Origin of the sequence: Bradyrhizobium sp. 147, from assembly GCF_023073935.1 — a bacterium.
Taxonomy (GTDB): Bacteria; Pseudomonadota; Alphaproteobacteria; order Rhizobiales; family Xanthobacteraceae; genus Bradyrhizobium.
Genome location: NZ_JADPKL010000010.1, coordinates 1 through 56,175 on the forward strand (window position 1 = coordinate 1; position 56,175 = coordinate 56,175).

The following is a 56,175-nucleotide window of genomic DNA, read 5'->3' on the forward strand; positions in this document are numbered from 1 at the left end:
CAGCCAGCGCCTCACCCAGCCCGGCCGCGGGCGGGGGCGCGGCCGGGCTGGGTGAGGCGCTGGCTGCGGGCGAGGGCGTCGCAGCAGGGGCGGGTGAGGCGCTGGCCGCCGGCGCGGGCGTTGCCACCGGTGCAGGCGAAGCACTCGCGGCAGGCGCCGGCGAAGCCGACGGGGCCGGCGAGGGGCTTACTGACGCGGCGGGCGCCGGGCTCGGACTTTGTGCCCGAGCGGCAGACAGACCAACCGACATGGCCGCCGGGATCAGCGCGGCCAGAGCGAGACGACGAAACCTAATCATTCTATTCTCCCCAAGAACTTGGGCACCAAGACCTTGGGCTCCAAGACCTTGCCGACCAAGGCCTAAATCCCGTTTTGCGCCCGGCCGCGCTTCCCGGTTCGCGCGAATGGCGCCGTTCTAACACGCGGGCGCCGAATTCGTCCCATGACAGATGCGTCATGGGCGGCGTCGCGGGCCGCGGCCTGGGCGCTCCGCAGCAAACCGCTGGCCAAGCCGGCAAGGATCGCCATATAAGACGGGCGAAATTCGGGAATTTTCATGAGCGCGCTGGCCAACCACGCATTTGCCAAGATGAACGGCATCGGCAACGAGATCGTCGTTGTCGACATGCGCGATTCCACAGCAAAGGTCACGCCGGACGACGCGCGGGCGGTGGCGTCCGCAAATGGCGGCGTGGCTTACGACCAGCTCATGGTGCTGCAGAAGCCGCGGCTGCACGGCACTGAGGCCTTCATCCGCATCTACAACAATGACGGCTCCGAAGCCGGTGCCTGCGGCAACGGCATGCGCTGCGTCGTGCGCCGCATTTTCGAGAAGAGCGGACAGACCACGGCGACGTTCGAGACGGCTGCGGGCCTGCTCAATTGCTGGCAAGGCCCGGCGCCCGACCTCTATACCGTCGACATGGGCGCGCCGAAGTTCGGCTGGCAGGACATTCCGCTGGCGGAAGAGTTTCGCGACACCCGCTACATCGAGTTGCAGATCGGGCCGATCGACAATCCGATCCTGCATTCGCCTTCGGTGGTGAACATGGGCAATCCGCACGCAATCTTCTGGGTCGAGGACGTCAACGCCTATGATCTCGAGCGGTTTGGTCCTCTGCTCGAAAACCATCCGATCTTCCCCGAGCGCGCCAATATTACGCTTGCTCACATCGTTGATCGCGACCACATCACGATTCGCACCTGGGAGCGCGGCGCCGGCCTCACCAGGGCCTGCGGTTCGGCAGCCTGCGCCACGGCTGTCGCCGCGGCGCGGCTGAAGCGCGCCAATCGCAATGTCGAGATCACATTGCCCGGCGGCAAGCTCGCCATCGAATGGCGCGAGCGCGACGACCATGTGCTGATGACGGGCACCGCGACCTTCGAATATGAAGGCAATTTCGATCCGGCGCTGTTCGCGCCGGTCGGCTGATGGCCGTCGACATCGTCACCTTCGGCTGCCGCCTCAACGCCTTCGAGGCCGAGGTGATCCGCCGCGAGGCTGAAGGTGCCGGCCTCTTCGACACCATCGTCATCAACAGCTGCGCCGTCACCAACGAGGCGGTGGCGCAGGCACGCCAGTCGATCCGCAAATTGAAGCGCGAGCGGCCCGGTGCGCGTATCGTGGTCACCGGCTGCGCCGCGCAAACGCAAAGCGCGATGTTCGCCGACATGGCCGAGGTCGATCGCGTCGTCGGCAATGACGACAAGATGCGCTCGTCCGCATGGCGCGATGCGCGCGATGCATTCGACATCGGTGCCAGCCAGAAGATTACCGTTGGCGACATCATGGCAGTGAAGGCGATGGCGCCGCATCTGATCGACGGCTTTGCCGCCGGCCTGCCGCGCGTCTTCGTGCAGGTGCAGAACGGCTGCGACCATCGCTGCACCTTCTGCATCATCCCGTTCGGCCGCGGCAACTCGCGCTCGGTGCCGATGGGCGCTGTGGTCGATCAGGTGCGGGCGCTGGTGGAGCGCGGTCATGGCGAGATCGTGCTGACTGGCGTCGACCTCACCAGCTACGGCGCTGACCTGCCGGGCGCGCCCAAGCTCGGCATGCTGACCAAGCAGATTTTGCGGCACGTGCCGGACTTGAGGCGCCTGCGCATCTCCTCGATCGATTCGATCGAGGCAGATGACGATCTGCTCGATGCTATCGCCGACGATGCGCGACTGATGCCGCATCTGCACCTGTCGCTGCAATCCGGCGACGACCTGATCTTGAAGCGCATGAAGCGGCGGCATTCGCGCCAGGATGCGATCGCGTTCTGCGACCAGGTGCGCCGCCTGCGGCCGGACGTCGTTTTCGGCGCCGACATCATCGCGGGCTTTCCGACCGAGACCGAGGACATGTTCTTGCGCTCGCTCGATCTCGTCGGGGAATGTGGTTTGACGTTCCTGCACGTCTTTCCCTACTCGCCACGCCCCGGCACGCCGGCCGCGCGAATGCCGCAGGTTGCGGGGGGCGCGATCAAGGAACGTGCGAAGCGGCTGCGTGCAGCCGGTGCGGCGGCATTGCGGCAGCGACTGCAAGCCGAGATCGGCGCCGCGCGCGAGGTGCTGATCGAGAGCGAAGGCCAGGGACGCACGGAGCATTATCTGCCGGTGGCGATTGCGGGCGAACGTGTGGGCAGCGTCGTGCCGCTCAGGATCGTTGGCAGCGATGGCGAGCGGCTGATCACATAGTCGGTGTCGTCGTCCGGCTTGCCGTCTTCGCTAAAGCTTCGCCGGCCGAGCACCGCTGCGGGCCCGGCGTAGCCTAGCGGAGACGGGGCCGGGCGGCCCAGTGCGCCGCCGCTTCTCCGTATCTCACAAACGTCTCTGGAATACTGGATCACCGCCTTCGCGGGTGATGACACCGCCGATATGGTACACGGTGTGCCCTACAAGGCCCGCACCTGCCAGAACCGCAGCGTGCGCCGCGCATTCTCCGTCGTCATTCTCGCAAAATGGCCCTGCGAGCGCGCAAGATCAGCCGGCTTCATCGCGCCCGTCGCAAAACGGCTTTCGAGCACGGCGGCGGTGGTGTTCCAGCTAAGCTGCGCGGCCTTGCACGGCACGAGCAGGCCATCGTCGCGCAGGCTTTGCATCAGCGGGCGAATCACCTCGACGGTCGATCCGGACAGCGCCGCCAGGGCCGCGACGGTCTCCTCATAGCGCCGCTGCGTGGCGAAGCCGAGCAGCGTCGCTTCGTTGAGCTGGCCGATCGTCTTGAGATTTGCGATGGCCCGCTTGGCGCCTTCGAAATCGCGAACGCCAGACATCTCGCGCTCGACGCCGACGGTGACGGCGGCAATCGCGCTCTGGATTTCCTCGAACAGATGCGGAGGTGCACGCGACAACAGGCGGGTGCGCACCGCATCCGTCGCCGAACGCAGCAATCGGCGGCGCAGCTCCGACGGCAAATCGACGCGGACGCCGACGCTGACCGCGAGCTCCGGATCGCTTTCGGCCTGTCCGACGATGATGGCAAATCCGCTGCCGGAGACGCGGGCGCCGGGATTGGCGGCGAGCCGCCGGCTGACGCTGGGATAGCGCCGCGCCAGCAGCGCATCGGTGACGATCTCCCTCAGCCACCAGCGGCCGGCGACCGCGAGCAGATGCGGCTCGCCCTTGGATGATGCGATCTTCACCAGCTCGCCATCGTCGAGGCGCGCGGATTCCTGGAGCACGGGTCCGGCGATACGGATCTCGTCATTGCTGGCGAGGCGGCGGATCACGGATGGCGGCGCCTGCGCGATCGGCGCGAGTTGCGCGCTTATCTCGGCGAGCGCAATTCGGGCGCCGATGTCGGCGACGGCGCGCAGCTCGATGGTGCCGATCAGGCGCTCGAGCACGTCGTCAAACAGCGCGATCTGCTCGTCGTCAAAGCTGCCGGCGGAACACAGGAACAGGTCCGTGACGCGCCGGGCCGTCTCCAGCCCTTTTTCCGGCGAGCCCATCCGTATCGCGGATTCGACCTCGTCGATGATCGATAGCTCGGCCTTGGACATCACGCGCTGCTCGTCCTGAGCGGTTACAGAAGCTTGTTCTAAGCAACCGCTATCATTAGAGGCGAGCGCTGAACGTTTCGTAAACCATGGGCTTGTCGCCCTTCATCCTGAGGAGCCCGCAAAGCGGGCGTCTCGAAGGATCGAGGCTCAACTGCAACAGCACGGGCCTTTCATGGTTCGAGACGGCGCTGACGCGCCTCCTCACCATGAGGCGCTGGCTGCCGGGCTAGTCCCCGTTCCATCCGCAGGCGCGGAGGCGCTCGTGCATGTGGGGCGGGGCCGGCGCCACGACGCGGATCGGCTCCTTGTTCCGGGAGATCGGCACCACGATCTCACGGGAATGCAGGTGCAGGCGCGGCTCGCCGAAGCGCGGGCCGTTGCCGTAAATGTTATCGCCGACGATCGGCCAGCCGGTCGCGGCCGAATGCACCCGCAATTGGTGGGTCCGGCCGGTCACCGGTTCCATGGCGAGCCAGGCGAGGCCCGCGCCCCGGCCCATCACCTTCCAATTGGTGATCGCCTTCTGCCCTTCGGGATCCGGCTTCTGCCACCAGCCGCGCTCGGCATTGAGGCGGCCGAGCGGCATGTCGATGGTGCCTTCATCTTCATCAGGGCCGCCCTCGACCACGGTCCAGTATGTCTTGCCGATCTTGCCGTGCTTGAACAGCAGGCCGAGCGAAGCGGTTGCTTTGCGATGGCGGCCGAGCACGAGACAGCCTGAGGTGTCCTTGTCGAGCCGGTGAGCCAGCACTGGCGGCCGCGGCAGGCCGAAGCGGAGCGCGTCGAAGGAGGCTTCGAGGTTCGCCCCGCCCTTGGGGCCGCGATGCACTGGCAGGCCGGCCGGCTTGTCGATGACCAGCATCAAGCCGTCGCGATGGAGCACGCGGGCCAAGATCTCATCAGCGGTCAATTCGGGAACATCGAGCAATTGCAAGACTTTCGTTTAATCGTCGGAACGGCTAACACACCCCCACCATGAACGATACCTCCGAGACCCCCAAGCTGAGCTGGTGGCGCCGCCTGTCCGACGGGCTGAAGCGCACCTCGTCCTCGCTCGGGACCGCGGTCGCCGACCTCGTCACCAAGCGCAAGCTCGATCGCGCCATGCTCGACGACATCGAGGACGTGCTGCTGCGCGCCGATCTCGGCACGCAAGTCGCAGTGCGGATCGCCGATGCCGTCGGCACGGGGCGCTACGACAAGGCGATCTCGGCGGACGAGGTCAAGGACGTGGTCGCCACCGAGGTCGAGAAGGTGCTCGCGCCGGTGGCGAAGCCGCTCGAGATCGATGCGGGCAAGAAGCCGTTCGTCATCCTCGTGGTCGGCGTCAACGGCTCCGGCAAGACCACCACCATCGGCAAGCTGTCGCAAAAATTCGCCTCCGAAGGCCGCAAGGTGATGCTGGCTGCCGGCGACACCTTTCGCGCGGCGGCGATCGAGCAGCTCAAGGTCTGGGGCGAGCGCACCAAGACGCCGGTCATCGCCGGCGCGCAAGGCTCGGATTCCGCGAGCCTTGCCTTCAGCGCGCTGACGGCAGCAAGGGAGCAGAGCGCCGACATCCTCTTGATCGACACCGCGGGCCGGCTTCAGAACAAGGCCGAACTGATGAACGAGCTCGAGAAGGTCGTGCGCGTCATCCGCAAGGTGGATGCCACCGCGCCGCATGCGGTGCTGCTGGTGCTGGATGCCACCGTCGGCCAGAACGCGCTGTCGCAGGTCGAGGCCTTTCATCGCACCGCCGGGGTCACCGGCCTCGTGATGACCAAGCTCGACGGCACCGCGCGCGGCGGCATCCTGGTGGCGCTGGCGGAAAAATTCAAGCTGCCGGTGCATTTCATCGGCGTCGGCGAAGGCGTCGATGATCTCGCGCCCTTCACCGCGCGCGATTTCGCCCGCGCGATCGCCGGAATCGAAAGTTGAGAATGGACAAGACCCAGCCACATCCGTTGTTCAAGCTTGCGACCGAGCTCGGTCCGCTGCTCGTGTTCTTCTTCGTCAATGCCAGGTTCAACCTGTTCGCCGCGACCGGCGCCTTCATGGTGGCGATCGTGGCGGCGATGGCCGCCTCCTATGTGGTGACGCGGCACATTCCGATCATGGCGATCGTGACGGCCGTGATCGTGCTGGTGTTCGGCACGCTGACCCTGGTGCTACACGATGAGACCTTCATCAAGGTCAAGCCGACCATCATCTACGGCCTGTTCGCCGCGATCCTCGGCGGCGGCCTGCTGTTCGGCCGCTCCTTCATTGCCGTGATGTTCGATCAGGTGTTCAATCTGACGCCGCACGGCTGGCGCATCCTCACGCTGCGCTGGGCGCTGTTCTTTGCCGGCATGGCGGTGCTGAACGAGATCATCTGGCGCACCCAGAGCACGGATTTCTGGGTGAACTTCAAGGTCTTCGGCGTGACGACGCTGACCATGATCTTCGCCGTCGCCCAATTGCCGCTGACCAAGCGCTATCACCTTGCGCCGGCGTCGCTGGAAGCGAGCGAGGCCGAGGCCGGAGATGTGAGCAAGGGGTAGGGCGAAACGTCGCCCCACGTATCGCTGTCATTCCCCGCGAAGCGGAGACTCCGGTACGCCGCGGCCTCTTCGTATACTACTGACGACTCCGGAATACTGGATCGCCCGATCGAGTCGGGCGATGACAGTTGAGTGTGTCGCGAGAGCGGAGCTAAATTAGCTTCCCGCCGCCTTCAACGCCTTCTCCAGCTGCGGCAATAACACGGTGCGTAGATTGTCCGGCGTGATCGGTCCAACCAGCTTGTAGACGATGGTGCCCTCGGGGCCGACGACGAAGGTCTCCGGCACGCCATAGACGCCCCATTCGATCGAGGCGCGACCGTTGGCGTCCACGCCGACGCGGCCGAACGGGTTGCCGTAGCGCCCGAGGAAGCGCCGCGCATTGTCGGCCGCATCCTTGTAGTTGATGCCGACGAGCTGGAAGCGCTTGTCCTTGGCGAGCTCGGTCAGCAGCGGCGCCTCATCATGGCAGGGCACGCACCAGGACGCCCAGACGTTGACGAGACTGACCTTGCCCTTGAACGCGGCGGGATCGAGCCCCGGCACCGGCGCATTGTCAGCCTGCAATCCTTCGAGCGGCGGCAGCAGGGTTTGCGGCGCAGGCCGCCCGATCAGCGCGGACGGAATCCGCGAGGGATCGCCGCTGCCGAGCCGAAACCAGAACAGCAGGGCCAGCGCGATGAAGGCGATCAGCGGCAGCACCATTAGGAAGGTGCGGCGCTGCGGCGTCGCCTGGCTCGATGGATCGCTCATGATCTGTCCGTCGCACTGCGGCCGGAGCGGCGGGTAAAGCCGCTGCGATCGAGTTCGCGCAGGCGCGCGGTCTGGCTGCGGTAGTCGAGCATCACCCAGCCGATCAGGAGCATGACCACGAGGGCCGCTGCGGCATAGGACATCACGATGAACGACGCGTAAGGACCGAGCGTTATCATCACGCGGCTCCAGCTTCTTTTGACGCGTTTTCTTCACGCGAACCGGCGCTTAACTCGCTCGAAAACGCGACGCGACTCGCCTGCATCATCTGCAGGGAGCGGACACGGCGGCGCAGGATCTCGTTGCGCATCGCAGCTAAGTGCAACGTGACGAACAGCAGCGTGAAGGCGATCGCCATCACCAGCAGCGGGATCAGGAACGATTTGTCGAGTGCCGAGCCGCCGATGCGCATCACCGAGGCCGGCTGATGCAGCGTGTTCCACCAGTCGACGGAAAACTTGATGATGGGCAGGTTGATGGCGCCGACCAGCGTCAGCACCGCCGCGGCGCGTGCAGCGCGCGAGGGATCGTCGACCGCGCGCCACAGCGCCATCAGGCCGAGATACATCAGGAACAGGATCAGCACCGATGTCAGCCGCGCGTCCCATTCCCAATAGGTGCCCCACATCGGCCGTCCCCACAGCGAGCCCGTGAGCAGCGCGAGGAAGGTGAAGGCGGCGCCGATCGGCGCTGCCGCTTTGGCGGCGACATCGGCGAGCGGATGCCGCCATACCAACGTGCCCAGCGAGGCGATGCTCATGACACCCCACACCAACATCGAGAGCCAGGCATTGGGCACGTGGATGAACATGATCTTTACCGTCGCGCCCTGCTGATAATCGTCGGGCGCAAGCGCTGATTGGTACAGGCCGATGGCGAGCAGGATGACGGTCGCACCCGCAAGCCACGGCAACAGGCGGGCTGTTAGCGCGAGGAACCGCGTGGGATTGGCGAGGTCGATCAGCGTCATGGTTATTGTGATAATGATCCGGGAGCGCTCAGGCAATCAGCACGAAAGTGCGTCGCGAGAGTTCATCCGGGTCGAGGTCAGGCGAGCCCATCTCAGTCGAGTCCATGCCGCAGGCTCGCCGCCGCCGCGAAGGGGCCGACGACGAGGCTGACCAGCGACAGTGCGCATAGGATCGAGAACGGCGCGCCGAACGTCATGGGGCCGACGATCACCGCCTGCGAGGCCGCGACCCCGAAAATCAGCACCGGAATCGACAGCGGCAGCACCAGCACGGCCATCAAAAGCCCGCCGCGGTGCAGCGTCACCGCCAGCGCCGCGCCGATCATGCCGGTGAAGGTGAGCGCCGGGGTGCCTGCCAGCAGTGTCAGCGCCACCGCGCCGGTTGCGACCATGTCGAGATTGAGCAAGAGGCCGAGCACCGGGGTTGCGACAATCAGCGGCAGGCCGGCGGCCAGCCAGTGCGCCAGCGCTTTCGCAGCGCAGGCCAGTTCCAGCGGCGTCCGGCTCATCGTGATCAGGTCGAGCGAGCCGTCCTCGTGATCGGCCATGAACAGGCGGTCCAGCGTGAGCAGGCTCGCCAGCAGCGCACCGAGCCACAGGATGGCCGGCCCGAGCCGCGACAGCAGCGCCAGGTCCGGGCCCACCGCGAACGGCATCAGCACCACCACAGTGAGGAAGAACAGCACGCCAATCAATGCCCCACCCCCGACGCGAAGCGCGATCCGGATGTCCCGGCGGATGAGCGCGGCAAGGGCGGTCATGGGGTGGCCCTTTCGGCGCTGCGAGCTCGCATCTCGCGCCACAGGGACGCTGCGCTCCCTCCCCCGCTTGCGGGGGAAGGTCGGGGAGAGGGTGTCTCGACAACGAAGACTCCCCCAGAGGAGAGAACCCTCACCCGGCGCTGCGCGCCGGCCTCTCCCGCAAGCGGGGGAGGCGAGGGAGCCCGCGGCAAGAGGGGGGAGGGAATGGAGAGAGCCGTGCCCAGCCGCTCGGAAAGCTGAGGGTCAGGTCCGATCACGCCATACCCCCGATCCGCAGCTCTCGCGAGTCGATCCCCAGCGGGGCGTGGGTGGCTGCGATGATCAAGCCGCCGCGCGACAGGTGCTCGCGCATCAAGCCGCCGAACATCTCCTGGCCAGCGAGGTCCAGCGCGTTGGTCGGCTCGTCCAGCAGCCAGACCGGGCGGCGCACGGTCAGCAGCCGGGCCAGTGACAGCCGGCGGCGCTGGCCGGCGGAGAGGAAGGCGGCCGGCAGGTGGGCGGCGTGATCGAGGCCGACCTTGATGAGGCTCTCGGCGGCATCGCAGCGCTCGCCGCCGAGAAAATCAGCCCAGAATGCCAGATTTTCCGCCACGCTCAGCGCCGGCTTCAGGGCATCGCGATGGCCGAGATAATGGCACTGCTCCGGCAGCGTCAGCTCGCCATCGCCCCCGTCCAGCGCGATCGTCCCGCCGGCCGGAATGAGCAGGCCGGCGATCAGCCGCAGCAGCGAAGTTTTGCCCGATCCGTTGCGGCCGACGACCGCCAGGGCTTCGCCCGAGCCGGCCGCAAAATCGAGGCTGGCGAACACCTCGCGTCCGCCCCTCACGCATCTGAGCCCGCTACCGGAAAGCCGCATTTCGCTTCGTTTCAACCCGCTCAAAGCCGGGCCTCAGGAAATCTTGGGGTAGCGCATGGGAATTTTTGGCTCGCGAATTGCTGCGGCACGATTGTGGCTGTGGCGGCGCGGTTAGAAAGCTTCTATAAGCCCGGAACTACTTGATGCAGCAACTCAACCTGCCCCTGCAAGCGGCCCAGCCTGATACGCTGACGGTGTTAAAATACCCTGCCGGGTATAACTAGCAATTGGGATTCCTACATGACCTCGCTCGACAGCTTCAAATGCAAAAAGACCCTCAAGGTCGGCGCCAAGACCTATGTCTATTACAGCCTGCCCACAGCCGAGAAGAATGGTCTGAAGGGAATTTCGAAACTTCCCTATTCGATGAAGGTCCTGCTCGAGAACCTGCTGCGCAACGAGGACGGCCGCTCGGTCAAGAAAGAAGACATCGTCGCCGTCTCGAAATGGCTGCGCAAGAAGTCGCTGGAGCATGAGATCGCATTCCGCCCGGCGCGCGTCCTGATGCAGGACTTCACCGGCGTGCCCGCGGTGGTCGATCTCGCCGCGATGCGCAACGCGATGCAAAAGCTCGGCGGCGAGCCGGAGAAGATCAATCCGCTGGTCCCGGTCGATCTCGTCATCGACCATTCCGTGATCGTGAACTTCTTCGGCGACAACAAGGCTTTCGGCAAGAACGTCACCGAGGAATACAAGCAGAATCAGGAGCGCTATGAGTTCCTGAAGTGGGGCCAGAAGGCGTTCTCGAACTTCTCCGTCGTGCCGCCCGGCACCGGCATCTGCCACCAGGTCAATCTCGAATATCTGGCCCAGACGGTCTGGACCAAGAACGAAAAGATGACGGTCGGCAAGAAGTCCGGCACCTTCGAGGTCGCTTATCCCGACTCGCTGGTCGGTACCGATTCCCACACCACCATGGTCAACGGCCTGGCCGTGCTCGGCTGGGGCGTCGGCGGCATCGAGGCGGAAGCCTGCATGCTCGGCCAGCCGCTGTCGATGCTGCTGCCCAACGTCGTCGGCTTCAAGCTGAAGGGCGCGCTGAAGGAGGGCGTCACCGCGACCGACCTCGTGCTGACCGTGACGCAGATGCTGCGCAAGCTCGGCGTCGTCGGCAAGTTCGTCGAGTTCTTCGGCCCCGGTCTCGACCATCTCTCCGTCGCCGACAAGGCGACCATCGCCAACATGGCCCCTGAGTATGGCGCGACCTGCGGCTTCTTCCCGGTCGACGCCGCCGCGCTCGATTATCTCAAGACCTCCGGCCGGGCCGCGGCGCGCGTTGCGCTGGTGCAGGCCTATGCCAAGGCGCAAGGGCTCTTCCGCACCGCCAAGTCGCCCGACCCGGTGTTCACGGAAACGCTGACGCTCGACCTCGGCGACGTCGTGCCGTCGCTGGCCGGCCCGAAGCGCCCCGAGGGCCGCATTGCGCTGCCCACGGTCGCGGAAGGCTTTTCGCTCGCGCTCAGCAGCGAGTACAAGAAGGGCGAGGAGCCTGCGAAGCGCTTCCCCGTCGAAGGCAAGAACTTCGATCTCGGCCATGGCGACGTCGTGATCGCCGCGATCACCTCGTGCACCAACACCTCGAATCCGAGCGTGCTAATCGGGGCCGGCCTGCTCGCGCGCAATGCGGCAGCGAAGGGCCTCAAGGCGAAGCCGTGGGTGAAGACCTCGCTTGCCCCGGGCAGCCAGGTGGTCGCGGAATATCTCGCCAATTCCGGCCTTCAGGCTGACCTCGACAAGGTCGGCTTCAACCTGGTCGGCTTCGGCTGCACCACCTGCATCGGCAATTCCGGTCCGCTGCCGGAGGAGATCTCAAAGTCGATCAACGACAACGGCATCGTCGCGGCCGCCGTGCTCTCCGGCAACCGCAATTTCGAGGGCCGCGTCTCGCCGGACGTGCAGGCGAACTATCTGGCTTCGCCGCCGTTGGTCGTCGCCTACGCGCTCGCGGGCAGCGTGACCAAGAACCTCGCCACCGAGCCGCTCGGCGAGGGCAAGGACGGCAAGCCGGTATATCTGAAGGACATCTGGCCGACGACGAAAGAAATCAACGCCTTCATGAAGAAGTTCGTGACCGCGTCGATCTTCAAGAAGAAGTATGCCGACGTGTTCAAGGGCGACACCAACTGGCGCAAGATCAAGACGGTCGAGAGCGAGACCTATCGCTGGAACATGAGTTCGACCTATGTGCAGAACCCGCCATATTTCGACGGCATGAAGAAGGAGCCGGAGCCGGTCACCGACATCGTCGAGGCGCGCATCCTCGCCATGTTCGGCGACAAGATCACCACCGACCACATCTCGCCGGCCGGCTCGATCAAGCTCACCTCGCCCGCGGGCAAATATCTCAGCGAGCACCAGGTGCGCCCTGCCGACTTCAACCAGTACGGCACGCGCCGCGGTAACCACGAAGTCATGATGCGCGGCACCTTCGCCAACATCCGCATCAAGAACTTCATGCTGAAGGGCGCCGACGGCAACATTCCGGAAGGCGGTCTGACCAAGCACTGGCCCGACGGCGAGCAGATGTCGATCTACGACGCCGCGATGAAGTACCAGGAAGAGAAGGTGCCGCTGGTAGTGTTCGCCGGCGCCGAATATGGCAACGGCTCCTCCCGCGACTGGGCCGCAAAGGGCACGCGCCTGCTCGGTGTTCGCGCCGTGATTTGCCAGAGCTTCGAGCGCATCCACCGCTCGAACCTGGTCGGCATGGGCGTGCTGCCGCTGACCTTCGAGGAGGGCACCTCCTGGCAGTCGCTGGGTCTCAAGGGCGACGAGAAGGTCACGCTGCGCGGCCTCGTCGGCGACCTCAAGCCGCGCCAGAAGCTGACCGCGGAGATCGTCTCCGGCGACGGTTCATTGCAGCGCGTTTCGCTGCTTTGCCGCATCGATACGCTGGACGAGCTCGACTACTACCGCAACGGCGGCATTCTGCACTACGTGCTGCGCAAGCTTGCGGCGTAAGCGCGGATTTGTGAACGATGGCTCACTGCGAAGTGAGTAGAAGCCTGAACGAAGGCGGCCTATCAAAAGGCCGCCTTCGCGCGTTTGCGGCACGTTTCGGATGGGCCCGGCCGGTGGAAAACCTCCTCCTGGACGGTTGCCTGGAAGGACGAATGTGCCGCGCCCCGTAAGACTACGGTGACCATCAGGCGATAAGATTCCCTCTCACAAGCAATGGTGTGCGGCGTTAGACATGACAACAATGACGGCTTCTCATCCGATTTCACGTTGGTCCAGTGCCCTCTGGTCGGGTGCTCTCGGCATCTGTGCGATCGTCGCCGTCATCCGCCCCGCCGAGGCTGATCCCCGCGCCGTTGTCGAATTGTTTACCTCGCAGGGCTGCTCGTCCTGTCCGCCCGCCGACAAGATCATCGGCGATCTCTCCAAAGATCCCTCGGTCATCGCGTTGAGCATGCCGATCGACTATTGGGATTATCTCGGCTGGAAGGACACGCTGGCGGATTCACGCTTCTCTGCACGGCAGCGTGCTTACTCGCGCGTGCGCGGCGACCGTGAGGTCTACACGCCGCAGGTCGTCGTCAATGGCTCGACCCATGTCATCGGCAGCGATCGCACCGGCATCGAGAATGCGATCGGCAAGACCGACAGGGGCACGGGGGTGATGAGCGTGCCGGTGACGATGTCGCTTGCGGGCAAGCAGATCAACGTCTCGGTGGCCGGGAGCAACGAGCCCACGGTCTCGCATGGCGAGGTCTGGATCTGCTCGATCGCCAAGTCGGTGCCCATCACGATCACCCGCGGCGAAAATCGCGGACAGCAGGTCACCTATCACAACGTCGTGCGCAACCTGCTGAAGGTCGGCGACTGGACCGGCCGTCCGGAAAGCTGGACGGTGCCGATCGAGAATCTCACGCGCGATGGCGTCGACGGCGCGGTGGTCTATGTCCAGGATGGCAGCCGAGAGAAGCCGGGCCCGATGCTGGGCGCGGCGTACACGTCTCTGCACTGATTCTTTGGCGTCGTACTCTGCTTTCAATCCTCATGGTGAGGAGCGCGCCCTTGCGCGGCATCTCGAACCATGAAAGGCCCCCCGCTGATGCAATGGGGCCTCCATCCTTCAAGACGCCGCGCAAGAGCGCGGCCCTCAGGATGAGGAGAGACAGCCTTTGTGCGGATCATAGTGCGGATCAGAGACAAGTTCGCAGGATCGGAAACATCCCGACACAAACAAAAAAGGACCAACTTGCGTTGGCCCTCCTTGCCGTGCGTACAGACCCGATCCTGTCGACCCCGGGGGGCTGGGGGCTGAGGAATCCGGAACCGAAGGACCGGGTCAACGCACGTAAGTGTTTTCGCAATGCAGGGCGGCAGTCGCTAGGCGGAAAAGCGGCGATACTATGATTCCTGCTAACGATCCCGTGACGGTTTGCCGCGACGGAGTTCCACCGCTGCGTGTGTTCGGATTCGCAATCGATTCCATTGGTTGAGCTAGGGAGCCTCTTGCGGCCCGGTACGGTTGGCGCGATCATGCAATTGTCATGAGCGCAGTTCCCGGGACGGTCTTCGGGGACGCGGGGTCATGTCGCGCGATCAGGAGGCGCTTCCCATGAGTCTGATGTCGGAGGATGCCGATCCGAGCGAGCAGCGCGCGGCGGCGCGCCCCGCCGCTGTGACGACGCAGCCGAACCGGGTGACGTTCAACCGCCTCGAACTGCACCGGATCCTCAATCTCTATGGCCGCATGGTCGCCGACGGCGAGTGGCGCGACTACGCCATCGACTTCCTGAAGGACCGCGCCGTGTTCTCGGTCTATCGCCGCGCCTCGGAAGTGCCGATCTATCGCATCGAGAAGGACCCGCGGCTCGCGCGCAAGCAGGGCATGTACAGCGTGATCTCGGCGACCGGCCTGATCCTGCGCCGCGGTCACGAGCTCGAGCGTGTGCTGCTGGTGATCGATCGCAAGCTGGCGGTGGTGTAGGCGGCGTCGGGTGGACGACAAAGGCGCAACGCGCCTACTTTCCCGGCACCGTGCTTGCGCCCTCGCCGAGGGCGCGCTGCATCATCACCGTATCGAGCCAGCGGCCGAATTTCAGCCCGACATTGGGATGCGTGCCGATCATCTCGAAGCCGCTCTTGGCGTGAACGCCAATCGAGCCGGCATTGGCGGAATCGCCGATCACCGCGATCATCTGCCGGAAGCCGCGCGCCTCGCATTCGATGATCAACCGCTCCAGCAGCAGAGAGCCGACACCGCGGCGCTGGAAGGAGGGATCGAGATAGATCGAATTCTCCACCGTGAAGCGGTAGGCCGGCCGCGGCCGGTAGGCACCGGCATAGGCATAGCCGGCGACGCGACGATCAAGGATCGCGACGAAATAGGGATAGCCGCCGTCGATCAGCGCGCGATAGCGGCGCGTCATCTCGGCAAGATCGGGCGGCTCCAGCTCGAACGTCGCGGTGCCCTCGCGGACGGCCTGCTGGTAAATGGCGGTGATGGCGGGAAGATCGGCCTCGAGCGTGGGCCTGATTTCGGGTGCGGACATGGCGGCAAGATTAGAGCCTTCCCGCGGCCGCTGGAAGAGGGCAGGGCTGCTTCCCAGCCGTCATGCAGGCGCAGCAGTCTCCATCTTCTCCGTGCTGTCATGCCCCGCCTAGTGCCAATTGCGCACGGGGGCGGGGCATCCAGTACGCCGCGGCCCCTCGGCTTCTCACGAACGCTTTGGAATGCTGGATCGCCCGCCGGAGCCCGTCATCGGGCTCGCCGAAGGCGAGACCATTGGCGGGCGATGACACCGGGTATGTGGCGGCATCATGCCCCAAACAAAAACCCCGGCCTTTCGGCCGGGGCTGATGTCGTTCTCTCAGCCTATCGCTTAATCGCGCTGGCCGAGGAGCTGCAACAGCAGCGTGAACAGGTTGATGAAGTTCAGGTACAGCGACAGCGCGCCGGTGATGGCCGCACGCTCCGCGATGTCACCGCCGGCCGAGGCGTAGCCGTAGATGTAGTCGTTCTTCAGCCGCTGGGTATCCCAGGCGGTGAGGCCCGCAAACACCAGCACGCCGACCACCGAGACAATGAACTGCAGCATCGAACTCGCCAGGAACAGGTTGACCAGGCTCGCGATGACGATGCCGATCAGGCCCATGAACAGGAACGAGCCCATGCCAGTCAGGTCACGCTTGGTGGTGTAGCCGTAGAGGCTCAGCGCACCGAAGGTGGCCGCGGTGATGAAGAACACCCGCACGATCGAGGTGTGCGTGAACACCAGGAAGATCGACGACAGCGAGATGCCCATCAGCGCCGAGAATACCCAGAACAGGATCTGGGCGGTCGAGGGTGCCAGACGGTTGATGCCCGCCGAGATCACGAACACCATCGCGAGCGGCGCCAGCATGAACAGCCACTTCAGGGGGCTCACGAACATCGCGTAGCCGAACGGCGTCAGGAACAGCTTGCCGACGCGGACGGCTTCCGGCGTCGGGACGTCCGTCACGGCGGCCATGTAGACGCCGAGCGCCGCCAGGCCCGTGATGGCCAGGCCAATGCTCATGTAATTGTAGATGCGCAGCATATAGGCGCGCAGGCCGGCATCGACCGTCGCGGCGTCAACACGCCCGGCGGCCCTGCCGAAAGGAGAAGCGTAGTTACGGTCTAGGTCCGACATGGTCGAATTCCCGTTGGTTGGTCCGGTCCGGCACGAGGGTCGCCATGCCGCCGGTTCGTCAGTTCTATCTCGGATACCGATGCCAGCCGACTAAATTCTGGCTCACAATCGGGGCTCCGAACCCACTCGATATGTGGGAAACTAACACATTCACTGCAACCGTCCACGCGCGGCCGAATGTCGCCCTCGGCCACAATCCTGACGGGAGGACGTGGTTAACCGCAGGAATCGTGCGATTCCGCTCCCGCGCGGTCAGCCGCTACCTTTTGTCACAAATTCCGCAACACCGTCGCGGGCTTTTTGTTCAATGCCAGCAACGTGCCGGCGAGCCCGAGCCCGACCGTGACGACGAGCGCGGCTACGACCACGCCGGCCGCACTGCCGGCCTGCCAGACGAAACTCAGCGTCATCAGCCGCGTCACGATCATCCAGGCCGCGATGCTGCCGGCGATCACGCCGAACAAGGCGGTGGCGAGCCCGATCAGGAGGTATTCGAGTGCATAGGCGCCGAGCAGCCGCAGCCGCGTCGCGCCCAGCGTCTTCAGGATCACCGCATCATAGACCCGGTGGCGATGACCCGCGGCGAGCGCCCCGCCGAGCACCAGGATCGCCGAGATCAGGGTCACGGCGCTGGCGCCGCGGATCGCCAGCGCCAGGTTGGTCACCACCGAGCCGACCGTCTCCATCACCTCGCGCACGCGCACGCTGGTCACCATCGGATAGGCATCCGCCACCTGCTTGATGATCTGGCCGTCGCCCGCAGCATTGCCGCCGGCTTCGGTCAACGTGGCGATATGGGTATGCGGCGCGCCCTTGAAGGCGTTGGGCGAGAACACAAGGACGAAGTTGATACCGAGCCCCTGCCAGTCGATGGTGCGCAAATTGCCGATTTTAGCCGGGATATCGCGGCCGAGCACGTTGACCACGACCTCGTCGCCGAGCTTGAGGCCAAGACCGTCAGCGATCTTCTTTTCCATCGAGACCAGCGGCGGGCCGGAATAGTCGGCGCTCCACCATTCGCCCTCGACCACCTTGGAACCCTTTGGCAACTCGCCGGTGTAGGTCAGGCCACGGTCGCTCTGCAGCACCCATTCGGAATCGGTGGAGGGCTTGAGCTCCTCGGCGCGCAACCCGCGCGCGCCGACGATGCGGCCGCGTAGCATCGGCACGTCCTCGACCTTGGCGCCGGGAGCGATCTGCCGCAGATAACCGTCGAACTGCTCGGCTTGCGCGCTCGGGATGTCGATGAAGAAGAACGATGGCGCCTGATCGGGGAGCGCGGCCAGAAACTGCCGACGCAGATTGCCGTCGATCTGGGTGATGGTGACAAGCACGGCGAGCCCTAGCCCCAGCGACAGCACGACGGACGGCGTCAGCGCGCCCGGCCGGTGGATGTTGGCGATCGCGAGCCGCAGCATCGGCAGCTGCGTTCGCGGCAGCCGCCGAGCGATCGCCATCAGCAGGGCGGCGATGCCGCGCAGCAGGGCGAACACGACGACGGAGGACGCCACGAACACCGCGGCGATGCGCTTGTCGAATGACAGACCGATCACGACGGCAACGAGCAGGACGATCACGACGCCCATGAACACGAGGTAGCCCAGGCGCGGCCGGTGCCATTCGGAGCTGATGGTGTCGCGGAACAGCGCGGCCACGGGCACGTCGTGGACGCGGCCGAGCGGCCAGAGGCCGAAGGCCAGCGCGGTGAGCAGGCCATAGACGAAGGACAACGCGAGCTCGTCGGCATGCACGGCCGGCACCACCGGCAGCGGCAACAGCTTGCCGAACAGGCCGACGATGGCGAAGGGCATCGCGGCGCCGAGCGCAAGGCCGATCGCCGAGCCGATCGCAGCGAGCAGGATCACCTGCGCGAGATAGATGCCGAACACGTCGCGGCCCGTGGCGCCGACGGCCTTGAAGGCCGCGATCACCTCGAGTTTCCGGTCGACATGACTCTTCACGGCATTGGCAACCCCGACGCCGCCGACCAGCAGCGCGGCGAGCCCGACCAGCGTTAGGAATTGGGTGAAACGATTGATGTTGCGCTCGAGCTGCGGCGAGGCGTTGGAGCGGCTGCGGATCTCCCAGCCGGCCTGCGGCGCGGCATTGCGCGCGAAGGTGATGAAAGTCTCAGTGGCGCGTTCGCTGTTGGCGGCGTCAGGCAGCTTCACCCGGTAGACCCAGCGAACCAGGCTGCCCGGCTGGATCAGGCCGGTGGCGTGCAGGCCCGCCTCGCTGATCAGGAAGCGCGGGCCGAAGCCGATGCCGCCGGCGAGCTTGTCCGGCTCCGCCTCAACGGTGCTGCGGATCTCGAACGTCGCCGAGCCGATGGTGACGCGGTCGCCGGTCTTGAGCGACAGCCGCGCCAGCAGCGTCGGATCGGCGGCAGCGCCGAACGCGCCGTCGCGCATCGCCAGCAGCTCGGACATCGGCAGCGGCGGCGCAAGTTTCAGCTGGCCGAGCATCGGATAGCTGTCGTCGACCGCCTTCATCTCGACCAGCGCCAGCTTGCCGTCAGTCGAGCGCGCCATGCCGCGCAAGGTCGCGGCGGTCGACACGGTGCCGCGCGAGCGCAGGAAGGCGACTTCTTCCGGCTTGGCCGCGCGCTGGAACAGCACGAACGAAACGTCGCCGCCGAGCAGGGTGCGGCCTTCGCGGGCAAGACCGTCGGAGAGGCTCGCCGAGACCGAGCCGACGCCGGCGATCGCCATCACGCCGAGCGCGATGCAGGCGATGAAGACGTAGAAGCCGCGCAGGCCGCCGCGCAATTCGCGCAGTGCGTAGCGCAGCGAGAGCGCGATGCCATGAGGCCTCGCCAACGGTTCGGCAGCCGTGCTCATGCCGGCGCAGTCTGCGTGTCGATGCGCCCGGAGCGCAGGCGGATCACGCGATCGCAGCGGTGCGCGAGCGAGGAATCGTGCGTGACCAGCACCAGCGTCATGCCGCGGTCGGCATGCTTGCTGAACAGGAGATCGACGATCTGCTGTCCGGTGGTCTCATCCAGATTGCCGGTCGGCTCGTCGGCGACGAGAATGGCGGGATCGGGCGCCAGCGCGCGCGCGAGCGCAACGCGCTGCTGCTCGCCGCCGGAAAGCTGCGTCGGATAATGATGCAATCGATCGCCGAGCCCGACCGATTGCAGCTCCTGCGCCGCACGCCTGGCGGCGTCCGGATTGCCGGCGAGCTCGAGCGGCACCGCAACGTTCTCCAGCGCCGTCATGGTCGGGATCAGATGGAAGGATTGGAAGACGATGCCGACCTGGCGGCCGCGGAAGCGGGCCAGCGCGTCCTCGTCGAGGGCATTGAAAGGCGTACCATTGACCACCACCTCTCCGCTATCAGGACGCTCCAGCCCCGCCATCACCATCAGCAGCGTGGATTTGCCCGAGCCTGACGGGCCGATCAGGCCGATCGTTTCGCTGCGGCCCACACGCAGGCTGATATCCTTGAGGATGTGAACGCGTGCCGCACCCGTGCCCAATGAGAGATTGACGTTGGAGATGGCGATGGTGTCCGGCGCGGTGCCGGCGAGCGAAGAGGTTTCGATGCGAGTGTCCATGGTCCGGTCATATGGCAACTCCGCTGGCGCGGTCGAGAGGCGTTACGGATTGTTCATGCACATAGCCGTGTTGGTGCTCGCTTTGATGACGGTGGTCACGACGGCTTCGGCCGAGGGGCAGAAGCCGATCAAGCTCGTCGTGCTGGGCGATTCCTTGAGCGCTGGTCTCGGACTTCCGGCCCAGGAGGCATTCCCGACGAAACTTCAAAAAGCCTTACAGGCCAAAGGCATAAGTGTCGACATGGTCAATGCCGGGGTGTCCGGCGACACCTCCTCCGGCGGCCGCGATCGGCTGGACTGGTCGGTGCCTGAAGGAACCGAGGGCGTCATCGTCGAACTCGGCGCCAACGACGCGTTGCGGGGCATCGATCCGGATTTGACGCGCGCCGCGCTCAGCGACATCATCCAGCGGCTCAAGGCACGCAAGATCGCGGTGATGCTGTGCGGCATGCTGGCGCCGCCTAATTACGGCGCCGATTATGCCGCGCGCTTCAATTCGATTTATCCGGATCTGGCGAAGAAATTCGACGTGCCGCTCTATCCGTTCTTTCTCGACGCCGTCGCCGCCGACGCCAAGCTCAACCAAGCCGACGGCATCCATCCGACCGCGGGCGGCGTCGACATCATCGTCGACAGGATCATGCCTACGGTGGAGGCATTCATTGGCACGATCGCTGAGCAACGGCGTTGAAAAAGCAGGCAATGCTAACCGTAATTCCCAGGGTTTTACCGGGGTGAGGTTGGCCAAGCTTCGCAGAGTCACACAACTGCGATAGGAATCAGGGTACCGGTGATTCGTCGCCGGCTCTAATTTGGATACCGTCCTTGCCTTGAGGGCTGTACCCAAGCATCGGGAGTGCGAAACGATGCCGCGTTTGTTCACGGGTCTGGAAATTCCGGCCGAGATCGGCCAGTCGCTTTCCAACTTGAGGGGCGGCCTTCCCGGCGCCCGCTGGATCGATCCCGAAAATTATCACGTCACCTTGCGCTTCATCGGCGATATCGACGGTGTCTCCGCCAACGAGATCGCCTCGATGCTGTTTCGCGTCGACCGCAAGCCGTTCGAGGTGAAGGTGCAGGGCCTCACGAGTTTTGGCGGCCGCAAACCGCGGGCAGTCGTTGCGACGATCGCGCCGAGCAAGCCGCTGATGGAATTGCAGGCCGAGCTCGAACGGATGATGCAGCGGATCGGTCTCGACCCTGAAGGCCGCAAGTTCATCCCGCATGTCACGCTGGCCCGGCTGCACGATGCCTCCGATCGCGACGTTGCCGACTATCTCTCGCTGCGCGGCTACTTCCCGAGCAAGGCGTTCATGGCTGAGCGTTTTGTTCTCTTCTCATCCCGCGCCTCCACCGGCGGCGGCCCGTATGTCGTCGAGGACGCCTACGAGCTGTGTGCGTAGGTCGGATAGAGGTTCGCGCGTAGGAATTACACTATCGCAGCGGCACTACGCCCGCTCGGGCGACGTCGGTCTTCGCGAAGTCCTCGCCCTTGAACAGTAGCGGCTCGCTGCGGGTCACCGCGAGCGCGTAGGAAAAGCAATCACCATAGTTCAGCGCTGCAGCGTGACGCCCCTTTCCGTAGCGCCGCCAGGCACGCCGCGCCGCATCGGTTTGTTCTGCGTCGACAGGCACGATCTCGGCGCCGATCTTGAGCAGCCAAAGGTCGAACTCGCGACCGCCAGCGTCACCCAGCCGCGTTTCGATCACCATCATGGTTTCGAGCACAGTTGCGGTAGAGACCAGCCGGACCGGATCATCTGCGATCTGCTGCTCGATCTCTGCTGCATCGGGTTCATCGAGTGCGATTGCCACGATCGCCGATGTGTCGATTACCATCAGCGTGGCAATCCATGCTCGTCGTAGCCGAGAATGTCCTCAGGTGTGCGGTCGTCCAAGACTCGCATCTCGCGCCAGCGCCGCCTGATCTCCGCCATGTCTTCCAGCAGCGCGTGCTTGCGAGTTTGGCCGCCGAGCCGGCGGAGGCGCTCCTCGATCGCGCGCTTGGTCGCGGTCGTGATGTTCTCGCCAGTCAATTGCGCGAGACTCCGCGCCAATTGCTCCGTTTCGGGGTCCTTGATGCTGAGGGCCATGTCGAGGTTCCTTGGTTCCTGAATAGGTACATTCTACCTCGACGGAAGGCAAGATTGGAGCTTTGCGACGGGTCGATCGGTGACCGTGGGGCGGGCAACTGCTCTCTGCGCCAAAGAAGGAAATGCATGAGCCGTTGCGGCAATACGCAGTTGCAATTTCCGTCCTTCTCTGGCGGAAAGGGCCATGCTCTCGCCCCCCAGTTCCTCATTCCGCGAAGCCTATCAAGCCCAGATCGCCTCCGGCGCGATCGAGCCTGATGCCGCGCAGGCCGAAATCGCGGAAGCCTATGCAGCGCTCGACCAACGGCTCGCGGCTTACAAGCCCGCGCGCAAGCAGGGTCTGCTCAGCCGCCTGTTCAGCAGCGACAAGGACGAGGCGCCGCGCGGACTCTACATCCATGGCGAGGTCGGCCGCGGCAAGACCATGCTGATGGATCTGTTCTTTCAGCATTCCTCGGTCGAGCACAAGCGCCGCGCGCATTTCCACGAGTTCATGGCGGAGGCGCATGAGCGCATCTACGATTATCGCCAGAGCATCGCGCGCGGCGAGATCGCCGACGGCGACGTCATCGCGCTGACCGCGAGTGCGATCTTCGAGGAGAGCTGGCTGCTCTGCTTCGACGAATTCCACGTCACCGACATCGCCGACGCCATGATCCTCGGCCGTCTGTTCGCAAAATTGTTCGAGCTCGGCACCGTCGTGGTCGCGACCTCGAACGTCGCGCCCGACGATCTCTACAAGGGCGGCCTGAACCGGTCGCTGTTCCTGCCCTTCATCAAGCAGATCACCGATCACATGGACGTTGCGCGGCTCGACGCGCGCACCGATTTCCGCCTGGAGAAGCTTCAGGGCGTGCCGATGTGGCTGACACCGGCAGATGCCGATGCGGATGCTGCGCTCGACCGCGCCTGGTCGAAGATGAGCGGCGGCGCCAGATGCAAGCCGCGCGACATCTCGATCAAGGGACGCATGCTGCACGTGCCGTGCTCGGCCCATGGCGTCGCGCGGTTCTCGTTCGCCGATCTCTGCGAGAAGCCGCTTGGGGCATCGGACTACCTCAGGCTGGCGCAGGACTATCACACCATCCTGGTCGACCATATTCCAGTGATGGACGTCTCTCAGCGCAACGCCGCCAAGCGCTTCATCACGCTGATCGACACGCTCTATGACAATGCGGTGAAGCTGATGGCCTCGGCCGATGCCAACCCGATCGCGCTGTACCTTGCGACCGAAGGCAACGAGGCCAACGAGTTCAAGCGGACCGCGTCACGCCTGATCGAGATGAGCTCGGAATCCTATCTGGCGTTGCCTCACGGCCGCAAGGATTCCACCGCCAGCGGCTCGACCAAGGGTCTGGTAGAGACTTAAGTCCTATTTTTATAGTCCTATTTCTATCCTCCGGTCATTCCGGGGCGCGCGCCAGCGTGAACCCGGAATCTCGCGCTACAAATTTCGAGATTCCGGGTTCGCCCGTGCAATGGCGCAGGCGCCCCGGAATGACGGCTTAGAGGCTGCTGGCCGGAATCGCGGCAAGCCCGACAATTGGGCATCCACCGACTTGAACGGGGGAGGCGAAAGGGATAACCACCCGTCTCAGTTTTCCCTCCTTACGTGTCTAAAGGACAGGCTCACATGGCGCGCGACAAGATTGCTTTGATTGGCTCCGGTCAGATCGGCGGAACGCTGGCTCACCTCATCGGCCTGAAAGAACTGGGCGACGTCGTGATGTTCGACATCGCCGAGGGTGTGCCGCAGGGCAAGGCGCTCGACATCGCGCAGTCCTCGCCGGTCGACGGTTTTGATGCGCATTATACCGGTACGAACTCCTACGAGGCGCTCGACAACGCAAAGGTCTGCATCGTCACCGCCGGCGTGCCGCGCAAGCCCGGCATGAGCCGCGACGACCTCCTCTCCATCAACCTCAAGGTCATGGAGCAGGTCGGCGCCGGCATCAAGAAGTACGCCCCCGACGCCTTCGTCATCTGCATCACCAACCCGCTCGACGCGATGGTCTGGGCGCTGCAGAAGGCCTCGGGCTTGCCGCACAAGAAGGTCGTCGGCATGGCCGGCGTGCTGGATTCGGCGCGCTTCCGCTACTTCCTGGCCGACGAGTTCAACGTCTCCGTCGAGGACGTCACCGCCTTCGTGCTCGGCGGCCATGGCGACACCATGGTGCCGCTGGTGAAGTACTCCACCGTCGCCGGCATCCCGCTGCCCGACCTCGTCAAGATGGGCTGGACCTCGCAGGCGCGTCTCGACGAGATCGTCGACCGCACTCGCAACGGCGGTGCCGAGATCGTCAATCTGCTCAAGACCGGTTCGGCCTTCTACGCGCCGGCGGCGTCCGCGATCGCCATGGCCGAGAGCTATCTGAAGGACAAGAAGCGTGTGCTGCCCTGCGCCGCCTACCTGAACGGCGAGTACAGTGTGAAGGACATGTATGTCGGCGTGCCCGTCGTGATCGGCTCCAAGGGCGTCGAGCGCGTGGTCGAGATCGAGCTCGCCGGCAAGGACCGCGAGGCCTTCGACAAGTCGGTCGGCGCGGTGCAGGGCCTGGTCGACGCCTGCAAGAAGATCGCCCCCGATCTTCTCGGCCGCTAAGCGCCGGCAATTCCCGCCGAAGTCCGAAAACCGGTCTTCGGCGGTTTCATTTCCGGGGCCCGCGCATCGTGCCGCGCTTTCCGGTTCGGCAGTCCAGAGATCTCGAAGTCTAAAGAATCCGGGTTGCAGTTCCTGTGGTATATGGTATGCCAGCCACAAGACTGAGGTGGGCCCTTGAGGTCACCGCCCGCGGGTTCAGGGAGCGACCATATGAATATCCATGAGTACCAGGCCAAAGCGCTGCTGAATGAGTTCGGCGTGCCGATTTCCAAGGGCGTGCCCGTCCTCAAGCCGGCCGACGCGGAAGTCGCCGCCAAGGCGCTGCCGGGTCCGGTCTGGGTCGTGAAGAGCCAGATCCATGCCGGCGGCCGCGGTAAAGGCAAATTCAAGGAAGCCAGCGCCGGCGACAAGGGCGGCGTCCGCATCGCCAAGTCGGCCGCCGAGGTCTCCGAATTCGCCAAGCAGATGCTGGGCGCGACGCTGGTGACCGTGCAGACCGGTCCCGCCGGCAAGCAGGTCAACCGCCTCTACATCGAGGACGGCTCCGACATCGACAAGGAATTCTACCTCTCGATCCTGGTCGATCGCGAGACCTCGCGCGTCTCCTTCGTCGTCTCGACCGAGGGCGGCGTCAACATCGAGGAGGTCGCGCACAACAGCCCTGAGAAGATCGTCACCTTCTCGGTCGATCCTGCGACCGGCGTCATGGGCCATCACGGCCGCACGGTGGCGAAGGCGCTGAAGCTCTCCGGCGATCTCGCCAAGCAGGCCGAAAAGCTCACCGCGCAGCTCTACGCCGCCTTCGTCGCCAAGGACATGTCGATGCTGGAGATCAACCCGCTGGTCGTGACCAAGCAGGGCCAGCTCCGTGTGCTCGACGCCAAGGTCTCGTTCGACGACAACGCGCTGTTCCGTCATCCTGAGGTGCTCGCCCTGCGCGACGAGACCGAGGAAGATGCCAAGGAAATCGAGGCGTCGAAATACGACCTGAACTACGTCACCCTCGACGGCAACATCGGCTGCATGGTCAACGGCGCCGGTCTCGCCATGGCGACGATGGACATCATCAAGCTTTACGGCATGTCGCCGGCCAACTTCCTCGACGTCGGCGGCAGCGCCAGCAAAGAGAAGGTCGCCGCCGCCTTCAAGATCATCACTGCGGATCCCAACGTGAAGGGCATCCTGGTCAACATCTTCGGCGGCATCATGAAGTGCGACGTGATCGCCGAGGGCGTCACGGCCGCCGTCCGCGAGGTCGGTCTCAGCGTGCCGCTGGTGGTGCGCCTCGAAGGCACCAATGTCGAGCTCGGCAAGAAGATCATCCGTGAATCCGGCCTGAACGTGGTGCCGGCCGACAATCTCGACGACGCCGCGCAGAAGATCGTGAAGGCCGTCAAGGGAGGCTAAGGCCATGGCCCAGGACCATCTCGCCGCATCATCTCCGCTCCCCGAGCACGCGCGCCTCGCCGCGTTTGCCGGCGAATGGGATGGTGAAGAGATGGTCTTCCCGTCGCGCTGGACGGAGGGCGGACCGGCCACCTCTCACGTTGTCGCGCGCTTGGAGCTCAACGGGTTCTATCTGATCCAGGACTCGGTCCAGATGCGCGACGGCAAGCAGATCTTCGCCACTCACGGCATCTTCACCTACGACCGCGACGATCGGACCTACAAACTGTTCTGGTACGACTCGCTCGGCTACACGCCGCCCTCGCCCGCCTCCGGCGGTTGGGTCGGCAAGACCCTGACGCTGGTACGCGGCTCGCTCCGCGGCAATGCGCGCCACGTCTACGAGATCATCGACGACAATTCCTATTCGTTGAAGATCCAGTTCTCGCCGGACGCGGAAGGCTGGGCCGACGTGCTCACCGGCGTCTACCGCCGCATCCACTGACCTCTCACTCGTTAGTTCGCGAAAGCAGACCTCATGTCCATCCTGATCGACAAGAACACCAAGGTCATCTGCCAGGGCTTTACCGGCAAGAACGGCACCTTCCATTCCGAGGCCGCGATTGCCTATGGCACCAAGATGGTCGGCGGCACCTCGCCGGGTAAAGGCGGCGCGACGCATCTGGGCCTGCCGGTGTTCGACACCGTGCGCGAGGCGCGTGAGAAGACCGGCGCCGACGCGTCGGTGATCTACGTGCCCCCGCCGGGCGCGGCCGACGCGATCTGCGAAGCTATCGATGCCGAGATTCCGCTGATCGTCTGCATCACCGAAGGCATTCCGGTCGTGGACATGGTGCGGGTGAAGCGCTCGCTGATCGGTTCCAAGTCGCGCCTGATCGGGCCGAACTGCCCGGGCGTCATGACCGCGGGCGAGTGCAAGATCGGCATCATGCCGGCCAACATCTTCAAGACCGGCAGCGTCGGCATCGTCTCCCGCTCCGGCACCTTGACCTATGAAGCCGTGTTCCAGACCTCCCAGGAAGGCCTCGGCCAGACCACTGCTGTCGGCATCGGCGGCGACCCGGTCAAGGGAACCGAGTTCATCGACGTGCTGGAAATGCTGCTCGCCGATCCCAAGACCGAGTCGATCATCATGATCGGCGAGATCGGCGGTTCCGCCGAGGAGGACGCCGCCCAGTTCCTCAAGGACGAGGCCAAGCGCGGGCGCAAGAAGCCGATGGTCGGCTTCATTGCCGGTGTCACCGCACCTCCCGGCCGCCGGATGGGTCACGCCGGCGCGATCATCTCGGGCGGCAAGGGCGACGCCGGTTCCAAGACCGAAGCGATGAAATCGGCCGGAATCGTGGTCTCTCCCTCGCCCGCACGTCTCGGTCATACGCTTGCCGAAAAGTTGAAGGGCTAATTCACTTCTTCGTATTTTTCCGGGCGAAGTTTCGCAGCAAATAGGGTAAAGGGTGCCTGTCGCGCCGAGCCTCTGCCGGGAGCTCGGCGCCAGCGCCGTTTGTTATGCGCGAACCGAAATCGCCAGGAACTCCAGTATGTCTCGCCAGGACGCGAACGCAGCCTTTGCCCTCTCATCCTTTTTGCAGGGCACCAACGCCACCTACATCGACGAAATCTACGCCCGCTACCAGAAGGATCCGTCCTCGGTCGACCCCGAGTGGCAGGAGTTCTTCAAGAGCCTGAATGACCAGCCCGGCGACATCAGCAAGAACGCCGAAGGTCCTTCCTGGGAGCGCGCCAACTGGCCGCTGACCCCGCAGGACGAGCTGACCTCCGCTCTCGACGGCAACTGGGCCGAGGTCGAGAAGTCGGTCGGCAACAAGATCGCCGCCAAGGCGCAGGCCAAGGGGGGCGGCCTGTCTTCCGCCGACCTGCTCCAGGCCACGCGCGACTCCGTCCGCGCCCTGATGCTGATCCGCTCCTACCGCATGCGCGGCCACTTCCATGCCAAGCTCGATCCGCTCGGCATCGAAGCCCCGCGCAACCGCGAAGAGCTCGACCCGCGCACCTACGGCTTCAGCGAAGCCGATTTCGACCGCAAGATCTTCCTCGATCACGTGCTCGGTCTCGAATACGGCACGCTGCGCGAGATCACCGCGATCTGCGAGCGCACCTACTGCCAGACCCTCGGTGTCGAGTTCATGCACATCAGCAATGCCGCGCAGAAGGCCTGGATCCAGGAGCGCATCGAGGGGCCGGACAAGGAGATCTCGTTCACCCGCGAAGGTCGTCGCGCCATCCTGATGAAGCTGATCGAAGCCGAAGGCTTCGAGAAATTCTGTGACACCAAGTTCACCGGCACCAAGCGCTTCGGCCTCGACGGCGGTGAATCGCTGATTCCCGCACTGGAGCAGATCATCAAGCGTGGCGGCAATCTTGGCGTGAAGGAGATCGTGCTGGGCATGCCGCATCGCGGCCGCCTCAACGTGCTGACCCAGGTCATGGGCAAGCCGCACCGGGCACTGTTCCACGAATTCAAGGGCGGCTCGGCCAATCCCGATGCAGTCGAAGGCTCCGGGGACGTCAAGTATCACCTCGGCGCCTCCTCGGACCGCGAGTTCGACGGCAACCGTATCCACCTGTCGCTGACAGCGAACCCCTCGCATCTCGAGATCGTCGATCCCGTCGTACTCGGCAAGGTCCGCGCCAAGCAGGACCAGCACGGCGATCCGCCGGATATGCGCATTTCCGTCATGCCGCTGCTGATGCACGGCGACGCGGCGTTCGCTGGCCAAGGTGTCGTTGCCGAATGCTTCGGTCTGTCGGACCTGAAGGGCTACCGCACCGGCGGCTCCGTGCACTTCATCGTCAACAACCAGATCGGCTTCACCACCTATCCGCGTTACTCGCGCTCGTCGCCCTATCCGTCCGATGTGGCGAAGATGATCGACGCGCCGATCTTCCACGTGAACGGCGACGATCCCGAAGCCGTCGTGTTCGCGGCTAAAGTTGCTACCGAGTTCCGGCAGAAATTCCACAAGCCCGTCGTTATCGACATGTTCTGCTACCGCAGGCATGGCCATAACGAGGGCGATGAGCCAGCCTTCACCCAGCCGGTGATGTACAAGAGGATTGCCGCCCATCCCTCGACGCTGGAGCTCTACTCGCGGCGTCTGATCAGCGAAGGCGTGATCACCGAGGGCGAGGTCGACAAGGCCAAGGCCGACTGGCGCGCCCGGCTTGATGCCGAGTTCGAGGCGGGCACCTCCTACAAGCCGAACAAGGCCGACTGGCTCGACGGCAAATGGGCAGGCTTCAAGATCGCCGACCAGGAAGAGGATGCGCGCCGCGGCGTCACCGGCGTCGACCTGCCGATCCTCAAAGACATCGGCCGGAAGATCACCAAGGTGCCGGACGGCTTCCGGGTCCACCGCACCATCCAGCGTTTTCTGGAAAATCGCGCCAAGGCGATCGAGAACGGCGTCGGTATCGACTGGGCGACCGGCGAGGCGCTGGCGTTCTGCACGCTGCTTCAGGAAAACCATCACGTCCGCCTGTCCGGACAGGATTCCGAGCGCGGCACGTTCTCGCAGCGTCACTCCGTCCTGATCGACCAGGAAGACGAGAGCCGCTACACGCCGTTCAACCATCTCGGCAGCGAGCAGGGCCATTACGAGGTCATCAACTCGCTGCTGTCTGAAGAGGCCGTGCTCGGCTTCGAATACGGCTATTCGCTCGCCGAGCCGAACACGCTGACGCTGTGGGAAGCCCAGTTCGGCGACTTCGCCAACGGCGCGCAGGTCGTATTCGACCAGTTCATCTCCTCGGGCGAGCGCAAATGGCTGCGCATGTCCGGTCTCGTCTGCCTCTTGCCGCACGGCTATGAGGGCCAGGGACCGGAGCACTCCTCGGCACGTCTCGAGCGTTATTTGCAGATGTGCGCCGAAGACAACATGCAGGTGGTCTACCCGACCACGCCGGCGAACTACTTCCACGTGCTGCGGCGCCAGCTCCACCGCGAGATCCGCAAGCCGCTGATCATGATGACGCCGAAATCGCTGCTGCGCCACAAGCGGGCGGTGTCGCGTCTCGAGGAGCTGGCGAAAGGCACGACCTTCCACCGTATCCTTTATGATGACGCCCAGATGCTGCCCAACGAGGCGATCAAGCTCGTCCCTGACGAGAAGATCCGCCGCATCGTGCTCTGCTCCGGCAAGGTCTATTACGACCTCTATGAGGAGCGCGAGAAGCGCGGCATCGACGACATCTATCTGATGCGCGTCGAGCAGCTCTATCCGGTGCCGCTGAAGGCGCTGGTGGCCGAGCTGTCCCGCTTCAAGAAGGCCGAAGTGATCTGGTGCCAGGAAGAGCCCCGCAACATGGGTGCCTGGCACTTCATCGAGCCCTATCTGGAATGGGTGCTGAACCAGGTGAACGGCGCGAGCCGGCGTCCGCGTTATGTCGGTCGCGCCGCCTCGGCTGCGACCGCCACGGGTCTGATGTCCAAACATCAGGCGCAGCTGAAGGCGTTCCTGGACGAAGCACTGAGCTGAACTTCTTGAACTGTGTCATGCCCCGCCTCGTGCGCGACCGCGTACTGGGGTGGGGCATCCAGTACGCCGTGTCGTCCGTGCAGCATACGTACGCCCGGTTTGCTGGATGGCTTGCTTTTCGCAGGCGATGACATCCGCACTTATGACCGCATTGGCGATCTCCTTAAGGAAAAGACCATGACTGAAATTCGTGTGCCGACGCTCGGCGAATCCGTCACCGAGGCCACCATCGGCCGCTGGTTCAAGAAGGCCGGCGACCCCGTCGCCGTGGACGAGCCCTTGGTGGAGCTCGAGACCGACAAGGTCACCATCGAGGTCCCGGCGCCGTCCGCCGGCACGCTGAGCGAGATCATTGCCGCCGATGGCGCGACTGTTGCGGTCGGCGCGCTGCTCGGCCAGATCACGGAAGGCGCAGCCGCTGCAAAGCCGGCTGCTGCTGCCGCCAAGCCCGCCGCTGCTGCTCCTGCGGCCGCTGCCGCCGCTCCTGCAGCAGCCTCGGCCGCGAAAGCGCCGCCGGCCGATGCGCCGCTCGCCCCCTCGGTGCGCAAGCTGTCGGCCGAGACCGGCATCGATGCCTCGACCGTTCCGGGCTCCGGCAAGGACGGCCGCGTCACCAAGGGCGATATGCTCGCCGCGATCGAGCGTGCGGCGTCCGCGCCGACCCCGGTCAACCAGCCCGCCGCTGCCGTGCAGGTGCGCGCACCGTCGCCGGCCGATGACGCCGCCCGCGAAGAGCGCGTCAAGATGACCCGCCTGCGTCAGACCATCGCGCGCCGCCTCAAGGACGTGCAGAACACCGCCGCCATGCTCACGACCTTCAACGAGGTCGACATGACCAACGTCATGGCGCTGCGTGCCCATTACAAGGATGCGTTCGAGAAGAAGCATGGTGCCAAGCTCGGCTTCATGGGCTTCTTCACCAAAGCCGTCGTGCAGGCGCTGAAGGACATTCCGGCCGTCAACGCCGAGATCGACGGCACCGACCTGATCTACAAGAACTACTACCACATCGGCGTCGCCGTCGGCACCGACAAGGGTCTCGTCGTGCCCGTGGTGCGCGACTGCGACCACAAGTCGATCTCCGATATCGAGAAGAGCATCGCCGATTTCGGCCGCCGTGCCCGCGACGGCCAGCTCAAGATCGACGAGATGCAGGGCGGCACCTTCACCATCACCAATGGCGGCATCTACGGCTCGCTGATGTCGACCCCGATCCTGAACGCGCCGCAATCCGGCATCTTGGGCATGCACAAGATCCAGGAGCGACCGATGGTCGTCGGCGGCAAGATCGAGGTCCGCCCGATGATGTATCTGGCGCTGTCCTACGATCACCGCGTCATCGACGGCAAGGAAGCCGTGACCTTCCTGGTCCGCGTCAAGGAGAGCCTGGAAGATCCGGCACGCCTGGTGCTCGATCTCTGATTGCCGTTGCTCTGCGAGCGCCGTCGCCATTCGCGGCGGCGCGTGTCGAACCATGGAGGCGCGCGTGACGGATAAAGTCGTTGTCATTACCGGCGGCAGCCGCGGCATCGGGCGGGCGACCGCGCTTGCGGCGGCCGCGCGCGGCTTTCGCGTCGTGGTCGGCTATGCCAGCAACAAGATTGCCGCGGACGAGGTGGTCGCGCAGATCGAGGCTGGTAACGGCAGTGCCATCGCCGTGAAATGCGATGTCGCGGAGGAAAGCGACATCCTCGAACTGTTCAAGCAAGCCGACAAGTTCGGCGCGCTGGGCGCGCTCGTCAACAATGGCGGCATCGTCGGCAAGAGCGGCGTGCGCGTCGACGAGATGTCGGCCGAACGCATCCAGCGCGTGATGGCCGTGAACGTCACCGGCTCCATTCTCTGCGCGCGCGAGGCGGTGAAGCGGATGTCGACCAGGCACGGCGGCAAGGGCGGCGTCATCGTCAACCTGTCATCGGTGGCTGCCAAGCTCGGCGCACCCAACACCTATGTCGATTACGCCGCGTCCAAGGGCGCGGTCGATTCCTTCACCGTCGGCCTCGGCTATGAGGTCGCAGGCGAAGGCATCCGCGTCGCCGCGATCCGCCCCGGCCTGATCGACACCGAAATCCACGCTGCCGGCGGCGAGCCCGACCGCGCCCATCGCCTGGCCCATCTGGTGCCGATGAAGCGCGTCGGCACCGCCGAGGAAATCGCCAACGCCATCGTCTGGCTGATCTCGGACGAGGCCTCCTACGTCACCTCCGCCATTCTCGATGTGTCCGGCGGGCGCTGACACATCCTCATCACGCTAAACCTACGGGACTTTCTCTCATGGCTACCTACGATCTCGTCGTCATCGGCACCGGACCGGGCGGATATGTCTGCGCGGTGCGCGCAGCCCAGCTCGGCATGAAAGTCGCCGTGGTCGAAAAGAACGCTACCCTCGGCGGCACCTGCCTCAATGTCGGCTGCATGCCCTCGAAGGCGCTGCTGCACGCGTCCGAGATGTTCGAGGAAGCCGGCCATTCCTTCGCGAAAATGGGCGTGAGCGTTCCCGCGCCGAAGCTCGATTTGCCGGCGATGATGAACTTCAAGCAGCAGGGCATCGACGGCAACGTCAAGGGCGTCGAGTTCCTGATGAAGAAGAACAAGATCGACGTGCTCAAAGGCGCCGGCAAGATCCTCGGCACCGGCAAGGTCGAAGTCTCCGCCGACGGCAAGTCGCAAGTGGTCGAGACCAAGAACATCGTGATCGCCACCGGCTCGGACATCGCGCGTCTCAAGGGCATCGAGATCGACGAGAAGCGCATCGTGTCCTCGACCGGCGCGCTGTCGCTGGACAAGGTACCCGGCAGATTGCTGGTTATTGGCGCGGGCGTGATCGGGCTCGAACTTGGCTCTGTGTGGCGCCGGCTTGGGTCCGAAGTCATGGTGGTCGAATTCCTCGATCGCATTCTGCCCGGCATGGACGGCGAGGTCGCCCGGCAATTCCAGCGGATCCTTGAAAAGCAGGGATTTGCATTCAAGCTGGGTTCGAAGGTCACCGGCGTCGAAGCCAACAGCAAGGCATTGCTCGCGAAAATCGAACCGGCTGGCGGCGGTGCCGCCGAGACCATCGAGGCCGATGTCGTTCTGGTCTGCATCGGCCGCACGCCCTACACCGACGGGCTCGGCCTGAAGGAAGCCGGTGTCGCGCTCGACGCACGCGGCCGCGTCCAGATCGATCCGCATTTCGCCACCAGCCTGAGGGGCGTCTACGCCATCGGCGACGTGGTGGCAGGCCCGATGCTCGCGCACAAGGCCGAGGATGAAGGCGTCGCGGTCGCAGAGATCATTGCGGGCCAGGCCGGCCACGTGAACTACGACGTCATTCCGGGCGTCGTGTATACCACGCCGGAAGTATCCTCCGTCGGCAAGACCGAGGAGGAGCTGAAGCAGGCCGGCGTCGCCTATACCGTCGGCAAGTTTCCCTTTACCGCCAACGGCCGCTCCAAGGTCAACCAGACCACTGACGGCTTTGTGAAGATTCTCGCAGATGCGAAGACCGATCGCGTGCTCGGCGTGCACATTATCGGCCGCGAAGCCGGCGAAATGATCCATGAAGCCTGCGTTCTCATGGAGTTTGGTGGCAGTGCGGAGGATCTCGCCCGCACCTGCCACGCCCACCCGACCCGCTCGGAAGCGGTCAAGGAAGCCGCGCTTGCGGTCGGCAAGCGGGCCATCCATATGTAGTCCAAGGCCCGAACCGAATCGGGCGGGACAACACATGCTGCGCCGCCTTCTTCAACCGGTCTGGGTCCTGCTTGCGATCGTCTTCCTGATCGAAGCCTGGCTGTGGGACCATCTCGAGCCGATCGTTGCAAAAATCGTCGCGGCGATCCCGCTCGCGCGCTTCAAGCAATGGCTGACGGAGCGCGTCGATGCGCTATCGCCGGCCATGACGCTGATCGTGTTTGCGGTCCCGATCATCCCGCTGTTTCCGCTCAAGCTGGTCGGGCTGTGGCTGCTCGCGCACGAATACTGGACCAGCGCGGTGTTCACCATCGTGTTCGCGAAGATGCTTGGCCTCGGCGTCACCGCTTTCGTGTTCGACGTGACGCGCGCCAAACTGTTGGAGATGCACTGGTTCGAGCGGCTCTACGAGCTGGTGCTGAAGGTGCGCGCCAAGGCCGCCGCGCTGGTCGACCCGGTCAAGCGGCGGATCCGCGAGCTGATCACCGGCAACGGCGAGGGATGGTCCTCCCGCACGCTCCGCCTGATCCAGCGCTTCCGCAAGAGCGTGCACGAAGCGCGGTAGCTGCTCGCCTCATATCCGGTGTCATCTCCACATATTCACTGTCATAGCCCGCGAAGGCGGCAAGCCGGGGCATGACAGCGGAATGTGGCGACGGATTCGCGGCGCCGTCGTCACGCGCCGCGCTCAATGCAAATGCAACAGATGCGGCCACCACAGGCCGAGCGCGGTCATGACCAGGCCGGCAATCGTCAGCACGCCACTGACATAGGCGAGCGCGAACATGCCGGTGATGATGGTGGCTGAGGCCAGCACGATGCCGATCTGGAAGGCGGCCGAGGCCAGCTCGAAATGATGGTACTTCGCGGTCGCCTCGTCGCGATCGTGCTCGGCATGCTTGGCCTTCTCGGCGAGTTGCTCGGTGCCCTCGCCGGTCTCGGGCTCGGAGCGGTAGCGCTGCGCGGTCTTGGTCCAGTCGTCGACCTGTTTCTGCACCGTCGCCTTCATGGCCTCGTCGGTCGTGCCACCCAGCGTCAGCTTGCCCTGTTCTGCCGCGGTCACCACCACGGTGCGGCGGATGCTCTTGGCCTGGAAGAACGCCCAGAGATTGGCGGCCTCGACGTTCTTGCTGATCGATTCGGTCTGGGCCCCCTTGCCCAGCGTTTCCGAGATCGCCAGGAACAGCGCCAGAACCGCGATCAGGAGCGCGATCTTCTTGTTCGAGCCGGACGCGTGTTCAGCGTGCTCGGCATGCTCCATGCTTTCATGTGCGCTCATGATGTCCCTCCTGCCTCGGTTCCCCACGATTGACCGAACCGCGTGCGCCGCGCAAGAGGCAAGCACGTTATGACGTCAGTGTGTCAGCGCCGCGGATGCGCGCTGCCATAGACTTCGAGCAGCCGCTCGGAATCGATGCCGGTATACACCTGTGTGGTCGAGAGCGAGGAATGGCCGAGCAATTCCTGAATCGCGCGCAGATCGCCGCCGCGCGAGAGCAAATGCGTGGCGAAGGAATGGCGGAGCGCATGCGGGGTGGCGCTGTCGGGCAGGCCGAGCGCGCCGCGCAGCCGCTCCATCGCGAGCTGGATGATGCGCGGGCTCAAGGGCCCGCCGCGCGCGCCGACGAAGATCGGGCCCTCGGCGGGCAGCGGATACGGGCACATCGCAACGTATTCCTGCACCAGCGCGAGCACGTTTTGCAGCACCGGCACCATGCGGGTCTTGTTGCCTTTACCGGTGACGACGAGCACGTCGCCCTCGCCCGGTCGCGGCACCTCGCGGCGCTTCAGGCCGAGCGCCTCGGAGATGCGCAGACCCGAGCCATACAGCAGCGCCATCACCGCAGCATCGCGCGCCAGAATCCAGGTCTCGCGTTCCTCGCCGGCGCGCTCGTCGGCATCCGCAAGCCGTTTGGCCGACGCCATCGGCAGCGGCTTTGGCAGGCTTTTTGCGACCTTCGGCGCGCGGATCGCGGATAGCGCGCCGACCTTGCCCTTGCCTTCGCGCTCGAGGAAGCGGCCGAACGAGCGCAGGCCTGCGAGCGCGCGCATCAGCGAGCGACCGGCAATATCGTCGGCTCTGCGCATCGCCATGAAGGCGCGCACATCAGTGGCTTCCAGCGCGGCGAAGCGCTCAAGCGTGACGCGCTCGCCCCAATGGGAGCAGAGGAAATCCAGGCATTGCCGCAAGTCGCGGCCATAGGCCTCCAGCGTCTTCGGCGACAGCCGCCGCTCGGCGCCGAGATGCGACAGCCAGCGCGCCATCTCCTGCACGATTGAGGGATCCGCGCTGGCGAGTTCGATGGGTGGGGCGGCCGCTTTGCTCATGCACTCTGGACGTGGTGATTCCGTAAGTATATCGCATCACACCCGTTTATCGTTCGCTAAGGCCGCCCCAGGGCGCTAGCCTTGAGACGTCCTAGGTTCCGATTCTCCCCCCAAGCCAGTTCATGGATCATTCGCCGCGCAGCACGTCCGCCCCCGCCACCGCGACCCCTATGGTCGACGTGCTGGTGCCGGTCGCGCTCGACCAGACCTATTCCTACAAGGTGCCGCGCGGGATGGAGCTGAAGGCCGGCGATCTCGTCGGCGTGCCGCTCGGGGCGCGCGAGGTACTGGCCGTGGTCTGGGCCGAAAACGCCAATCCCGATCCGCGCCTGCATAACCGTCTCAAGGACGTCAGCGAGAAGCTCGACATCCCGCCGTTGAAGGGCGAGCTGCGCGCGGTCGTCGATTGGGTCGCCAATTACACGCTGAGCCCGCGCGGCATGGTGCTGCGCATGTGCCTGCGCATGGGCGAAAATCTCGGCCCTGAACGGATGCGCGCCGGCGTGCGCCTGGTCGGCGATCCGCCGAAGCGCCTGACGCCGGCGCGGCAGCGCCTGATCGCGGTGTTGTCGGACCGGCTGCTGCACGGCAAGTCCGAGGCCGCCAAGGAAGCGGGCGTCTCGGCGGGCGTGATCGACGGCCTCGTCGACGAAGGCACGCTCACGGTCGAACCGATGCCGCCGCCTCCGCCGCCGCCAGCACCCGATCCGGATTTTGGCCGGCCGGATTTCGCACCGCTCCAACGCGCGGCGGTCGATACGATGCGCGCGCTCGCGGCCAACGGCACCTTCCACGTCGCGCTGCTCGACGGCGTCACCGGCTCGGGCAAGACACAGGTTTATTTCGAGGCGGTCGCGGAAGCCATTCGTCGCGGAAAACAGTCGCTGATCCTGATGCCGGAGATTGCGCTCACCGGCCAGTTCCTCGACCGCTTCGCGCAGCGCTTCGGCGTTCGGCCGCTGGAATGGCATTCGGAGCTGACGCCGCGCACCCGCGCGCGCAATTGGGCGGCGATCTCCGCCGGCAGCGCACCGGTCGTGGTCGGCGCGCGCTCGGCGCTGTTCCTGCCTTATGCCGATCTCGGCCTCATCATCGTCGACGAAGAGCACGACCAGGCCTACAAGCAGGACGAGGGCGTGCATTACCACGCCCGCGACATGGCGGTGGTGCGCGCGCATATCGCCAAAATACCGGTCGTGCTGGCCTCCGCGACGCCTTCGGTCGAGTCCGAGGTCAACGCGCGCAAGAACCGCTATCAGCGCATCGCGCTGCCCGCGCGCTTCGGCGGGCAGCACATGCCGCATATCGAGGCGATCGATCTCCGCCGCGAGCCGCCGGCGCGTGGCCGCTTCATCTCGCCCCGGCTCGCGGGCGAGATCAAGACCGCGATCGAGCGGCGTGAGCAGGCGCTCTTGTTCCTCAATCGCCGCGGCTATGCGCCGCTGACGCTGTGCCGTGCCTGCGGCCATCGCTTCGCCTGCACCATCTGCGACGCCTGGCTGGTCGATCACCGCTTTCGTCAGCGCCTCGTCTGTCATCACTGCGGCTTCTCGATGCCGCGCCCGCACGTCTGCCCGAACTGTTCTGCGGAGGAATCGCTGGTCGCCGTCGGCCCAGGTGTCGAGCGCTTGCAGGAGGAGGCGGCCGCGCTGTTCCCGGACGCGCGCACCATGGTGCTGTCGAGCGATCTCATCACCTCGATCGAGACGATGCGCAGCGAGCTTGCCGAGATCGCGGAGGGCCGTGTCGACATCATCATCGGCACGCAGCTCGTCGCGAAGGGTCACAATTTCCCGCGGCTTAATCTGGTCGGCGTGGTCGATGCGGATCTCGGCCTCTCCAACGGCGACCCGCGCGCGGCAGAGCGCACCTGGCAATTGCTCAACCAGGTGATAGGCCGCGCCGGACGCGAGCAGGGCCGCGGCGTCGGCTATCTCCAGACCCACCAGCCCGATCATCCCGTGATGAAGGCGCTGATCGCCTGCGACCGCGAGGCCTTTTACGACAGCGAGATCGACCTGCGCGAGAAGACGCTCTATCCGCCGTTCGGCCGGCTCGCCAGCCTGATCATCTCGGCAGGCGACCGGCCGAGCGCGGAAGGCTTTGGCCGCCGCCTGGTGGCGCTGGCGCCACGAGACGAGCGCGTGGTGGTGCTGGGGCCGGCGGAAGCACCGCTCGCGGTCATCAAGGGCCGCTATCGCTTCCGCATCCTGGTGAAATCGGCGCGCGGCTTCGATCTGTCGGATTATCTGCGGAACTGGCTCGCCGTGTGCCCGAAGCCGACGGGCAATCTCAAGCTCGAGGTCGACGTCGATCCGCAGAGCTTTTTGTAGGATTTGCCCCGGAATGACAGAACGTAAAAAAAAGCCTGCGGTCCCCCAAGACCGCGGGCTTGTTTCATGCGCGCATCAAACTGATGAAAACTGCGCGGCTGAGATGAGGCGCTGGTTCGCGCGTTAGGAGACGACTTCCGCGGTGACGCGGCCGACGCCGGCGCCGGTCAGGCCGATGGCGCGGGCAGCGCCGGTGGAGAGGTCGAGCACGCGGCCACGAATGAACGGGCCGCGGTCATTGATGGTGACGATGACGCTCTGTCCGCCATGGGTGACGCGCAGCTTGGTGCCGAACGGCAGCGAACGATGCGCGGCGGTCATGGCGTTCTGGTTGAAGCGCTGGCCCGAAGCAGTCTTGCTGCCGGATTCGTTGCCATAATAGGAGGCCATGCCGGAGAAGCTGCGGCCCGTGCCCGACGACGGCGTCACCGACGCATTGGCGTTGCGCCAATCGGAGCTCGCGTTGGTATCGTTCTGGGCGTGGTGGCGGTGATGATGATGGTGATGCCGGTGATGTCTGGATTTCGCGGAAGCCTCGGTGGCAGTTCCACCGATGAAGAGAGTTGCGGCAACGAATGCGATCGCCGTGCGCGGCCGGGTCGCAAAGCCCAGCGTCTTCAAAGACAGCATTTAGTGGTCCCTAAGCTAGTATTGCCACATATGTGGCTAGTGGAGCCCCCATCAGTTTGTGAGCGGTATGGCGTTTCCTTTCGCAATGCGGCGTGAATTGGGCAGTAAATCCGCTCTGTGTCGTCATGAAACATCTTGTTACCTGTGCCGGTATTCAGGCGGTGTTCCGTAATCCTATGCTTTAACGATTCATTAACTAGATGATTACTTGCGAATACTGTAAAATGAAGTCATTTCCGCCGCTATTTAGAATTGGGTAAGTATTCAGCGAACGGAACTGACGCGGCGGGATTCACGCCTCAGCGATCCGTGTTCATGGCGGCTATGCGCTGAGGGCAGGAACCAACGGGTGCCGAGCTGCTGCGAGACTCACGGCAATTCCGTGAGCTCATCGTCACGTCGTCGTGGCGTGCGACGAACTGGCGACAGATCCTCGTGCCTTTAATTTGGCGTCATGTTGCACCTGCGCGCCTGCTATGTTAGCAAAGCCGCGATTTTAACGAGCCCGGCACCTCCCGTGTTGGTCGAAAAATCGAAGTCCCGCTTGAATTCCAAGGGCTTGGATCGCTAGGCGCCGCTTCGTGGCGACGGTTTTTCCCTTGCGAGTTTGACAGCAAAAAGAGCGCGTCTGTGGCTGCAGAAGATACGTCCGTTTCCGGTGTGTCCGGCCGTTATGCAACGGCCTTGTTCGAACTGGCCCGCGACCAGAAAGTGGTCGACGAAGTCAAAGCCGATCTTGAGAAATTCGAGGCCCTGCTGACCGAGAGCGCCGATCTCAATCGCCTCGTCCGCAGCCCGGTGTTCGCGGCTGACACCCAGTCCAGGGCCTTGTCGGCCGTCCTGACCAAGGCCGGCATCGCCGGCATCTCCGCCAATTTCCTGAAGGTGCTGACCGCCAATCGCCGCCTGTTCGCGGTGTCGGACGTCATCCGCGCCTACCGCGCCCTCGTCGCCAAGTTCAAGGGCGAGACGACGGCCGATGTCACCGTCGCGGAAACGCTCTCGGGCAAGAATCTCGACGCCCTCAAGGTTGCCCTGAAGTCGGTGACCGGCAAGGACGTCGCGCTGAACGTGAAAGTCGATCCCTCGATCATCGGTGGCCTTGTCGTCAAGCTGGGCAGCCGCATGGTGGATAGTTCGCTTCGCACCAAACTCAATTCGATCAAGCACGCGATGAAAGAGGCAGGCTGATGGACATCCGCGCCGCGGAAATTTCCGCGATCCTCAAGGACCAGATCAAGAATTTCGGCCAGGAAGCTGAAGTCTCCGAAGTCGGACAGGTGCTGTCCGTCGGCGACGGTATCGCTCGCGTCTACGGTCTGGACAACGTCCAGGCCGGTGAAATGGTCGAGTTCGAGAACGGCACCCGCGGCATGGCGCTGAATCTGGAGACCGACAACGTCGGTGTCGTTATTTTCGGTGCCGACCGCGAGATCAAGGAAGGCCAGACCGTCAAGCGTACTCGCGCCATCGTGGACGCGCCGGTCGGCAAGGGCCTGCTCGGTCGCGTCGTCGACGCGCTGGGTAACCCGATCGACGGCAAGGGTCCGATCCAGGCCGACAAGCGCATGCGCGTCGACGTCAAGGCGCCCGGCATCATTCCGCGCAAGTCGGTGAACGAACCGATGGCGACCGGCCTCAAGGCGATCGACGCGCTGATCCCGATCGGCCGCGGTCAGCGCGAGCTGATCATCGGCGACCGCCAGACCGGCAAGACCGCGATCGCGCTCGACACCATCCTGAACCAGAAGCCGCTCAACGCGCAGCCGGACGAGAACATCAAGCTGTACTGCGTCTACGTCGCGGTCGGCCAGAAGCGTTCGACCGTTGCCCAGTTCGTGAAGGTGCTGGAAGAGCAGGGCGCGCTCGAATACTCGATCGTCGTCGCCGCCACCGCCTCGGATCCGGCACCGATGCAGTACATTGCGCCGTTCACCGGCTGCACCATGGGCGAGTACTTCCGCGACAACGGCATGCACGCGGTCATCATCTATGACGATCTGTCCAAGCAGGCCGTCGCATACCGCCAGATGTCGCTGCTGCTGCGCCGCCCGCCGGGCCGCGAAGCCTATCCGGGTGACGTGTTCTATCTGCACTCCCGCCTGCTCGAGCGCGCGGCGAAGCTGAACAAGGACCAGGGCTCGGGCTCGCTGACCGCGCTGCCGGTGATCGAAACCCAGGCCAACGACGTGTCGGCCTACATTCCGACCAACGTCATCTCGATCACCGATGGCCAGATCTTCCTGGAAACCGATCTGTTCTTCCAGGGCATCCGCCCCGCCGTGAACGTTGGTCTGTCGGTGTCGCGCGTCGGCTCCTCGGCGCAGACCAAGGCCACCAAGAAGGTCGCCGGCAAGATCAAGGGCGAGCTCGCGCAGTACCGCGAAATGGCGGCGTTCGCGCAGTTCGGCTCCGACCTCGACGCCTCGACCCAGCGCCTGCTCAACCGCGGCTCGCGTCTCACCGAACTCCTGAAGCAGCCGCAGTTCTCGCCGCTGAAGATGGAAGAGCAGGTCTGCGTGATCTGGGCCGGCACCAACGGCTATCTCGATCCGCTGCCGCTCAACAAGGTGCGCGCGTTCGAGGACGGCCTGCTCTCGCTGCTGCGCGGCAAGCACGTCGACATCCTCAACACGATCCGCGACAGCCGCGATCTCTCCGACGATACCGCTGCCAAGCTGAAGTCGGTGGTCGAGGGCTACGCGAAGTCTTTCGCATAAGAAGGCCGTCAGGGCCGGGCTAAGGCGCGAAGCGCGTCTTCGCATCTGAAGTCCCGGCCAATCCACGCCTTTCGCGTGGTTTATGAAGACGTGGATGCCCGGGACGAGCCCGGGCATGACGACTGGGATAGGCTAGCGGCTTGACCGTAAGGCTCGAACCGCCGGGGTGAACGAAGAATGGCGTCACTTAAAGACATGCGCGTCCGCATCGCCTCCACCAAGGCGACGCAAAAGATCACCAAGGCCATGCAGATGGTCGCGGCGTCGAGATTGCGCCGCGCCCAGCAAGCGGCCGAGGCGGCGCGGCCCTATGCCGACAAGATGGGCGCGGTGATCGCCAATATCGCCAGCGCCGCCGCGGGCTCGCCCGGCGCGCCGGCATTGCTGGCCGGCACCGGCAAGGACCAGGTTCACCTGCTGCTCGTCTGCACCGGTGAGCGCGGCCTGTCCGGCGCCTTCAACTCCTCGATCGTGCGCCTGGCGCGCGAGCGCGCGCAGGCGTTGATCGCGCAAGGCAAGGAAGTGAAATTCTTCTGCGTCGGCCGCAAGGGCTATGAGCAACTTCGTCGCCTGTTCGATAAGCAGATCGTCGAGCACATGGATCTGCGCAGCGTCCGCCAGCTCGGCTTCGTCAATGCCGAGGACATCGCCAAGAAGGTGCTGGCGCGTTTCGACAACGGCGAGTTCGACGTCTGCACGCTGTTCTACGCGCGCTTCCGTTCGGTGATCGCGCAGATCCCGACCGCCCAGCAGATCATTCCGCTGACCGTGGAAGAAAAGGCGGCGAACGCGCCGGTGACATCCTACGAATACGAGCCGGAGGAGGACGAACTCCTCTCCCGCCTCTTGCCGCGCAATATCGCGGTGCAGATCTTCCGCGCGCTGCTCGAAAACAATGCCTCGTTCTACGGCGCGCAGATGAGCTCGATGGACAACGCCACCCGCAACGCCGGTGAAATGATCCGCAAGCAAACCCAGATCTACAACCGAACCCGTCAAGCCCAGATCACCAAGGAGCTGATCGAGATCATCTCCGGCGCCGAGGCGCTCTGACGCACCAATTAAACGACGGTCGTTCAAGTACAGAATTTCGAAGGAGAGCTTCATGGCTACAGCAGCTAACCCGGTCGGTCGCGTCACCCAGGTCATGGGCGCCGTCGTCGACGTTCAGTTCGAAGGCCACCTCCCGGCCATTCTCAATTCGCTGGAAACCAAGAACGGCAATATCCGTCTGGTACTCGAAGTTGCGCAGCATCTCGGCGAGTCCACCGTGCGCACGATCGCGATGGACGTGACCGAAGGTCTGGTGCGCGGCCAGGAAGTGACCGACACCGGCCAGCCGATCGCGGTTCCGGTGGGCGCCGGCACGCTCGGGCGCATCATGAACGTGATCGGCGAGCCGATCGACGAAGCCGGCCCGATCCAGGCGGAAGGCAAGCGCGCCATCCACCAGGAAGCGCCCACCTACACCGACCAGTCGACCGAAGCTGAAATTCTCGTCACCGGCATCAAGGTCGTCGATCTCTTGGCCCCCTATGCGAAGGGCGGCAAGATCGGCCTGTTCGGCGGCGCCGGCGTCGGCAAGACCGTGCTGATTCAGGAGCTGATCAACAACGTCGCCAAGGCGCACGGCGGTTACTCCGTGTTCGCCGGCGTCGGCGAGCGGACCCGCGAGGGCAACGACCTCTATCACGAGTTCATCGAATCCAAGGTCAACGCCGATCCGCACAATCCGGATCCGAGCGTGAAGTCGAAATGCGCGCTGGTGTTCGGCCAGATGAACGAGCCGCCGGGCGCCCGCGCCCGCGTCGGCCTCACTGGTCTGACTGTCGCCGAGCACTTCCGCGACCAGGGCCAGGACGTGCTGTTCTTCGTCGACAACATCTTCCGCTTTACGCAGGCCGGCTCGGAAGTGTCGGCGCTGCTCGGCCGTATTCCTTCGGCGGTGGGTTATCAGCCGACGCTCGCCACCGATATGGGCGCGCTGCAGGAGCGCATCACCACCACGCAGAAGGGCTCGATCACCTCGGTGCAGGCCATCTACGTGCCGGCCGATGACTTGACCGACCCGGCGCCTGCGACCTCGTTCGCGCATTTGGACGCCACCACCGTGCTGTCGCGCGCGATCTCGGAAAAGGGCATCTACCCCGCGGTCGACCCGCTCGACTCGACCTCGCGCATGCTCTCGCCGCTCGTCGTCGGTCAGGAGCACTACGACACCGCGCGCCAGGTCCAGCAGGTGCTGCAGCGCTACAAGTCGCTGCAGGACATCATCGCCATTCTCGGCATGGACGAGCTCTCGGAAGAGGACAAGCTGACGGTGGCCCGCGCCCGCAAGATCGAGCGCTTCCTGTCGCAGCCGTTCCACGTCGCCGAAATCTTCACGGGTTCGCCGGGCAAGTTCGTCGACCTCGCCGACACCATCAAGGGCTTCAAGGGCCTGGTGGAAGGCAAGTACGACCACCTGCCGGAAGCTGCCTTCTACATGGTCGGCACCATCGAAGAAGCCGTCGAGAAGGGCAAGAAGCTGGCGGCCGAGGCGGCCTAAGGCGCGAATGGCGAATAGGGAGTAGCGAATAGAAGCGCTGCTCTCTTCGCCACTCGCTATTCGCTACTCACCATTCGCAAGGTTTCTCATGGCCACCTTTCACTTCGACCTCGTCTCTCCGGAAAAGCTCGCCTTCTCGGGCGAGGTCGACCAGGTCGACATCCCCGGCGTCGAGGGTGACTTCGGCGTGCTGGCAGGACATGCGCCGGTCGTCGCTGCGATCCGCCCCGGCATTCTCACCGTGACCACCGGCGGCAGGCACGAGAAGGTCATCGTGCTCGGCGGCCTTGCCGAAGTCTCCGAAAGGGGCCTGACCGTGCTCGCCGACGTCGCGACGTCGCTGGCCGAGCTCGATCGTGCGCAGTTCGCCGAGACGATCGCGGAGATGGAAGAGAATCTGAAGGAGCACGAAGGCAGCGAGCTCGATCACGCCATCGAGCGGCTGGACCACTTCAAGAGCATCCAGCACCAGCTCAACTCCACGGCTATGCACTAAGCCCCGGGGCACCGCTCCGGGGCTCAAGCCTAGAATTCGTGAACAGCTTCAGCGCTCGTCACATCCGTGGCGGGCGCTGAAGCTTTGATGCACCGTGCCGTGCGCGCCTAATTGAGCTGGCCCAATGCCGACGCAAATGGCGAAGGCACCGATGAGCCGCGGAGCGCCGCGCGGCGATGGCGCCGATGTCGGCACCTTCACCATTCGATTGCGCTTTGCCGCCGATTCTATCCGACGCTTCAAAGGCTTCGCACCAACCACAGCGCATTGCGCCGGCGGTGCTCGGCTACTGTGCATGGGGTTGTTTTCGCAGTTTTAGTTTCCGAACCCCGCGAACTGCCGTGCCACGGCGCGGTAGACGTCGCGGCGGAACGGGACCACGAGGTCGGCGACGCGGTCGAGGCGCTCCCAGCGCCAGGCGTCGAATTCCGCCGGCTGGCCGTTGCGCGGCGTCAGCGGATCGATCTCGTCGTCACGGCCGGTGAAGCGCAGCGCGAACCATTTTTGGCGCTGGCCACGGAATTTCGCCAGCCGGTGCGTCTGCGGTCCGTCGTAAGGTGGGAATTCGTAGGTGAACCAGTCGGTCTCGCCGAGATAGTCGACGCTGACGACGTTGGTCTCCTCCCAGAGCTCGCGCATCGCCGCATCGCGCAGGTTCTCGCCCTCATCGACGCCGCCCTGCGGCATCTGCCAGTCGAGGCCCGGCAGGATGATCTCGGGCCCATCGCCCTTGAAGCGGTGGCCGATCAGCACGCGGCCATCGGCGTTGAACAGGGCGATGCCCACATTTGGGCGGTAGGGCTTTTCCGTCACGCGTGCATCTTTCGTAGTCACTCCGCGCGATGGATTAGCACCGAACCTGGAACGGCAACTCGAATTATTGATCCGCCAGCGCGGAAAATTCCTTCACCACGCGTTCATAGACCGGACGCTTGAACGGGATGATCAAGCCTGGGAGGTTCTTCATCGGCTCCCAGCGCCAGCTCACGAACTCGGCCTTGTGGCCGCCGCCGCCGGGCTTTTCGACATTGATCTCGCTGTCCTTGCCGGTGAAGCGCACCGCGAACCATTTCTGGCGCTGGCCGCGGTAGCGGCCCTTCCAGGTGCGTCCGGCCACCGTGCGCGGAATGTCGTAAGTGAGCCAGTCCGGCACCTCGCCGAGCCGCTCGACCGAGCGTACGCTGGTCTCTTCATAGAGCTCGCGCTTGGCGGCTTCCCAAGTGTCCTCACCGGGATCGACGCCTCCTTGCGGCATCTGCCAGACATGGGTGTCGTCGACATGTTCGATGCCGCCGGCGCGGCGCCCGATGAACACCAGGCCTTTCGGATTGATCAGCATCACGCCGACGCAGGTCCGGTAGGGCAGATCCTCGTAACGCGCCATTCGGCCAGACCTCTCGCATGCCGTCGGTAGCACTCAAGTGGCCCCGCGAGGACCCGTGCCGTACCAATCCGTTGATTTAGCTGGATTTTGATTTCAGCATCGCGGTTGTCAATGGCACCAAAAGGATACCCCGGTCGCCCAGCGACTTGGTCCAGGCAGCGATGCGCTCAATCGAGACCGGCAGGGCCGAGGCCGTGCCGATGGCGGCGCCGCGCTCGCGCGCCGTCGCTTCGAGCTTGTTCAGGGCGCGGTCGATCTCGGTCGGCGTCGGCACCACGTCGATCGCGATGTCGCCCTTGCCGAACGGCATCGCCTGGTTGGCCGCGGCTTGGGACGCGATGCTGCGGGGTGAGGAGCCGTCGTCGAAGAAGCCGAGCCCGCGCTTGGCCGCCTCGCGGATGATCGGCTGCATCGCCGGCTCGGTCGCGATGAAGCGGGCGCCCATGAAATTGGCGAGGCCGGCATAGCCTTGCATCCGGCTCAGGTGCCAGTACAGGCGGTCCATGTTCTGATCAGTGCTGAGCGAGGTCAGCAATGTTTGCGGCCCGGGATCGTTGTCGGGGAAGTCATAGGGCTCCATCGGGATCTGAAGGAAGACCTCGTGGCGCTGGGCGCGGGCCCGCTCGGCAAGCTTGCCAGGGTCTGACCCGTAGGGTGTGAAGGCCAGCGTCACCGCGGGCGGCAGCTTCATGATCGCATCGGTGGTCTTGGCGGCACCAACCCCGAGGCCGCCGATCACGATGGCGACCACCGGCATCTTTGCAGCTTTGGCGCGGTCAGCATCGGCCGCGTAGACGTTGAACGGCTTCAAGTCCCCGGCGACCACCGGGATCATGCCGTAGCGCGACTTCTCCAGCAGTTTTGGTTCGATCCCGGCCATGACAGGAGGCGGTGCCGAAGCCGCCCCGCCTTTGTCGGTGGCCTCGCCAGCGCCGATCACCACGTCATGGCGTGCGCCGGTCGAACCGTCGATCATGGTGACGGTCTTCTGCTCACTGGGAGCGGCCTGCTTCGCCGTCTCCTTGGCCTCGTGCTGGCTGTCATGACCATGGCCGGCGGCGGCCGGCTTCTCTTCGATAGCCTTGTCCGTTGTCTTGGGCTCGTGGATCGCGATCCGCATCATCGGCTCGCCGCCGAGCGGATCTTTGTTGAAGATGGCGAAGCCGGCAAAGGTGACCAGGAACAGGAAAAGCAGGACGGCAAGCAGCTGCATGGCCGTGAACGGCAGCCGCAGCCGGCGTTTGCGGCGCGGCTTATCCTGTCCGAGCGGGGCGCTCAGATCATCGGCCGTTTCAGTCATGCGCGATCCCGAATCACTCGCAACGACGATACCACGCCGAGGTCAAGCGGCGGCAGGCCGGGATCGGCCGGGGGCATCGGGAGTTCCAAGCAAAAAGGGCGGCTTTTGCAGCCGCCCTTTGCAAGAAGTTCGTGTGCGCCGATTCTAGTTCGCCGCTTTGGGCTTGTCGGCGGCGGCCTTGTCGCCGCCCGGCGTCGGCGCGGCCGAGGCGCTGTTCTTGATGCCGTGGAGCAAATCGTCGGCAAGCTTGAGCGCCTTGTCGTCCTTGGCGTCCGGCGGGACGTAGGACTGCGAGCCGGTCTTCTCGTCGCCATCGTTCTTGAGGTGGCCGCGCAGCGACGCCTCACCCTTGGTGTCGGTGCGGGACTTCAGCTCGTCCGGCACGTCCTGAAGCACTTCGATGTCGGGCACGATGCCCTTGGCCTGGATCGACTTGCCCGACGGCGTGTAGTAGCGCGCGGTGGTCAGGCGCAGTGCGCCGTTGCCGCTTCCGAGCGGAATGATGGTCTGCACCGAGCCCTTGCCGAACGAGCGTGTGCCGACGATTGTCGCCCGCTTGTGGTCCTGCAGCGCGCCGGCGACGATCTCGGAGGCCGACGCCGAGCCGCCATTGACCAGCACGATGACCGGCTTGCCCTTGGTGAGGTCGCCCGCATGCGCGGTACGGCGCTGGGTCTCCTCAGCATTGCGGCCGCGGGTCGACACGATCTCGCCCTTCTCCAGGAAGGAGTCGGAGACGGTGACCGCTTCCTCCAGCAGGCCGCCCGGATTGTTTCGGAGATCTATAATGTAGCCCTTCAGCTTGTCGCCGATCTGGTTCGAGAGATTGCCGATCTCGCGCTTCAGGCCTTCGGTGGTCTGCTCGTTGAAGGTGGTAATGCGGATATAGGCGATGTCATCGGCTTCGACGCGCGCGCGCACCGAGCGCACGCGGATGTTGTCGCGCACCAAGGTGACGTCGAGCGGATTGTCCTGGCCCTTGCGGATGATCTTGAGCTTGATCTTGGTGTTGACCGGACCGCGCATCTTCTCGACCGCCTGGTTCAGGGTCAGGCCCTGCACCGCCTCGTCGTCGAGATTGGTGATGATGTCGTTGGCCATGATGCCGGCGCGCGAAGCCGGTGTGTCGTCGATCGGCGAGACCACCTTGATCAGGCCGTCTTCCATCGTGACCTCGATGCCGAGGCCGCCGAACTCGCCCCGGGTCTGCACCTGCATGTCACGGAAGCTCTTGGCGTCCATGTAGCTCGAATGCGGATCGAGGCCGGTGAGCATGCCGCTGATCGCGGATTCGATCAGCTTGGTGTCGTCGGGCTTCTCGACATAGTCGGAGCGCACGCGCTCGAAGACGTCGCCGAACAGATTCAGCTGGCGATAGGTGTCCGCGGTGGCGGCTCGCGCGCTGGAGCCCATGAACACGGCGCGCGGCTGGGTCACGAACAGCGTCAGCGCCGCGCCAGTGGCCGCGCTGAGGAGGATTACTGAAGTCTTGCGCATCATCCGCGAACCTTCTCGCCTTCATTTGCGGCCCACCATGGGCCTGGATCGATTGGAGTGCCGTCTTTACGGAACTCGACATACAGCACAGGTTGACTCGCGTTCGTGGCGAGAATGGAGGCGACCTGAGAGGTCGACCCCATGGTCGCGACCGGCTCCCCCGTGAGCACAAACTGTCCGATGTTGACCGAAATGCGCTCCATCCCGGCGATCAGGACATGATACCCGCCCCCGGCATTGAGGATCAAGAGTTGTCCATAGCTGCGGAAGGGGCCGGCATAGACCACCCAGCCGTCACACGGCGTTGTGACCTGAGAGCCCGGCTTGGTGGCCAGTGAAATGCCCTTCTGGACCCCGCCGATCCCGTCGGAACCACCAAAGTCCCTGATCTTGTTACCATTAACCGGAAGAGGCAGGAGCCCCTTGGCCGACGCGAAGGCCATCGCGGGCGTGGTCCGGGACCGGTCCTTGAAAGCGCCCGGGCCGGACTTGGCGCTGGCGGCCGCCTTCGCCTCGGCCTGCCTTGCCGCCTCGGCCGCCTTCTCAGCGGCCTTGGCGGCGCTTTGCAGATCCTGCTCCATCTTGGCGATCAGGCCCTGGAGATCGCCGACCTGCTTTGACAGCATGATCGCGCGCGAATTCTCGGCGTCGAGATCCTTTTCCCGCGCCGCTTGCAGGCGCTGCCGCTCGTCGACCAAAGCAGTGAGCCGGCTCTGGTCGTTGCGGACCCGGTCGCGGTCGAGGGCGAGCTGGTCGCGTTCGGTGGCGATGTTCTTGCGCAGGGCGACGAGCTCGCCGAGGTCGCCGGCGATCTTCTCGGCGCGGCCGCGCAACTCCGGCACGACGGCGCCCAGCAGCATCGCGGTGCGCAGCGACTGCAGCGCATCTTCGGGGCGCACCAGCAGCGCGGGTGGCGTGCGCCTTCCGGCGCGCTGCAAGGCGGCCAGCACTTCGACGATGTCGGCGCGGCGCGAATCGAGCGAGGCGCGCAGCTGTTGCTCGCGGCCGTTCAGGGTCCGCAGCCGGGCTTCGGCTTCGTCGATCTTGGTCTCGACGGTGCGCACATTGGCGGCGGTGTCGATCAGCTGCTGATTGAGTTGAGTGCGGTCCTGGCCGAGCGCGGTGATCTCGGCCTTGAGCTTGGCCTGCGCTTCCTCCGCGCTCTTCTGCCTGGCGCGCGCGGCCTCGAGCTCCTGCTCGCGCTGCTTGATTACATCGGGCGAGACAGCCGCGGTCTGCGGCGGCGTCGCCGTCTGAGCGTGCGCGAGGCTTGTGCCTGCGAGGCCAGTGATCAGCAGTAGGTTGAGAATCGGCGCACGCATCTCGTCGGCAAAGGTGCTCGTTGTGGCGCGCATCACGCGCGGTGATAGGGGTGGCCGGCCAGAATGGTGGCGGCCCTATAAAGCTGTTCCAGAAGCATGACGCGGACCATTTGGTGCGGCCAGGTCGCAGAGCCGAACGCGATCGCGAGCTTGGCCTTACGGCGCAATTCGGGCGAAAGTCCGTCCGCCCCTCCGATCACGAAGATAGTATGTCCGGCGCCTTCGTCCCGCCAGCGCGCCAGATGCCGTGCGAATACGGTGGAGTCCAGATTCTGACCGCGCTCGTCCAGCGCCACCAGGACCGCCTTCTCCGGAATATGGGCCGAGATCGCCGCGGCCTCTTCAGCCATCCGCGTTGCTGCGTCGCGCGCCCGGCTCTCCGCAAGTTCGTAAATCGAGAGGTCGCGAAATCCGAGCTTGCGGCCGGCCTCGGCGAACCGCTCGAAATAACGGTCGGCAAGCTCCCGTTCGGGGCCCTGCTTCAGCCGGCCCACCGCAATGACAGCAACACGCATGGTAGCTTCAGCGTCGTGTTTTCAAGGTCGCGCGCATCAGACGCGCGCACGACGCTAGCATGCGCGTCAGCCGATTCGAAATCGGCTCGTCAGGCCTCTAGATCGCCTTCGCCGCCCCTGGGCCCTGCGTGTACAATCGCTCGAGATTGTAGAACTCGCGGACCTCGGGTCTGAACACGTGCACGATCACGTCGCCGGAATCGATCAGCACCCAGTCGCAATTGGGCAAGCCCTCGACATGGATGTTCTTGATGCCGTTTTCCTTGAGGCTTTTGGTGACGTTTTCCGCGATCGCGCCAACGTGCCGGTTAACCCGGCCGGTGGTAACGATCATGTAGTCGGAGTACGCCGATTTGCCGCGAAGGTCGATGGTGACCGTCTCTTCCGCCTTCATGTCCTCGAGGCGGGAGAGGATCAGGCTCAGCGTCTTGTCGGCGTCGGGTTGCGCCGTCAAGGCAGCTTTGGGCGATGTTTTACGCGTAGGCTTAGCAACCTTGGGTAAAACAGACTTGGACAATACAGATGTGGCCAGGGACCATTCCTTTCACTGTATCGCGAACGCCGAATCCGGCGCTCACCGGTTACACTACATCATGTGGGGTTAAGGGTTTCAATATGCCAGAGAGCCCCAAATCCACACACTCCGTCTCACTTCGTACCTATTCTCACTTCGTACCTTTCCAGCTCCCGTCCGGGTTCCGCAGGCCCGTCGACGAGAGATTCAGCTTCAATCCGGTCAGGAACACCCAGGCCGGCGCCGGCCGATCCGCAAGCAGTGCCGCCTTATTCTCGGGCAAGCGGTAGCGCGCCAGTGCCTTGGCGGCAGGAGAGGCGAGGGCACGAAAACTTTGCGGCGGGCGATCGATGACCGCAATCGGCACCTGGGCGGCGATCCGCCGCCAGTCCTGCCAACGGTGGAATTGAGCGAGGTTGTCGGCGCCCATGATCCAGACAAAGCGCAAGCCGGGCAAACGGCGGCGCAAGATGTTGATCGTGTCGATAGTGTAACGCGTGCGAATGACGGATTCGAGACAGCTCACCTCGATCCTGGGATCGGCCGCGACGTCACGCGCCGCCTGCATGCGCGCGCCGATCTCATGCAGCGTGCCGTTCTCCTTGAGCGGATTGCCTGGCGTCACCAGCCACCAGACGCGATCGAGCTGTAATCGCTTGAGCGCGAATTGGCTGATGGCGCGATGGGCCTGGTGCGGCGGATTGAACGAGCCGCCGAGCAGGCCGACGCGCATGCCCTGGGTGTAGGGCGGGATCGCTTGCGCCACAAAACGCGGCACGACGAAATTGTTGCTCAATGCCCGCCCCGAGCGGCTACGGCCGCGTCTGCCCGGTGCCAAGGACCCGGTATTTGAAGCTCGTCAGCTGCTCGGCGCCAACAGGTCCGCGGGCATGGAAGCGGCCGGTGGCGATGCCGATCTCCGCGCCGAAGCCGAACTCGCCGCCATCGGCAAACTGCGTCGAAGCGTTGTGCAGCACGATCGCGGAATCGACCTCGCTCAGGAACTTCTTGGCGGCGACCTCGTCTGCGCTCACGATCGCGTCGGTGTGATGCGAGCCGTGGTTCCGGATGTGCGCAATCGCGCCGTCGACGCCGTCGACCACTTTCGCTGCGATGATCGCGTCGAGATATTCAGTATCCCAATCGTCTTCGCTGGCAGGCTTTACGCGTGCGTCGGTCTTCTGCACGGCATCGTCGCCGCGCACTTCGCAGCCGGCGTCCAGCAGCATCTCGACCAGCGGCTTCAGGCTCCTTGCGGCTCCCGCACGATCGACCAGCAGCGTCTCGGCGGCGCCGCAGACACCGGTGCGGCGCATTTTGGCGTTGAGCACGATCGATTTTGCCATGGCGAGGTCGGCGCTGGCATCGATGTAGACGTGATTGACCCCTTCGAGATGCGCGAACACCGGCACCCGCGCTTCCTGCTCGACGCGCGCGACGAGGCTCTTGCCGCCGCGCGGCACGATCACGTCGATCGCGCCGCTCAATCCTGACAGCATCATGCCGACCGCCGCGCGGTCGCGCGTCGGCACCAGCGTGATCGCGGCTTCGGGCAGGCCGGCTTCGCGCAGGCCTTGCACGAGGCATTCATGGATGGCGCGGCAGGAGCGGAAACTGTCGGAGCCGCCGCGCAGGATCACGGCATTGCCGGACTTCAGGCACAGCACGCCGGCATCGGCCGCAACATTCGGCCGGCTCTCGAAGATCACGCCGACGACGCCGAGCGGCACGCGCACGCGCTCGATGGTCAGGCCGTTCGGCCGCTGCCAGCTCTCGGTGACGACACCGATCGGATCGGCAATGCCGCGCACGGTGCTGATGCCCTCGGCCATTCCTTCGACGCGCGCCGGCGTCAGCGTCAGGCGGTCGATGAAGGAGGAGGTCGCGTTGCCGGAGGCGCGGGCTTCAGCGACGTCCTCGGCGTTGGCGGCGAGGATCGCCGCAGCGTTGCCGCGGATCGCCCGCTCAATGGCTTCCAGCGCCCGGTTCTTCTGCTCCGGCGGCGCCAGCGCGAGCACGCGCGCGGCAGCGCGGGCACGGGTACCGAGATCGGACATCAGCGCCTGGAGATCGGCATTGCCGTCAACGGCTTTGAGGGGGGCGGCCATGGGAGTCAACCTTCTGCTAAGGCGGTGTCCTAGCACGGAAATCCTGCGTCTGCGAAGGGCGGGGACGGTATGGCTGGTCTCCCGGCGAAATGGTGCAACAAGGCCATTGGCCCAACCGCGATGTCATGGCCGGGCTTGACCCGGCCATCCACGCCTCTTGCGGCTCGAAGAAGGTGAATGCCCGGGACAAGCCTGGGCCTGACGGCAAAGGCCTACCCGCCCACCACCAGGTCGTCGCGGTGGATCATCTCCGACCGCCCGCTGATGCCGAGGATCGCCATCACGTCCGGGGAGGAGCGGCCCTTGATCCGCTCGGCGACATCGGCGTCATAGGCGATCAGGCCGCGGCCGACCTCGCTGGCGTCGGGACCGCGCACGATCACGGCGTCGCCGCGGGCGAACTGGCCCTCGACCCTGATCACGCCGGCCGGCAGCAGGCTGGCGCCGGCGCGCAGCGCCGTCACCGCGCCGGCATCGATGGTCAGCGTGCCCTTCGGCTCCAGCGTGCCCGCGATCCAGCGCTTGCGCGAGGTGATGGGATTGGCCGGCGTCAGGAACCAGGTGCAGCGGCCGCCATCGGCGATGGCCTGGAGGGGGTGCTCGATCTTGCCGGAGGCGATCAGCATGTGCGTCCCGCCCGTGGTGGCGATCTTGGCCGCCTCGACCTTGGTGCGCATGCCGCCGCGCGATAGCTCGGACTCGGCGTCCCCGGCCACCGCCTCGATCTCTGAGGAGATGCTCTCGACCACCGGAATGAGTGTTGCGTTCGGATTGTTCTTGGGCGGAGCGTCGTAGAGGCCATCAATGTCGGACAGCAGCACCAGCAGGTCGGCGCTCGCCATGGTGGCGACGCGCGCGGCAAGGCGGTCATTGTCGCCGTAGCGGATCTCGTTGGTGGCCACCGTGTCATTCTCGTTGATCACGGGAATGGCGCGCCATTCCAGCAGCTTGCCGATGGTGGAGCGCGCATTGAGATAGCGGCGGCGCTCCTCGGTGTCCTGAAGCGTCACCAGGATCTGGCCGGCTTCGATGCCGTGCGCCCCGAGCACTTCCGACCAGATTCGCGCCAGCGCGATCTGGCCGACGGCGGCGGCGGCCTGGCTCTCCTCGAGCTTCAGCGGGCCGCGCGGCAATTTGAGGCGGCTGCGACCGAGCGCGATCGAACCGGAGGAGACCACCAGCACATCGCGGCCCTCGCGGTGCAGCTTGGCCATGTCGTCCGCCAGCGCCGCGAGCCAGGACGCACGCACCTCACCCCTGTCGGAATCGACCAGCAGCGCGGAGCCGACCTTGACGACGATCCGGCGGAATTGACTGAGTTCGGGGCTGGCCATGTGGGTAGATGTGTTGGCGCTGGATGCAAATTGTTCGGAAAATGGCGGAGCGACAGGCGGAGCCGATGAGCTCTGCTTTTGCAGCAGGACGGTGACGGGCGCAAGGCAGCCGCCATGGTAAACGGCGAATGTCGGCCTTGTGCCGGGCGTCCGCCCGGCTCTAATTGCGGCTCAACGATAAAGGGCCGAAGAGGAAACGAATGGATCGCCGCAAATTCATGGCCGGATGTCTCGGGCTGCCGCTGCTGGCGCAGGCGGGTGGGGCACAAGCGCAGGTCGGGCTCACAAAGATCATCTTCCCGTTCGCAGCGGGAGCAGGCGGCGACACGCTGTGCCGGCTGATCGCGCTGGAGATGGCGCCGGTGCTGCAACGGACCATCGTGGTCGAGAACCGCACCTGCGGCGACGGGCTGATCGGCATCAAGGCGGTCAAAGGCGGCAGTCCCGACGGCAGCATGGTGCTGGTGACGACGGGGCCGACCATGTATCTGCTGCCGATGGTGGAGACGACGCCGAGCTTCGACACGGCGAAGGACTTCTTGCCGGTGTCGCTCTTGGCGCGGTTCGAATTTGCGCTGGTGATCAACCCGGCGGTCGAGGCCACTGATTTCAAGAGCTTTGTGACGTGGCTGAAGGCGCATCCGGACAAGACCTCGTTCGGTGTGCCGAGCAATGGCACCATCCCGCATTTCATGGGCTCCAAGCTCGAGAAGGATCTCGGCATTCCCCTGACCCGCGTGCCCTATCGCGGCAGCGCACCCATCCTCAACGACATCGTCGGCGGCCACATCTCGTTCGGCATCACCACGTTGGCCGATGCTCTGCCCCAAC

52 protein-coding genes and 1 pseudogene (1 of these 53 only partly in view) are annotated in these 56,175 nt (G+C 64.8%); 26 read left to right on the forward strand and 27 right to left on the reverse strand.

Annotated elements, in window-relative coordinates; genetic code table 11:
* Window positions 1-298, reverse strand: a pseudogene (locus IVA87_RS02300) (AraC family transcriptional regulator); the annotation flags it as partial.
* 258 nt (window positions 299-556) lie between these two features.
* Here IVA87_RS02300 and dapF point away from each other — a divergent pair.
* Both dapF and mtaB read left to right on the forward strand, forming a co-directional pair.
* Window positions 557-1,432 (forward strand): diaminopimelate epimerase, encoded by an 876-nt coding sequence (dapF, locus tag IVA87_RS02305; protein ID WP_247299964.1) that lies wholly within the window; start codon window positions 557-559, stop codon window positions 1,430-1,432.
* A complete protein-coding gene (mtaB, locus tag IVA87_RS02310) occupies window positions 1,432-2,685 on the forward strand; it encodes a tRNA (N(6)-L-threonylcarbamoyladenosine(37)-C(2))-methylthiotransferase MtaB (RefSeq protein ID WP_247332639.1) in 1,254 nt (417 codons plus the stop codon). The genes dapF and mtaB overlap by 1 nt, the downstream gene beginning before the upstream one ends.
* Before the next feature lie 197 nt (window positions 2,686-2,882).
* Here mtaB and IVA87_RS02315 read toward each other — a convergent pair whose 3' ends face one another.
* On the reverse strand, window positions 2,883-3,992 hold the full coding sequence (locus IVA87_RS02315; RefSeq protein ID WP_247332640.1) for a DUF2336 domain-containing protein: 1,110 nt from the start codon (window positions 3,990-3,992) through the stop codon (window positions 2,883-2,885).
* 226 nt (window positions 3,993-4,218) lie between these two features.
* Window positions 4,219-4,920 carry an RNA pseudouridine synthase gene (locus tag IVA87_RS02320; RefSeq protein ID WP_247299970.1) on the reverse strand — a complete coding sequence of 234 codons (702 nt, stop codon included), beginning with the start codon at window positions 4,918-4,920 and terminating at the stop codon, window positions 4,219-4,221.
* Window positions 4,921-4,967: 47 nt separating this feature from the next.
* Here IVA87_RS02320 and ftsY point away from each other — a divergent pair, with 47 nt between their 5' ends.
* Both ftsY and IVA87_RS02330 read left to right on the forward strand, forming a co-directional pair.
* Window positions 4,968-5,912 (forward strand): signal recognition particle-docking protein FtsY, encoded by a 945-nt coding sequence (gene ftsY, locus IVA87_RS02325; RefSeq protein WP_247299972.1) that lies wholly within the window; start codon window positions 4,968-4,970, stop codon window positions 5,910-5,912.
* Window positions 5,913-5,914: 2 nt separating this feature from the next.
* Complete coding sequence (locus IVA87_RS02330; RefSeq protein WP_247299974.1) at window positions 5,915-6,517, forward strand: septation protein A; 603 nt, start codon at window positions 5,915-5,917, stop codon at window positions 6,515-6,517.
* Window positions 6,518-6,673: 156 nt separating this feature from the next.
* On the opposite strand, the gene IVA87_RS02335 is transcribed toward IVA87_RS02330, so the two are convergent.
* From IVA87_RS02335 to ccmA, 5 genes are all read right to left on the reverse strand, one after another.
* On the reverse strand, window positions 6,674-7,270 hold the full coding sequence (locus tag IVA87_RS02335) for a DsbE family thiol:disulfide interchange protein (protein ID WP_247299976.1): 597 nt from the start codon (window positions 7,268-7,270) through the stop codon (window positions 6,674-6,676).
* The gene (gene ccmD, locus IVA87_RS02340) at window positions 7,267-7,452 is read right to left on the reverse strand and encodes a heme exporter protein CcmD (RefSeq protein ID WP_247299978.1); all 186 of its coding nucleotides are present in this window, start codon (window positions 7,450-7,452) and stop codon (window positions 7,267-7,269) included. The genes IVA87_RS02335 and ccmD overlap by 4 nt, the downstream gene beginning before the upstream one ends.
* Entirely contained in the window at window positions 7,449-8,240 is a 792-nt protein-coding gene (locus tag IVA87_RS02345; RefSeq protein ID WP_247299980.1) for a heme ABC transporter permease, read from the reverse strand. Before IVA87_RS02345 ends, ccmD begins: the two co-directional genes overlap by 4 nt.
* A gap of 92 nt (window positions 8,241-8,332) precedes the next feature.
* The gene (gene ccmB / locus IVA87_RS02350) at window positions 8,333-9,001 is read right to left on the reverse strand and encodes a heme exporter protein CcmB (protein WP_063685042.1); all 669 of its coding nucleotides are present in this window, start codon (window positions 8,999-9,001) and stop codon (window positions 8,333-8,335) included.
* A 253-nt stretch (window positions 9,002-9,254) separates the two neighbouring features.
* Window positions 9,255-9,857 (reverse strand): heme ABC exporter ATP-binding protein CcmA, encoded by a 603-nt coding sequence (gene ccmA, locus IVA87_RS02355; protein WP_247299982.1) that lies wholly within the window; start codon window positions 9,855-9,857, stop codon window positions 9,255-9,257.
* Window positions 9,858-10,097: 240 nt separating this feature from the next.
* On the opposite strand from ccmA, the gene acnA reads away from it, so the two are divergent.
* The 3 genes from acnA to IVA87_RS02370 all read left to right on the forward strand — a co-directional run bounded on the left by acnA (window position 10,098) and on the right by IVA87_RS02370 (window position 14,796).
* Complete coding sequence (gene acnA / locus IVA87_RS02360) at window positions 10,098-12,818, forward strand: aconitate hydratase AcnA (protein WP_247332641.1); 2,721 nt, start codon at window positions 10,098-10,100, stop codon at window positions 12,816-12,818.
* A 232-nt stretch (window positions 12,819-13,050) separates the two neighbouring features.
* Window positions 13,051-13,827: a DUF1223 domain-containing protein gene (locus IVA87_RS02365; protein WP_247299986.1), complete on the forward strand. Its 777-nt coding sequence runs from the start codon at window positions 13,051-13,053 to the stop codon at window positions 13,825-13,827.
* A 597-nt stretch (window positions 13,828-14,424) separates the two neighbouring features.
* The gene (locus IVA87_RS02370) at window positions 14,425-14,796 is read left to right on the forward strand and encodes a DUF2794 domain-containing protein (RefSeq protein WP_247299988.1); all 372 of its coding nucleotides are present in this window, start codon (window positions 14,425-14,427) and stop codon (window positions 14,794-14,796) included.
* Window positions 14,797-14,830: 34 nt separating this feature from the next.
* Here IVA87_RS02370 and IVA87_RS02375 read toward each other — a convergent pair whose 3' ends face one another.
* The 4 genes from IVA87_RS02375 to IVA87_RS02390 all read right to left on the reverse strand — a co-directional run bounded on the left by IVA87_RS02375 (window position 14,831) and on the right by IVA87_RS02390 (window position 20,042).
* Window positions 14,831-15,361, reverse strand: coding sequence for a GNAT family N-acetyltransferase (locus tag IVA87_RS02375; protein ID WP_247299989.1), 531 nt, complete (start codon window positions 15,359-15,361; stop codon window positions 14,831-14,833).
* 330 nt (window positions 15,362-15,691) lie between these two features.
* Window positions 15,692-16,483, reverse strand: coding sequence for a Bax inhibitor-1/YccA family protein (locus IVA87_RS02380; protein ID WP_247281250.1), 792 nt, complete (start codon window positions 16,481-16,483; stop codon window positions 15,692-15,694).
* A gap of 269 nt (window positions 16,484-16,752) precedes the next feature.
* A complete protein-coding gene (locus IVA87_RS02385) occupies window positions 16,753-19,323 on the reverse strand; it encodes an FtsX-like permease family protein (protein WP_247332642.1) in 2,571 nt (856 codons plus the stop codon).
* Window positions 19,320-20,042 carry an ABC transporter ATP-binding protein gene (locus IVA87_RS02390; RefSeq protein WP_247299993.1) on the reverse strand — a complete coding sequence of 241 codons (723 nt, stop codon included), beginning with the start codon at window positions 20,040-20,042 and terminating at the stop codon, window positions 19,320-19,322. Before IVA87_RS02390 ends, IVA87_RS02385 begins: the two co-directional genes overlap by 4 nt.
* A 55-nt stretch (window positions 20,043-20,097) precedes the next feature.
* Between IVA87_RS02390 and IVA87_RS02395 the strand changes: the two genes are divergently transcribed.
* Both IVA87_RS02395 and thpR read left to right on the forward strand, forming a co-directional pair.
* Window positions 20,098-20,733 carry an arylesterase gene (locus IVA87_RS02395; RefSeq protein ID WP_247332652.1) on the forward strand — a complete coding sequence of 212 codons (636 nt, stop codon included), beginning with the start codon at window positions 20,098-20,100 and terminating at the stop codon, window positions 20,731-20,733.
* A gap of 175 nt (window positions 20,734-20,908) precedes the next feature.
* Window positions 20,909-21,445 (forward strand): RNA 2',3'-cyclic phosphodiesterase, encoded by a 537-nt coding sequence (gene thpR / locus IVA87_RS02400; RefSeq protein WP_091893084.1) that lies wholly within the window; start codon window positions 20,909-20,911, stop codon window positions 21,443-21,445.
* 31 nt (window positions 21,446-21,476) lie between these two features.
* On the opposite strand, the gene IVA87_RS02405 is transcribed toward thpR, so the two are convergent.
* Together IVA87_RS02405 and IVA87_RS02410 are read right to left on the reverse strand one after the other, a co-directional pair.
* Window positions 21,477-21,881, reverse strand: a complete 405-nt coding sequence (locus IVA87_RS02405; protein WP_247332643.1) for a type II toxin-antitoxin system VapC family toxin — start codon at window positions 21,879-21,881, stop codon at window positions 21,477-21,479.
* The gene (locus IVA87_RS02410) at window positions 21,881-22,135 is read right to left on the reverse strand and encodes a type II toxin-antitoxin system VapB family antitoxin (protein WP_247299997.1); all 255 of its coding nucleotides are present in this window, start codon (window positions 22,133-22,135) and stop codon (window positions 21,881-21,883) included. Before IVA87_RS02410 ends, IVA87_RS02405 begins: the two co-directional genes overlap by 1 nt.
* 184 nt (window positions 22,136-22,319) lie before the next feature.
* Between IVA87_RS02410 and zapE the strand changes: the two genes are divergently transcribed.
* The 10 genes from zapE to IVA87_RS02460 all read left to right on the forward strand — a co-directional run bounded on the left by zapE (window position 22,320) and on the right by IVA87_RS02460 (window position 34,880).
* Window positions 22,320-23,504 carry a cell division protein ZapE gene (gene zapE / locus IVA87_RS02415; protein ID WP_247332644.1) on the forward strand — a complete coding sequence of 395 codons (1,185 nt, stop codon included), beginning with the start codon at window positions 22,320-22,322 and terminating at the stop codon, window positions 23,502-23,504.
* A 264-nt stretch (window positions 23,505-23,768) separates the two neighbouring features.
* Window positions 23,769-24,737: a malate dehydrogenase gene (gene mdh, locus IVA87_RS02420; RefSeq protein ID WP_247300001.1), complete on the forward strand. Its 969-nt coding sequence runs from the start codon at window positions 23,769-23,771 to the stop codon at window positions 24,735-24,737.
* Between the two features lie 210 nt (window positions 24,738-24,947).
* Window positions 24,948-26,144, forward strand: coding sequence for an ADP-forming succinate--CoA ligase subunit beta (gene sucC / locus IVA87_RS02425; protein ID WP_247300003.1), 1,197 nt, complete (start codon window positions 24,948-24,950; stop codon window positions 26,142-26,144).
* A 4-nt stretch (window positions 26,145-26,148) separates the two neighbouring features.
* Window positions 26,149-26,628, forward strand: a complete 480-nt coding sequence (locus IVA87_RS02430; RefSeq protein WP_247300004.1) for a DUF1579 family protein — start codon at window positions 26,149-26,151, stop codon at window positions 26,626-26,628.
* A 33-nt stretch (window positions 26,629-26,661) separates the two neighbouring features.
* A complete protein-coding gene (sucD, locus tag IVA87_RS02435; protein ID WP_247332645.1) occupies window positions 26,662-27,546 on the forward strand; it encodes a succinate--CoA ligase subunit alpha in 885 nt (294 codons plus the stop codon).
* 136 nt (window positions 27,547-27,682) lie between these two features.
* Entirely contained in the window at window positions 27,683-30,640 is a 2,958-nt protein-coding gene (locus IVA87_RS02440; RefSeq protein ID WP_247300009.1) for a 2-oxoglutarate dehydrogenase E1 component, read from the forward strand.
* A 177-nt stretch (window positions 30,641-30,817) separates the two neighbouring features.
* Window positions 30,818-32,062, forward strand: coding sequence for a 2-oxoglutarate dehydrogenase complex dihydrolipoyllysine-residue succinyltransferase (odhB, locus tag IVA87_RS02445; protein WP_247300011.1), 1,245 nt, complete (start codon window positions 30,818-30,820; stop codon window positions 32,060-32,062).
* 64 nt (window positions 32,063-32,126) lie between these two features.
* The gene (locus IVA87_RS02450) at window positions 32,127-32,876 is read left to right on the forward strand and encodes an SDR family oxidoreductase (protein WP_247300013.1); all 750 of its coding nucleotides are present in this window, start codon (window positions 32,127-32,129) and stop codon (window positions 32,874-32,876) included.
* A gap of 38 nt (window positions 32,877-32,914) precedes the next feature.
* Window positions 32,915-34,315 carry a dihydrolipoyl dehydrogenase gene (lpdA, locus tag IVA87_RS02455; protein WP_247300015.1) on the forward strand — a complete coding sequence of 467 codons (1,401 nt, stop codon included), beginning with the start codon at window positions 32,915-32,917 and terminating at the stop codon, window positions 34,313-34,315.
* A 34-nt stretch (window positions 34,316-34,349) separates the two neighbouring features.
* A complete protein-coding gene (locus IVA87_RS02460; RefSeq protein WP_247300017.1) occupies window positions 34,350-34,880 on the forward strand; it encodes a hypothetical protein in 531 nt (176 codons plus the stop codon).
* A 123-nt stretch (window positions 34,881-35,003) separates the two neighbouring features.
* Here IVA87_RS02460 and IVA87_RS02465 read toward each other — a convergent pair whose 3' ends face one another.
* Both IVA87_RS02465 and IVA87_RS02470 read right to left on the reverse strand, forming a co-directional pair.
* Window positions 35,004-35,594 (reverse strand): DUF4337 domain-containing protein, encoded by a 591-nt coding sequence (locus IVA87_RS02465; RefSeq protein ID WP_247300018.1) that lies wholly within the window; start codon window positions 35,592-35,594, stop codon window positions 35,004-35,006.
* A gap of 83 nt (window positions 35,595-35,677) precedes the next feature.
* Window positions 35,678-36,643 (reverse strand): tyrosine recombinase XerC, encoded by a 966-nt coding sequence (locus IVA87_RS02470; RefSeq protein ID WP_247332648.1) that lies wholly within the window; start codon window positions 36,641-36,643, stop codon window positions 35,678-35,680.
* A 122-nt stretch (window positions 36,644-36,765) separates the two neighbouring features.
* Between IVA87_RS02470 and IVA87_RS02475 the strand changes: the two genes are divergently transcribed.
* Entirely contained in the window at window positions 36,766-38,976 is a 2,211-nt protein-coding gene (locus IVA87_RS02475) for a primosomal protein N' (RefSeq protein WP_247300022.1), read from the forward strand.
* A gap of 123 nt (window positions 38,977-39,099) precedes the next feature.
* On the opposite strand, the gene IVA87_RS02480 is transcribed toward IVA87_RS02475, so the two are convergent.
* Complete coding sequence (locus IVA87_RS02480) at window positions 39,100-39,606, reverse strand: septal ring lytic transglycosylase RlpA family protein (RefSeq protein ID WP_247300024.1); 507 nt, start codon at window positions 39,604-39,606, stop codon at window positions 39,100-39,102.
* A 630-nt stretch (window positions 39,607-40,236) separates the two neighbouring features.
* On the opposite strand from IVA87_RS02480, the gene IVA87_RS02485 reads away from it, so the two are divergent.
* From IVA87_RS02485 to IVA87_RS02505, 5 genes are all read left to right on the forward strand, one after another.
* On the forward strand, window positions 40,237-40,797 hold the full coding sequence (locus IVA87_RS02485; protein WP_247300025.1) for a F0F1 ATP synthase subunit delta: 561 nt from the start codon (window positions 40,237-40,239) through the stop codon (window positions 40,795-40,797).
* Complete coding sequence (gene atpA, locus IVA87_RS02490) at window positions 40,797-42,326, forward strand: F0F1 ATP synthase subunit alpha (protein WP_247300026.1); 1,530 nt, start codon at window positions 40,797-40,799, stop codon at window positions 42,324-42,326. Before IVA87_RS02485 ends, atpA begins: the two co-directional genes overlap by 1 nt.
* 177 nt (window positions 42,327-42,503) lie before the next feature.
* Window positions 42,504-43,379, forward strand: coding sequence for a F0F1 ATP synthase subunit gamma (locus IVA87_RS02495; protein ID WP_247300027.1), 876 nt, complete (start codon window positions 42,504-42,506; stop codon window positions 43,377-43,379).
* Between the two features lie 52 nt (window positions 43,380-43,431).
* On the forward strand, window positions 43,432-44,874 hold the full coding sequence (gene atpD, locus IVA87_RS02500) for a F0F1 ATP synthase subunit beta (protein WP_247300028.1): 1,443 nt from the start codon (window positions 43,432-43,434) through the stop codon (window positions 44,872-44,874).
* An 88-nt stretch (window positions 44,875-44,962) separates the two neighbouring features.
* Window positions 44,963-45,370, forward strand: coding sequence for a F0F1 ATP synthase subunit epsilon (locus tag IVA87_RS02505; RefSeq protein WP_247281228.1), 408 nt, complete (start codon window positions 44,963-44,965; stop codon window positions 45,368-45,370).
* Between the two features lie 315 nt (window positions 45,371-45,685).
* Here IVA87_RS02505 and IVA87_RS02510 read toward each other — a convergent pair whose 3' ends face one another.
* From IVA87_RS02510 to proB, 10 genes are all read right to left on the reverse strand, one after another.
* Entirely contained in the window at window positions 45,686-46,183 is a 498-nt protein-coding gene (locus tag IVA87_RS02510) for an RNA pyrophosphohydrolase (RefSeq protein WP_247300029.1), read from the reverse strand.
* A 64-nt stretch (window positions 46,184-46,247) separates the two neighbouring features.
* A complete protein-coding gene (locus tag IVA87_RS02515) occupies window positions 46,248-46,754 on the reverse strand; it encodes an RNA pyrophosphohydrolase (protein ID WP_247300030.1) in 507 nt (168 codons plus the stop codon).
* Between the two features lie 76 nt (window positions 46,755-46,830).
* Window positions 46,831-48,054, reverse strand: a complete 1,224-nt coding sequence (locus tag IVA87_RS02520) for a divergent polysaccharide deacetylase family protein (RefSeq protein ID WP_247300031.1) — start codon at window positions 48,052-48,054, stop codon at window positions 46,831-46,833.
* A 144-nt stretch (window positions 48,055-48,198) separates the two neighbouring features.
* Window positions 48,199-49,554, reverse strand: a complete 1,356-nt coding sequence (locus IVA87_RS02525; protein ID WP_247281224.1) for a S41 family peptidase — start codon at window positions 49,552-49,554, stop codon at window positions 48,199-48,201.
* Window positions 49,551-50,873: a peptidoglycan DD-metalloendopeptidase family protein gene (locus IVA87_RS02530; protein ID WP_247300068.1), complete on the reverse strand. Its 1,323-nt coding sequence runs from the start codon at window positions 50,871-50,873 to the stop codon at window positions 49,551-49,553. The genes IVA87_RS02525 and IVA87_RS02530 overlap by 4 nt, the downstream gene beginning before the upstream one ends.
* A 32-nt stretch (window positions 50,874-50,905) precedes the next feature.
* Window positions 50,906-51,388, reverse strand: a complete 483-nt coding sequence (gene rlmH, locus IVA87_RS02535) for a 23S rRNA (pseudouridine(1915)-N(3))-methyltransferase RlmH (RefSeq protein ID WP_247281223.1) — start codon at window positions 51,386-51,388, stop codon at window positions 50,906-50,908.
* A 97-nt stretch (window positions 51,389-51,485) separates the two neighbouring features.
* Window positions 51,486-51,842, reverse strand: a complete 357-nt coding sequence (gene rsfS / locus IVA87_RS02540) for a ribosome silencing factor (protein ID WP_247300032.1) — start codon at window positions 51,840-51,842, stop codon at window positions 51,486-51,488.
* Window positions 51,843-52,053: 211 nt separating this feature from the next.
* Window positions 52,054-52,698, reverse strand: a complete 645-nt coding sequence (locus IVA87_RS02545) for a nicotinate-nucleotide adenylyltransferase (protein ID WP_247300034.1) — start codon at window positions 52,696-52,698, stop codon at window positions 52,054-52,056.
* Between the two features lie 16 nt (window positions 52,699-52,714).
* Entirely contained in the window at window positions 52,715-54,010 is a 1,296-nt protein-coding gene (locus IVA87_RS02550) for a glutamate-5-semialdehyde dehydrogenase (protein ID WP_247300036.1), read from the reverse strand.
* Window positions 54,011-54,222: 212 nt separating this feature from the next.
* Window positions 54,223-55,344, reverse strand: a complete 1,122-nt coding sequence (gene proB / locus IVA87_RS02555) for a glutamate 5-kinase (protein WP_247300038.1) — start codon at window positions 55,342-55,344, stop codon at window positions 54,223-54,225.
* 200 nt (window positions 55,345-55,544) lie between these two features.
* Here proB and IVA87_RS02560 point away from each other — a divergent pair, with 200 nt between their 5' ends.
* Window positions 55,545-56,175, forward strand: partial view of a Bug family tripartite tricarboxylate transporter substrate binding protein gene (locus tag IVA87_RS02560; RefSeq protein ID WP_247332650.1) — the 5' portion only. 335 nt of this gene lie beyond the right edge of the window; 631 of the gene's 966 nt are visible here — the first part of the coding sequence; it begins with the start codon at window positions 55,545-55,547; the stop codon falls past the right edge of the window.

What these genes read in the sequence shown, in the direction of transcription:
- dapF (WP_247299964.1), top strand. Translation starts at nt 557, where the DNA reads ATGAGCGCGCTGGCCAACCACGCATTTGCCAAGATGAACGGCATCGGC.
- mtaB (WP_247332639.1), top strand. Translation starts at nt 1,432, where the DNA reads ATGGCCGTCGACATCGTCACCTTCGGCTGCCGCCTCAACGCCTTCGAG.
- IVA87_RS02315 (WP_247332640.1), bottom strand. Translation starts at nt 3,992, where the DNA reads ATGTCCAAGGCCGAGCTATCGATCATCGACGAGGTCGAATCCGCGATA.
- ftsY (WP_247299972.1), top strand. Translation starts at nt 4,968, where the DNA reads ATGAACGATACCTCCGAGACCCCCAAGCTGAGCTGGTGGCGCCGCCTG.
- IVA87_RS02330 (WP_247299974.1), top strand. Translation starts at nt 5,915, where the DNA reads ATGGACAAGACCCAGCCACATCCGTTGTTCAAGCTTGCGACCGAGCTC.
- IVA87_RS02335 (WP_247299976.1), bottom strand. Translation starts at nt 7,270, where the DNA reads ATGAGCGATCCATCGAGCCAGGCGACGCCGCAGCGCCGCACCTTCCTA.
- IVA87_RS02345 (WP_247299980.1), bottom strand. Translation starts at nt 8,240, where the DNA reads ATGACGCTGATCGACCTCGCCAATCCCACGCGGTTCCTCGCGCTAACA.
- ccmB (WP_063685042.1), bottom strand. Translation starts at nt 9,001, where the DNA reads ATGACCGCCCTTGCCGCGCTCATCCGCCGGGACATCCGGATCGCGCTT.
- ccmA (WP_247299982.1), bottom strand. Translation starts at nt 9,857, where the DNA reads ATGCGGCTTTCCGGTAGCGGGCTCAGATGCGTGAGGGGCGGACGCGAG.
- acnA (WP_247332641.1), top strand. Translation starts at nt 10,098, where the DNA reads ATGACCTCGCTCGACAGCTTCAAATGCAAAAAGACCCTCAAGGTCGGC.
- IVA87_RS02365 (WP_247299986.1), top strand. Translation starts at nt 13,051, where the DNA reads ATGACAACAATGACGGCTTCTCATCCGATTTCACGTTGGTCCAGTGCC.
- IVA87_RS02370 (WP_247299988.1), top strand. Translation starts at nt 14,425, where the DNA reads ATGAGTCTGATGTCGGAGGATGCCGATCCGAGCGAGCAGCGCGCGGCG.
- IVA87_RS02375 (WP_247299989.1), bottom strand. Translation starts at nt 15,361, where the DNA reads ATGTCCGCACCCGAAATCAGGCCCACGCTCGAGGCCGATCTTCCCGCC.
- IVA87_RS02380 (WP_247281250.1), bottom strand. Translation starts at nt 16,483, where the DNA reads ATGTCGGACCTAGACCGTAACTACGCTTCTCCTTTCGGCAGGGCCGCC.
- IVA87_RS02385 (WP_247332642.1), bottom strand. Translation starts at nt 19,323, where the DNA reads ATGAGCACGGCTGCCGAACCGTTGGCGAGGCCTCATGGCATCGCGCTC.
- IVA87_RS02390 (WP_247299993.1), bottom strand. Translation starts at nt 20,042, where the DNA reads ATGGACACTCGCATCGAAACCTCTTCGCTCGCCGGCACCGCGCCGGAC.
- IVA87_RS02395 (WP_247332652.1), top strand. Translation starts at nt 20,098, where the DNA reads ATGCACATAGCCGTGTTGGTGCTCGCTTTGATGACGGTGGTCACGACG.
- thpR (WP_091893084.1), top strand. Translation starts at nt 20,909, where the DNA reads ATGCCGCGTTTGTTCACGGGTCTGGAAATTCCGGCCGAGATCGGCCAG.
- IVA87_RS02405 (WP_247332643.1), bottom strand. Translation starts at nt 21,881, where the DNA reads ATGGTAATCGACACATCGGCGATCGTGGCAATCGCACTCGATGAACCC.
- IVA87_RS02410 (WP_247299997.1), bottom strand. Translation starts at nt 22,135, where the DNA reads ATGGCCCTCAGCATCAAGGACCCCGAAACGGAGCAATTGGCGCGGAGT.
- zapE (WP_247332644.1), top strand. Translation starts at nt 22,320, where the DNA reads ATGCTCTCGCCCCCCAGTTCCTCATTCCGCGAAGCCTATCAAGCCCAG.
- mdh (WP_247300001.1), top strand. Translation starts at nt 23,769, where the DNA reads ATGGCGCGCGACAAGATTGCTTTGATTGGCTCCGGTCAGATCGGCGGA.
- sucC (WP_247300003.1), top strand. Translation starts at nt 24,948, where the DNA reads ATGAATATCCATGAGTACCAGGCCAAAGCGCTGCTGAATGAGTTCGGC.
- IVA87_RS02430 (WP_247300004.1), top strand. Translation starts at nt 26,149, where the DNA reads ATGGCCCAGGACCATCTCGCCGCATCATCTCCGCTCCCCGAGCACGCG.
- sucD (WP_247332645.1), top strand. Translation starts at nt 26,662, where the DNA reads ATGTCCATCCTGATCGACAAGAACACCAAGGTCATCTGCCAGGGCTTT.
- IVA87_RS02440 (WP_247300009.1), top strand. Translation starts at nt 27,683, where the DNA reads ATGTCTCGCCAGGACGCGAACGCAGCCTTTGCCCTCTCATCCTTTTTG.
- odhB (WP_247300011.1), top strand. Translation starts at nt 30,818, where the DNA reads ATGACTGAAATTCGTGTGCCGACGCTCGGCGAATCCGTCACCGAGGCC.
- lpdA (WP_247300015.1), top strand. Translation starts at nt 32,915, where the DNA reads ATGGCTACCTACGATCTCGTCGTCATCGGCACCGGACCGGGCGGATAT.
- IVA87_RS02460 (WP_247300017.1), top strand. Translation starts at nt 34,350, where the DNA reads ATGCTGCGCCGCCTTCTTCAACCGGTCTGGGTCCTGCTTGCGATCGTC.
- IVA87_RS02465 (WP_247300018.1), bottom strand. Translation starts at nt 35,594, where the DNA reads ATGAGCGCACATGAAAGCATGGAGCATGCCGAGCACGCTGAACACGCG.
- IVA87_RS02470 (WP_247332648.1), bottom strand. Translation starts at nt 36,643, where the DNA reads ATGAGCAAAGCGGCCGCCCCACCCATCGAACTCGCCAGCGCGGATCCC.
- IVA87_RS02475 (WP_247300022.1), top strand. Translation starts at nt 36,766, where the DNA reads ATGGATCATTCGCCGCGCAGCACGTCCGCCCCCGCCACCGCGACCCCT.
- IVA87_RS02480 (WP_247300024.1), bottom strand. Translation starts at nt 39,606, where the DNA reads ATGCTGTCTTTGAAGACGCTGGGCTTTGCGACCCGGCCGCGCACGGCG.
- atpA (WP_247300026.1), top strand. Translation starts at nt 40,797, where the DNA reads ATGGACATCCGCGCCGCGGAAATTTCCGCGATCCTCAAGGACCAGATC.
- IVA87_RS02495 (WP_247300027.1), top strand. Translation starts at nt 42,504, where the DNA reads ATGGCGTCACTTAAAGACATGCGCGTCCGCATCGCCTCCACCAAGGCG.
- atpD (WP_247300028.1), top strand. Translation starts at nt 43,432, where the DNA reads ATGGCTACAGCAGCTAACCCGGTCGGTCGCGTCACCCAGGTCATGGGC.
- IVA87_RS02505 (WP_247281228.1), top strand. Translation starts at nt 44,963, where the DNA reads ATGGCCACCTTTCACTTCGACCTCGTCTCTCCGGAAAAGCTCGCCTTC.
- IVA87_RS02515 (WP_247300030.1), bottom strand. Translation starts at nt 46,754, where the DNA reads ATGGCGCGTTACGAGGATCTGCCCTACCGGACCTGCGTCGGCGTGATG.
- IVA87_RS02520 (WP_247300031.1), bottom strand. Translation starts at nt 48,054, where the DNA reads ATGACTGAAACGGCCGATGATCTGAGCGCCCCGCTCGGACAGGATAAG.
- IVA87_RS02525 (WP_247281224.1), bottom strand. Translation starts at nt 49,554, where the DNA reads ATGATGCGCAAGACTTCAGTAATCCTCCTCAGCGCGGCCACTGGCGCG.
- IVA87_RS02530 (WP_247300068.1), bottom strand. Translation starts at nt 50,873, where the DNA reads ATGCGTGCGCCGATTCTCAACCTACTGCTGATCACTGGCCTCGCAGGC.
- rlmH (WP_247281223.1), bottom strand. Translation starts at nt 51,388, where the DNA reads ATGCGTGTTGCTGTCATTGCGGTGGGCCGGCTGAAGCAGGGCCCCGAA.
- IVA87_RS02550 (WP_247300036.1), bottom strand. Translation starts at nt 54,010, where the DNA reads ATGGCCGCCCCCCTCAAAGCCGTTGACGGCAATGCCGATCTCCAGGCG.
- proB (WP_247300038.1), bottom strand. Translation starts at nt 55,344, where the DNA reads ATGGCCAGCCCCGAACTCAGTCAATTCCGCCGGATCGTCGTCAAGGTC.